Source organism: Gracilinema caldarium, assembly GCF_029265695.1.
In the GTDB taxonomy this organism is placed as follows: Bacteria; Spirochaetota; Spirochaetia; order Treponematales; family Breznakiellaceae; genus Gracilinema; species Gracilinema caldarium_A.
This window is the reverse complement of sequence record NZ_JAJUHW010000017.1, coordinates 1-54,679: the sequence shown is the minus strand read 5'-3', so window position 1 is coordinate 54,679 and position 54,679 is coordinate 1. Positions and strand designations below refer to the sequence as shown.

49 protein-coding genes and 1 tRNA gene are annotated in these 54,679 nt (G+C 47.4%); 13 read left to right on the top strand and 37 right to left on the bottom strand.

Going from position 1 to position 54,679, the window contains the following annotated elements:
* The coding region (locus tag Q7P68_RS07435) for a hypothetical protein (RefSeq protein ID WP_304224474.1) at positions 1–1,276 on the top strand (1,276 nt) is incomplete at its 5' end.
* Here the strand turns inward: Q7P68_RS07435 and Q7P68_RS07430 are convergent.
* From Q7P68_RS07430 to flgF, 3 genes are read right to left on the bottom strand one after another with little or no spacing between them, the layout of a single operon-like run.
* Positions 1,270–1,716, bottom strand: coding sequence for a rod-binding protein (locus Q7P68_RS07430; protein ID WP_304224472.1), 447 nt, complete (start codon positions 1,714–1,716; stop codon positions 1,270–1,272). The two genes, Q7P68_RS07435 and Q7P68_RS07430, sit on opposite strands and share 7 nt — an antisense overlap.
* Positions 1,717–1,772: 56 nt before the next feature.
* Positions 1,773–2,567, bottom strand: coding sequence for a flagellar basal-body rod protein FlgG (flgG, locus tag Q7P68_RS07425; RefSeq protein WP_304224471.1), 795 nt, complete (start codon positions 2,565–2,567; stop codon positions 1,773–1,775).
* Between the two features lie 10 nt (positions 2,568–2,577).
* Positions 2,578–3,426 (bottom strand): flagellar basal-body rod protein FlgF, encoded by an 849-nt coding sequence (gene flgF, locus Q7P68_RS07420; RefSeq protein WP_304224469.1) that lies wholly within the window; start codon positions 3,424–3,426, stop codon positions 2,578–2,580.
* A gap of 120 nt (positions 3,427–3,546) precedes the next feature.
* Here flgF and Q7P68_RS07415 point away from each other — a divergent pair, with 120 nt between their 5' ends.
* Positions 3,547–4,461, top strand: coding sequence for a DMT family transporter (locus tag Q7P68_RS07415; RefSeq protein WP_304224468.1), 915 nt, complete (start codon positions 3,547–3,549; stop codon positions 4,459–4,461).
* A 76-nt stretch (positions 4,462–4,537) separates the two neighbouring features.
* Complete coding sequence (gene metA, locus Q7P68_RS07410; RefSeq protein WP_304224467.1) at positions 4,538–5,452, top strand: homoserine O-acetyltransferase MetA; 915 nt, start codon at positions 4,538–4,540, stop codon at positions 5,450–5,452.
* Here the strand turns inward: metA and hrpB are convergent.
* Genes hrpB through Q7P68_RS07380 form a run of 6 tightly spaced genes read right to left on the bottom strand, consistent with a single transcriptional unit; the run spans position 5,428 to position 13,081 of the window.
* Positions 5,428–8,064 (bottom strand): ATP-dependent helicase HrpB, encoded by a 2,637-nt coding sequence (gene hrpB, locus Q7P68_RS07405; RefSeq protein ID WP_304224466.1) that lies wholly within the window; start codon positions 8,062–8,064, stop codon positions 5,428–5,430. The two genes, metA and hrpB, sit on opposite strands and share 25 nt — an antisense overlap.
* 3 nt (positions 8,065–8,067) lie before the next feature.
* Positions 8,068–8,961, bottom strand: coding sequence for a hypothetical protein (locus Q7P68_RS07400; RefSeq protein ID WP_304224465.1), 894 nt, complete (start codon positions 8,959–8,961; stop codon positions 8,068–8,070).
* Positions 8,962–8,970: 9 nt separating this feature from the next.
* Positions 8,971–9,657 (bottom strand): hypothetical protein, encoded by a 687-nt coding sequence (locus tag Q7P68_RS07395; RefSeq protein WP_304224464.1) that lies wholly within the window; start codon positions 9,655–9,657, stop codon positions 8,971–8,973.
* Positions 9,647–11,719: an NAD-dependent DNA ligase LigA gene (gene ligA, locus Q7P68_RS07390; RefSeq protein ID WP_304224463.1), complete on the bottom strand. Its 2,073-nt coding sequence runs from the start codon at positions 11,717–11,719 to the stop codon at positions 9,647–9,649. The genes Q7P68_RS07395 and ligA overlap by 11 nt, the downstream gene beginning before the upstream one ends.
* Entirely contained in the window at positions 11,719–12,402 is a 684-nt protein-coding gene (trmB, locus tag Q7P68_RS07385) for a tRNA (guanosine(46)-N7)-methyltransferase TrmB (protein WP_304224462.1), read from the bottom strand. Before trmB ends, ligA begins: the two co-directional genes overlap by 1 nt.
* 34 nt (positions 12,403–12,436) lie before the next feature.
* Positions 12,437–13,081, bottom strand: a complete 645-nt coding sequence (locus Q7P68_RS07380; RefSeq protein WP_304224461.1) for a hypothetical protein — start codon at positions 13,079–13,081, stop codon at positions 12,437–12,439.
* Positions 13,082–13,135: 54 nt separating this feature from the next.
* Between Q7P68_RS07380 and Q7P68_RS07375 the strand changes: the two genes are divergently transcribed.
* From Q7P68_RS07375 to Q7P68_RS07365, 3 genes are read left to right on the top strand one after another with little or no spacing between them, the layout of a single operon-like run.
* Positions 13,136–14,521 (top strand): deoxyribodipyrimidine photo-lyase, encoded by a 1,386-nt coding sequence (locus tag Q7P68_RS07375; RefSeq protein ID WP_304224459.1) that lies wholly within the window; start codon positions 13,136–13,138, stop codon positions 14,519–14,521.
* Between the two features lie 12 nt (positions 14,522–14,533).
* The gene (locus Q7P68_RS07370) at positions 14,534–14,833 is read left to right on the top strand and encodes a glutaredoxin family protein (RefSeq protein WP_304224457.1); all 300 of its coding nucleotides are present in this window, start codon (positions 14,534–14,536) and stop codon (positions 14,831–14,833) included.
* Positions 14,834–14,854: 21 nt separating this feature from the next.
* On the top strand, positions 14,855–15,190 hold the full coding sequence (locus tag Q7P68_RS07365) for a ferredoxin-thioredoxin reductase catalytic domain-containing protein (RefSeq protein WP_304224455.1): 336 nt from the start codon (positions 14,855–14,857) through the stop codon (positions 15,188–15,190).
* Here the strand turns inward: Q7P68_RS07365 and Q7P68_RS07360 are convergent.
* Positions 15,185–16,351, bottom strand: coding sequence for a DUF8084 family protein (locus tag Q7P68_RS07360; RefSeq protein WP_304224453.1), 1,167 nt, complete (start codon positions 16,349–16,351; stop codon positions 15,185–15,187). The genes Q7P68_RS07365 and Q7P68_RS07360 overlap by 6 nt on opposite strands.
* Before the next feature lie 103 nt (positions 16,352–16,454).
* Between Q7P68_RS07360 and Q7P68_RS07355 the strand changes: the two genes are divergently transcribed.
* Positions 16,455–18,377, top strand: coding sequence for a hypothetical protein (locus Q7P68_RS07355; RefSeq protein WP_304224452.1), 1,923 nt, complete (start codon positions 16,455–16,457; stop codon positions 18,375–18,377).
* A 9-nt stretch (positions 18,378–18,386) separates the two neighbouring features.
* Here the strand turns inward: Q7P68_RS07355 and Q7P68_RS07350 are convergent, their stop codons facing one another.
* The 3 genes from Q7P68_RS07350 to Q7P68_RS07340 are packed head-to-tail and all read right to left on the bottom strand — an operon-like array spanning position 18,387 to position 20,517.
* The gene (locus Q7P68_RS07350; RefSeq protein ID WP_304224451.1) at positions 18,387–19,541 is read right to left on the bottom strand and encodes a hypothetical protein; all 1,155 of its coding nucleotides are present in this window, start codon (positions 19,539–19,541) and stop codon (positions 18,387–18,389) included.
* Positions 19,542–19,554: 13 nt separating this feature from the next.
* Entirely contained in the window at positions 19,555–20,217 is a 663-nt protein-coding gene (locus Q7P68_RS07345; protein ID WP_304224450.1) for a hypothetical protein, read from the bottom strand.
* A 12-nt stretch (positions 20,218–20,229) separates the two neighbouring features.
* Positions 20,230–20,517: a DUF503 domain-containing protein gene (locus Q7P68_RS07340; RefSeq protein ID WP_304224448.1), complete on the bottom strand. Its 288-nt coding sequence runs from the start codon at positions 20,515–20,517 to the stop codon at positions 20,230–20,232.
* Between the two features lie 136 nt (positions 20,518–20,653).
* Between Q7P68_RS07340 and Q7P68_RS07335 the strand changes: the two genes are divergently transcribed.
* The 3 genes from Q7P68_RS07335 to Q7P68_RS07325 all read left to right on the top strand — a co-directional run bounded on the left by Q7P68_RS07335 (position 20,654) and on the right by Q7P68_RS07325 (position 29,439).
* Positions 20,654–25,777 carry a hypothetical protein gene (locus Q7P68_RS07335; protein ID WP_304224447.1) on the top strand — a complete coding sequence of 1,708 codons (5,124 nt, stop codon included), beginning with the start codon at positions 20,654–20,656 and terminating at the stop codon, positions 25,775–25,777.
* A 71-nt stretch (positions 25,778–25,848) separates the two neighbouring features.
* Positions 25,849–27,240, top strand: coding sequence for a hypothetical protein (locus tag Q7P68_RS07330; RefSeq protein ID WP_304224446.1), 1,392 nt, complete (start codon positions 25,849–25,851; stop codon positions 27,238–27,240).
* A gap of 15 nt (positions 27,241–27,255) precedes the next feature.
* The gene (locus tag Q7P68_RS07325; RefSeq protein ID WP_304224445.1) at positions 27,256–29,439 is read left to right on the top strand and encodes a FecR family protein; all 2,184 of its coding nucleotides are present in this window, start codon (positions 27,256–27,258) and stop codon (positions 29,437–29,439) included.
* Positions 29,440–29,488: 49 nt separating this feature from the next.
* Here the strand turns inward: Q7P68_RS07325 and Q7P68_RS07320 are convergent, their stop codons facing one another.
* From Q7P68_RS07320 to Q7P68_RS07255, 14 genes are all read right to left on the bottom strand, one after another.
* Positions 29,489–30,406 carry a tetratricopeptide repeat protein gene (locus Q7P68_RS07320; protein WP_304224444.1) on the bottom strand — a complete coding sequence of 306 codons (918 nt, stop codon included), beginning with the start codon at positions 30,404–30,406 and terminating at the stop codon, positions 29,489–29,491.
* Entirely contained in the window at positions 30,407–31,471 is a 1,065-nt protein-coding gene (locus Q7P68_RS07315; RefSeq protein WP_304224443.1) for a uracil phosphoribosyltransferase, read from the bottom strand.
* Between the two features lie 11 nt (positions 31,472–31,482).
* On the bottom strand, positions 31,483–31,995 hold the full coding sequence (locus Q7P68_RS07310; RefSeq protein WP_304224442.1) for a hypothetical protein: 513 nt from the start codon (positions 31,993–31,995) through the stop codon (positions 31,483–31,485).
* Between the two features lie 10 nt (positions 31,996–32,005).
* On the bottom strand, positions 32,006–33,139 hold the full coding sequence (locus Q7P68_RS07305; RefSeq protein ID WP_304224441.1) for a tetratricopeptide repeat protein: 1,134 nt from the start codon (positions 33,137–33,139) through the stop codon (positions 32,006–32,008).
* Entirely contained in the window at positions 33,136–34,254 is a 1,119-nt protein-coding gene (gene ispG, locus Q7P68_RS07300; RefSeq protein WP_304224440.1) for a flavodoxin-dependent (E)-4-hydroxy-3-methylbut-2-enyl-diphosphate synthase, read from the bottom strand. The genes Q7P68_RS07305 and ispG overlap by 4 nt, the downstream gene beginning before the upstream one ends.
* Positions 34,255–34,332: 78 nt before the next feature.
* Positions 34,333–34,758, bottom strand: a complete 426-nt coding sequence (locus Q7P68_RS07295; RefSeq protein WP_013968952.1) for an ATP synthase subunit K — start codon at positions 34,756–34,758, stop codon at positions 34,333–34,335.
* A 27-nt stretch (positions 34,759–34,785) separates the two neighbouring features.
* The gene (locus Q7P68_RS07290; protein ID WP_304224439.1) at positions 34,786–36,633 is read right to left on the bottom strand and encodes a V-type ATP synthase subunit I; all 1,848 of its coding nucleotides are present in this window, start codon (positions 36,631–36,633) and stop codon (positions 34,786–34,788) included.
* Positions 36,634–36,641: 8 nt separating this feature from the next.
* Positions 36,642–37,244, bottom strand: a complete 603-nt coding sequence (locus tag Q7P68_RS07285; RefSeq protein WP_304224438.1) for a V-type ATP synthase subunit D — start codon at positions 37,242–37,244, stop codon at positions 36,642–36,644.
* A 13-nt stretch (positions 37,245–37,257) separates the two neighbouring features.
* Entirely contained in the window at positions 37,258–38,556 is a 1,299-nt protein-coding gene (locus Q7P68_RS07280; RefSeq protein WP_304224436.1) for a V-type ATP synthase subunit B, read from the bottom strand.
* Positions 38,557–38,570: 14 nt separating this feature from the next.
* Positions 38,571–40,331, bottom strand: a complete 1,761-nt coding sequence (locus Q7P68_RS07275; RefSeq protein WP_304224434.1) for a V-type ATP synthase subunit A — start codon at positions 40,329–40,331, stop codon at positions 38,571–38,573.
* Positions 40,328–40,933 (bottom strand): DUF2764 family protein, encoded by a 606-nt coding sequence (locus Q7P68_RS07270; RefSeq protein ID WP_304224432.1) that lies wholly within the window; start codon positions 40,931–40,933, stop codon positions 40,328–40,330. The genes Q7P68_RS07275 and Q7P68_RS07270 overlap by 4 nt, the downstream gene beginning before the upstream one ends.
* A gap of 3 nt (positions 40,934–40,936) precedes the next feature.
* The gene (locus Q7P68_RS07265; RefSeq protein WP_304224430.1) at positions 40,937–41,551 is read right to left on the bottom strand and encodes a V-type ATP synthase subunit E; all 615 of its coding nucleotides are present in this window, start codon (positions 41,549–41,551) and stop codon (positions 40,937–40,939) included.
* Between the two features lie 14 nt (positions 41,552–41,565).
* Positions 41,566–41,931, bottom strand: a complete 366-nt coding sequence (locus tag Q7P68_RS07260) for a hypothetical protein (RefSeq protein ID WP_304224429.1) — start codon at positions 41,929–41,931, stop codon at positions 41,566–41,568.
* Between the two features lie 57 nt (positions 41,932–41,988).
* Complete coding sequence (locus Q7P68_RS07255; protein ID WP_304224428.1) at positions 41,989–43,020, bottom strand: aldose epimerase family protein; 1,032 nt, start codon at positions 43,018–43,020, stop codon at positions 41,989–41,991.
* A 127-nt stretch (positions 43,021–43,147) separates the two neighbouring features.
* Here Q7P68_RS07255 and Q7P68_RS07250 point away from each other — a divergent pair, with 127 nt between their 5' ends.
* Positions 43,148–43,630, top strand: coding sequence for a J domain-containing protein (locus tag Q7P68_RS07250; protein WP_304224426.1), 483 nt, complete (start codon positions 43,148–43,150; stop codon positions 43,628–43,630).
* 61 nt (positions 43,631–43,691) lie between these two features.
* Here Q7P68_RS07250 and Q7P68_RS07245 read toward each other — a convergent pair whose 3' ends face one another.
* From Q7P68_RS07245 to Q7P68_RS07210, 8 genes are all read right to left on the bottom strand, one after another.
* A complete protein-coding gene (locus tag Q7P68_RS07245; protein ID WP_304224425.1) occupies positions 43,692–45,059 on the bottom strand; it encodes a sigma-54-dependent transcriptional regulator in 1,368 nt (455 codons plus the stop codon).
* Positions 45,056–46,273: a two-component system sensor histidine kinase NtrB gene (locus tag Q7P68_RS07240; RefSeq protein ID WP_304224424.1), complete on the bottom strand. Its 1,218-nt coding sequence runs from the start codon at positions 46,271–46,273 to the stop codon at positions 45,056–45,058. The genes Q7P68_RS07245 and Q7P68_RS07240 overlap by 4 nt, the downstream gene beginning before the upstream one ends.
* Positions 46,274–47,569 (bottom strand): DNA polymerase III, encoded by a 1,296-nt coding sequence (locus tag Q7P68_RS07235; RefSeq protein WP_304224423.1) that lies wholly within the window; start codon positions 47,567–47,569, stop codon positions 46,274–46,276.
* A gap of 3 nt (positions 47,570–47,572) precedes the next feature.
* Positions 47,573–48,058, bottom strand: coding sequence for a CvpA family protein (locus Q7P68_RS07230; protein WP_304224422.1), 486 nt, complete (start codon positions 48,056–48,058; stop codon positions 47,573–47,575).
* Positions 48,055–49,149, bottom strand: coding sequence for an undecaprenyldiphospho-muramoylpentapeptide beta-N-acetylglucosaminyltransferase (gene murG, locus Q7P68_RS07225; protein ID WP_304224421.1), 1,095 nt, complete (start codon positions 49,147–49,149; stop codon positions 48,055–48,057). Before murG ends, Q7P68_RS07230 begins: the two co-directional genes overlap by 4 nt.
* 51 nt (positions 49,150–49,200) lie before the next feature.
* Entirely contained in the window at positions 49,201–50,091 is an 891-nt protein-coding gene (locus tag Q7P68_RS07220) for an ankyrin repeat domain-containing protein (protein ID WP_304224420.1), read from the bottom strand.
* Between the two features lie 11 nt (positions 50,092–50,102).
* Entirely contained in the window at positions 50,103–51,647 is a 1,545-nt protein-coding gene (locus tag Q7P68_RS07215; protein WP_304224419.1) for an adenylate/guanylate cyclase domain-containing protein, read from the bottom strand.
* Positions 51,648–51,814: 167 nt separating this feature from the next.
* A tRNA-Phe gene (locus Q7P68_RS07210) sits at positions 51,815–51,887 on the bottom strand.
* A 188-nt stretch (positions 51,888–52,075) separates the two neighbouring features.
* Here Q7P68_RS07210 and Q7P68_RS07205 point away from each other — a divergent pair.
* Both Q7P68_RS07205 and Q7P68_RS07200 read left to right on the top strand, forming a co-directional pair.
* Complete coding sequence (locus Q7P68_RS07205) at positions 52,076–53,098, top strand: hypothetical protein (protein ID WP_304224418.1); 1,023 nt, start codon at positions 52,076–52,078, stop codon at positions 53,096–53,098.
* A gap of 166 nt (positions 53,099–53,264) precedes the next feature.
* Positions 53,265–53,771 (top strand): chemotaxis protein CheW, encoded by a 507-nt coding sequence (locus tag Q7P68_RS07200; protein ID WP_304224417.1) that lies wholly within the window; start codon positions 53,265–53,267, stop codon positions 53,769–53,771.
* Here the strand turns inward: Q7P68_RS07200 and Q7P68_RS07195 are convergent.
* Together Q7P68_RS07195 and Q7P68_RS07190 are read right to left on the bottom strand one after the other, a co-directional pair.
* Positions 53,764–54,405, bottom strand: a complete 642-nt coding sequence (locus tag Q7P68_RS07195) for a hypothetical protein (RefSeq protein ID WP_304224416.1) — start codon at positions 54,403–54,405, stop codon at positions 53,764–53,766. The genes Q7P68_RS07200 and Q7P68_RS07195 overlap by 8 nt on opposite strands.
* Before the next feature lie 5 nt (positions 54,406–54,410).
* Positions 54,411–54,679 (bottom strand): hypothetical protein (locus Q7P68_RS07190; RefSeq protein ID WP_304224415.1); only part of this gene is annotated, 269 nt, incomplete at its 5' end.

Below are 54,679 nucleotides of genomic sequence, written 5' to 3'. Positions count from 1 at the left end.
GGTTTTAGAAGACGCTCAGTTGGAATATACCCTGGGGGAACCTGACACAGACGGCCGTATTCCGGTGTATCTTGCTGTTAGAACTACCGACACATGGAACATTATAGCCCTTCCCTATTTTAAGTATGATTCAAGCAAGGGTTTAGAAATCAGTGCTAAAGCCCGAGATTACAACTTTTTTGGAACCATGCAGCCCCTTAGAGTTGATGTGGGCTATGTTATTGAACGGGAACCATTAATTAATCAGGCTTTTGATCATGGAGCGTTTTTTCTTGAAATAGATTCAAATCTTCCTTTTAAGGCTTTGAATTTAGATTGGAATTTTGATTTTGACCATTATTTGAGTTACACCTCTCAATATGGTTTTGAATATCTAAACGAAACAGGATTAAGTTTATCATTCCCTATAAAAAATACTACCCTGATGTTTTCTGCTTATCAGGGGGTCTCTATTAATGAAGAAAATGAAGACAAATATAAACCAATATACGGAGAGCGCTATTCCGGTTATTGGTATCTTAGTAATTGGCTTCGGGCAGACTGGATTATACCGACACCACTGAGATTAGAAGAATTTGGCTCCCTTACCTATACACCATCAGTCCAAATTAAACAAAATTATCTTCCCTTTGGGAAAATTGGAGAAGAGCGTATTGGACCCATTGGAACTATCGCTCAGGAACTTACCTTTGGCAGAATCGATTGGATTGGTAATTTTCGCCGCGGCTTAAGTGCAGTAGTTTTAAATACTAACGATTATAATTTCACCAAATTAACTTGGAATAGATCTATCCAGGCTGAATTAATTGGACATTATCCTATCTTCACTTTTTTTGGTGCTTCATTACGACTTAAAGCAGATTACTATTTTGATGATCCTGATTTACTTGGCGGCAGTCCTTTACGGGGCATCTTGGATTCCGCATTGATTACTCAATATGGTCTTTATACAAATCTTGACTTACCTGTTAGGGTTATCCGATTTGTTCCTTCTGAATGGTTTGGAAAATCTTGGATGCGCATCTTTGATCTTGAACAGCAATGGATTCCATTCATAGATACGGCTATGGTGAGAGATCCGGTTAATAACAAGAATTTTTCAGCTCAAGATATTCTTTTTACTAGTGGCATAGAGATTATTACATTTCCCCTTTTTATCCGAAGCTTTTTTCTTCGTCTCAGCATCGGGTTTAACTTAAATGAAGCTTTAAGAATAAAAACATTGCCAAATGGTGATTACCGAGAAGTATATATAGGTATAGATCAGCATTATTGACTTGTAATAACTTTTCCCCGCTGGCCCGTAAGCTCAATGTACGCTAGGTCAGCAAGACCGAAACCGCTATTTTTGGTCATGCTTTCCGCATAGTGATCATAAAGCATATCTTCATACATTTTACCCGCAAAGCCTTCGTCAATGAGCTCCGACTTCATGACTGTTTTCCGCATGCCCTCGAGCAGGTTCTTTACGAGAAAACTTTCCAATGCTTCGCATTGTTCGTAGAGCTTACTTTTTTTGTCTATATGGACATTTGAAGTGTGGCGATCTGATGTTACCGCCGATGGTTTTTCATTAGTTTCGGTATTACTATCTGTTTTTTTTGCCTTTTCAAGCAGGGCCGCAAAGGAAGCATCATTTTCAGCTGGCACCGGTCCTGCTGACCCGCTTATTAAATTCTGCTGTACTAAATAACTTCCGTACTCTCCTATCTTCATAAAAGCGCCTACCCTTTCATCAACCTGTTAACTTACCTACCCTGTTTTAATTCCGACTACCGTTTTAATCCCGTTGCAATGCCGAGCATGTTGTCGCTGGTCTGAATGGTCTTTGAATTAAACTCATAGGCCCGCTGGGCTACGATGAGATTGACCATTTCCCGCACCACCGAAACGTTGGACATTTCAAGGAATTTGTGAACGACCTTGCCCATACCGTCGAATCCGGGCCGGCCAGCAATAGGATTACCTGATGCATTGGTAACCTTAAATAGGTTTTCGCCCACTGCGGTAAGTCCCACCGGGTTCGGGAATCGATACAGTTCCATTTGACCTACCTGAATTGGGTCATCCCTGCCGGGTACCTTTACGGAAATGCGGCCATCCTGGGATACGCTCAAAGTCTCGGGGATAAAGCCTTCGGGCAGCACCACATCGGGCAGCACATGGTAGCCGTTTGATGTTACCAGTCTGCCGTCGCTGTCAATTTTAAAGGCACCATCCCGGGTATACGCATAGGTTCCGTCGTACATCTGGATACGGAAAAAGCCATCTCCCTGTATGGCAAAATCTGATATATTTTCCGTATTCTGCAGCGGTCCCTGGGTAAACATCCGCTGGGTGGCAGAAACTTTAACACCATGGCCCATCTGAACACCAACGGGGGTAACCGTATCTTCCGTAGCAGGGGTTCCCGCGGTTTTTATGGTCTGATACAAAAGATCTTCGAAATCGGCCCGTACTTTTTTGAAACCTGACGTGTTTACGTTCGCTAGGTTATTTGAAATCGTATCAATATTCGCCTGCTGGCCAATCATGCCGGACGCGCCGGTCCATAAGCTTCGTACCATTTATATCCCCCTACACCCGCACTACTTCGTTAATCAATTTACCCAGCATTGCATCTTCTGCCTGCACTACCTTTTGGTTTGCCTCATAAGCCCGGTTTACTTCGATCATCTGCACCATTTCAGTGACCGGATTCACATTACTGGCTTCTACAAAACCCTGTTCGACCTTGGGTCTCCGTCCTAGTTCTATAACTCTAGCTGGTCCCGATACATCCGTATCCTTATACAGGCTCGAACCCTGTTTTTGGATATACCGGTCGTTATCAAAATCGACTATTTTAAGGGTATCCAGGAGCACCGTATTTTCCCAGGTGTTTGTTTCTTTTGATGCAAATACCTCTGGATCATCGGGATAGTCGGCGTTTACCCAGACCCTGCCGTCCTTATCGACCTTAAAGTTATTCGCCTTTATTCTGATAGGGCCATGTTCGCCCAATACAGGATAACCTTCTTTTGTTTCAAGGTACCCCTCTTTACCAAGCTGGAACGAACCGTTTCGGGTATAACGCTCTCCATAGGGAGTTGCCACAGCAAAAAAGCCTTTGCCATCCAGGGCAAGATCAAAGTCATTTTCCGTTTCCTTCATGGCCCCCTGTTCAAAACTCGTAAAGAGTTCGTTGAGTTCCACGCCGGTTCCTATTTTACCAATAATGGGGGCCGCGTCGGCTGAACCAAAGGGATGCTGATAAACGCCGTCATCGTTCAGGCGCCGCATGAGAAGCTCCGGGAATGCCTTGTGTACCGCAATATCTTTTTTATAGCCATCCACATCTACATTCGCCAGATTATTCGAAACCGCATCGAGCCGGTATTGCTGTGCGGTCATACCGCTTGCGCCGGTGTACCATCCTCGTATCACGTTCGTTGCCTCCCTATTTAATATCGGCAGCAGGGAACTGTACCTTAAGGGATCATGAACAGGGTGAGTCTTTTTCTGGACTTGCAATAGTTTTGCTAAGTGTTTATTATAGCGTCACTTATGAATAAATATAACATCGGCGGTATGTCCGGCAGGCCCGAACAGGCAAAGGGCCTGGCGGCTATTTTTGTGTGTGCCCTCCTGTGGAGCACCAGCGGGCTTTTAATCAAACTGATACCCTGGAATCCCCTCGTTATTTCAGGCAGCCGCAGCCTGATTGCCTTCTTCTTTATCCTTGCCGTAAGAATTATAGAAAAACCAAAATTTGTGGGGAAAAGCAGAAAACGATACAAAATCTTTGGAGCCCTCTCTTATGGGGCTACGATGATTCTTTTTGTCCTCGCAAACAAGCTGACCAGTTCTGCCAATGTAATTCTCCTGCAATACATAGCGCCGGTTTGGGCAGCCCTGTTGGGCTGGGTTTTAGTTAAAGAGAAACCCCGCTTTGAACACTGGGTTGCACTCGCTGCCGTGGCTATAGGACTCGTTATCTTTTTTAAGGATAGTCTTTTTGCGAGCTTTGGGCGGGGAGGCGGAGGAGAAAGCCCTAATGCTATCCTCGGTAATAGCATAGCAGTCCTTTCAGGCATTACCTTTGCCCTTTATTCGGTTTTTATGCGCCTTGAAAAGGATGGCAGGCCCGAAGACACGATTCTTATTGCCCACCTGGGAACAGCCCTCTTTTGTCTCCCCTTTTTTTTGCTGCACCCACCCCAGCTGACCCCCCTTGCGATTTCCTCCATCCTGGGGCTCGGCGTATTCCAGATAGGACTTGCATCATTGCTTTTTGCCTACGGCATACGGCGAGTAACGGCGGTCCAGTCTATGTTAACCGCCGTTGTAGAACCGGTAATGAATCCGGTCTGGGTTTTTCTTGTCACCGGAGAACGGCCGGGACCGGCTACCGTAGCTGGCGGAGCGGTAATACTTGGGGCGGTCATCTTTTCATCAATATGGAGCAATAAAAGAACTTAATTATAGAGCGGCAGCCCTTGCGCTTTGCCGCTTTTTTTGTCATCTTATATATGACTATTTTAATCAGGAGTTAAGGATGCCCATTAAAATTCCATCGGATTTACCGGCCTACGATGCACTGAAGCAGGAAAATGTCTTTGTTATGACCGAAACGAGGGCGGAGCACCAGGATATCCGGCCCCTTCAGATTGCCATCGTGAACCTGATGCCTACCACGATCGATACGGAAATTCAGCTTTTGCGGCTTTTAGGAAACACGCCTATCCAGGTTGATGTAACCCTGCTCCGTATGGGAAGCCACGAATCCCGCAATGCGCCGCCGGGGCACCTTGAAAAATTCTACGTTACCTTTTCTGATGTCATGCATAACCGATACGACGGGCTTATTATCACCGGTGCCCCTGTGGAGACCCTGCCTTTTGAGGCCGTAGACTATTGGGATGAGCTTGTGTCAGTCATTGACTACAGCCGGGACCATGTCTGGTCAACCCTGCATATTTGCTGGGGCGCCCAGGCGGGGCTGTACCGCCGCTACGGCATCGGAAAACGGCAGCTGCCGCAAAAATTATTTGGCATCTTTCCCCATGCGGTACACGAGAAGCGCAATATCCTGTTCCGCGGCTTTGATGACGAATTTCTTGCGCCCCAGTCCCGACACACTGAAAGCATACAGGATGAGATCCGCAAGCATCCTGAGCTTACGGTGGAATCGGAAAGCGAAGAGGCGGGTATTTTTATTGCCACCGCCCGGGAAGGTCGGGAAATTTATGTTACGGGCCACCTGGAATACGATGCCATGACCCTTGACCGGGAATACCGCCGGGATATGGCAAAGGGGCTCCCCATACAGGTGCCCCGCAACTATTACCCGGAGGACAATCCGGAAAAAGCTCCGGTGGTCCGCTGGCGGGCCCATGCGCACCTTTTCTTTTCTAACTGGATTAATTATGTTTACCAGGAAACACCCTACGATTTGGCTACCCTTGCATGAGGCTGGGCATTCAGGGGATCCTCGGGCCAGTCGTGTTTAGGATACCGGCCCCGCATTTCCTTTCGTACATCCTTATAGGAGCCGGTCCAGAATCGGCCCAGGTCACGGGTAATCTGGATTGGCCGGCCCGCGGGGGAGAGTAATTCAAAGGTAAGGGGTAAGCCCAAAATGAGGGGGGATGTGACGAGGCCGTAGACCTCCTGTATTCTGATTGAAACCACCGGTTCTCCTGACGTATAGTCGATTGGACGGCTTGTGCCTGCGGGGCTTACAAAAAAGGCGGGGACTTCCTTATCGAGCGCGGAAAGCTCTTCCCAGCCATAATGGTTTTTTAAGGCCATGAGGAGTGTTTCACCGCTTAAGATGGGCCCCTCTCCGCTGTCTTTTCCGTTCCAAACAAAGGGGCCAATCCACCTTTCAGCTTCGGCAATGAGGGCTTCGTCGGACCACAGCGAAGGTGCATCATGAGAAGTCTCTGATAGGCGCTTCTCCTGAAAGCGGATACGGTTTAAAAGCTGCCGGGCCGTTGACTTCTGCTGGGATCGATGGCTCCCCGTATTGGCTTCCGCATTTTCATCCCAGGGGAGTATTTCTAGACCCTTATTTTTAAGAAGTTCAGTCAGGGCTGATGAAACTTCAGTGCGATCGCTCCGCCTCTGTGTTTCCTGTAAAACAAGCCTGCCTGCCCGCTCGCTTACCACGGTCCGCGGCACGAGGCCATTCCATATAATGGAAGTGGTAGATTCGGTTTGCGGTTCCAGGATGTGCAGCGCCTGCAATTTAGAAATCGGAGATGCAAGATAGATATAACCGCTTCGTTCCCCCGCATCCGCATCGGGAGCAACAAGCCATTCTTCCTGTGCGAGGCTCCCCTTTACCATGGCTTCCCTGCCTGAGGTAAAACGGTAATTACCGCTTTCCTGGCGGCGGCAAATCCGGTCAGGGAATGCACGGGCTAGAAGTGTCCCAGCTAGTTCAATGGACTGGGGCGAAAGCCTGAGATCTTTGTTTTTGCTGCCCCCGCTAACCTGGTTCGCCGCATCGAGCCGGCTAAGGATATCGAGGGCCAGATCAACAGCGGCCCTATATCTGCTGGGGATGATGGGGCTTGTAAATGCTTCGAGCCTGAGCCTGATGTCCGCTTCGTTTTCAAAGCCCGATGGGTCCCGTTCAGAAAGGAGGGCTGCAAGCAGGGCACCCAGAACCGGGTCGCCTTTTTCACGCCCTGCCAGTGCAAGCATACCGAGCCGCGGGTGGAGGGCAAGATGTGCAAGCTGACGGCCGGTTTCAGTGGGGCGGCCCTCCTGGTCAAGGGAGCCCATAGCCGTAAGAAGGTTTTTGCCGGATTCCCAGGCCGGGCGGGGCGGCGCTTCGAGCCAGGGCAGGGCTTCCCGATCCAAAGCGCCCCACAGGGCAGATTCGAGTACCAGGGATGCCAGGTCGAGTCGCAGGATTTCCGGTTCCGTTGCGGCAGGACGAGTTTCCTGGGGCGCCCAGAGCCGGATGCAGCGCCCGGGACCAATCCGCCCCGCCCGGCCCCGCCGCTGGTCTGCGGACTGAATACTGGCGGCTTCCAGACTCAGCCGGTCCATACCGGTCCGCAGGTGGTAGCGCTGGAGCCGGACGAGGCCTGTATCAACCACTATCGAAACATCCGGGACGGTAAGGCTTGTTTCGGCGATATTGGTGGCAAGGATTACCCTGTTTGTGCCGGGTTCTGCGCCCCCTAGAACACGGCGCTGCTCGCTTAAGGGAAGACTTCCATGGAGGGGCAGAACTTCCGTATGGGGACCCAGGTCCGCAAGGAGTGCATAAACAGCCGCTATCTCCCTTCTGCCCGGTAAAAAGGCAAGAATGGCATAGCCAGATGCTCCGTATGACTCAGCCCCAGAAGAATATTGATGTGTAGATGAAAGGGTTCCTTGTGGCACAGCCCTGCGGGACTCTTCTAAGAGGGACCTGATAGTTCTGCCGCAGCAATCTATGATAGATTCTCCGGTCCGCGGCGGCCGGTACTCGGTTTCTACCGGATAAGTTTTACCCGGACAGTTCAGGACCTGTACCTTGTCTGCACCCTGCCGATTTTCGATTTTATTTAAGTGTTCAGCGATTGCATCGCAATCCATGGTAGCAGACATAAGGAGAATTTTTAGATCCGGCCTAATACGGCAGAGATCCAGCACCAGGGCAAAAGAAAGGTCCGTGAACAGGGACCGTTCGTGAAATTCATCAAAAATAATCGTAGAGACCTCGGGTAGTTCGGGATTTGTCTGTATACGGCGTGCTAAAAGCCCTTCAGTGAGGACTTCTATCCTGCTCTCCCGAGATATACATCGATCTCCGCGGACCGAATACCCCACGGTTTTTCCCAGGGGTTCTTCTAAAAGTTCAGCCATTCGCGAAGCAATACCGATGGCCGCAATTCGGCGGGGCTCCAGCATAACAATTGAACCAGGGAGATCCAAAAGGGCAAGCGGAACCAGGGTTGATTTACCGCTTCCGGGCTCGGCTTGGAGGATAAGCCGGCCCTGTTGTCGTAGTATATTGACAATCTCGGGCAGCCACGGAAGGAGGGGCAGCTCCGTTTTGGTGAGATTTCGGTTAAGATTCATTATTTAGAAAGGGAACCGTTCCCGGAGGGTTAGCCCTCCAGTCTGCTCAACTCTCAGTTCAAAGCGGTCGCCGGCAGAAAAGCGTCGGTGCAGCGCGCTGCCATACAGGGATCGCACAATCCCCGCAGACCGTGCGCTGGACTCATTGCTGCTTATTTTTATCAGTTCCGCAAGCCTTTCCCGGTATACCTCTGGCGCGATACCATAGATATCATCATCGGCACGGTGAAACATATAGGGAATCCCTTTGCTGTCCACGCCGCCGAGACTAATGCCGTTGATCTGAGGAACCACGTCGCTAAACACCCGGTAGGGTATGGCAATATTGACCCGGCGGCCAGAAGCAATTTCCGAATAATCAAAATTGAGGACTATGGCATCAATATAAATATCCCGTCCGTCAATGCTTATTGTTTTTGTCTCCGCAATACTTTGCTGATTCGCGGGGTCAAAAAACGTTATTTCAAAGGTGGTCCGGTCGTTTTGAGTCGAAAGGACTCGAATTTCTGCGACCTTGAGACTCCGCTCAAGATTTCTGAGTACGGTCTGCAATTCCTTTATGCGGCTCGCTGCTTCGAGGGATGATTCAACTTTTTTCACCGTTTCACCAATGGCTACTACAGAAACTGAAAGCACCGCCACGACGAGCAGCACCGGCAGGTTCGCCGCAAGAGCAGCGAAGAGACTGCCAAGTTCATCAAGGCAGACAAAAAACTTTTGAGCCCCGCTCAATTGGGTCCCCGCCGCCATGGCAAGCAGCCGTTCCCGGCGCAGTGAGCGAGCAAGCGTAAAGATAACAAACAGGATTAACAGGCTGCCGTCAATAATATAGCCAATTGGATTCGTCGTAAGAAATAAAATTGCGGAAGATACTTTCTTAACAATTTCGAGTGCCATAGCCCTACCTCATTCGCTCATAATTTCGATTCCACCGTCGGAATGTATGACAAGGGAATAGACTGTGCCGATTTCGAATTGCCGAAGCTGTTTAATATCATGAACTGCATTACCAAAATAATTTAAAAGACGGCTTCCGGGATTTCCAGTATTATTGGTGCCATAGAGGCCCTCTGAAGCTTTAAGCTTGGTAAAAAGTTCCTTGAGCATGAGCCGTTTTTGTCCATCCTGAGAAGCTGAATCATAAATCCCCGGCATGCCATCAAAATCATAGTAATTTAAGAGCATGGTACCGCCCCGGGGCGCAACCGCATCGGTAAAAACCCGCACTGGGAAAACTAAGGCTCCTGTTTTAAGTGGAACCACCAGTGAATCGATATAGAGTTCGCTGCCTTTCCAGGATCTTTCAAAGGATGCAATTTCCCGGCTGTCGGCATTATAAAACTTAAAGCGGGCGGAGATCTCCGTATCACTGCGGGATAGGACCACAAAACGCAGGGGTATGGTCGTCATTTTAAGAGCTTCGATAGAGGCTTCCAAGGAGCGAATTATTTTTTGCTGCTGCTGGAGGAAGCAACCTGCCCCAATGGCTATTACAATGAGGCCTATGATAAACAGGGCTATCAGGGTCCTTAAAAAACCTCTGAAACGCCCCCTGCCCCTTTTTTCTTCTTCAGCTTTACTTTTAGTTTTCAAATAAATCCCCCTGGCGCATCCCCGCAGTCTGTTCCGGAGGGCTCTTTTTCCATGAATGTTCCCGAGTGTCCCTTGGCAAAGGTTTGTCTCCCTCTTTGTTCTCCGATTGAAGTCCTAGAGGCCCATTGTCGTGGGGCTTTCCCAAGCACTGAGCTTTTTCTGGTTTTTCAAGGACCTCTAGAAATTGCTCTTCGCTGATAACCGGGATCCCGAGCTCCCTGGCCTTTTGGTTTTTGCTGGAGCCGGAAGCGGGGTCATTGGTGATAAGGTAAGAAAGGTCCTTCACCACAGAACTTTTAGCTTGTCCTCCCAGGGCTTTTACCCGTTCTTCCGCCTCTGACCGTTTCATGCTCCGCAGTTCTCCGGTAAAGCAGAAGGAATAACCCCGCAGTAGGAGGGCTTCTTCTTTTGGCGGTTCGGCGATGCTGATGATACCGGTGGCCAATACGGCATCCATATCAGTCTTGGTTTCAGCAAGGCCTTCCTCAATAGTACGGGCGGTAATTTCTCCCAGGCCGTAAATGTTGGCCAGTTCTTCTACCGTGGCCCTACGGAGCTTTTCTAAGGTGTTGTACCCCGCGTCGGTCACCCGTTCCATAATAAGTTCCCCTACTCCATCAAAATCAAAGCCCGCGACAAAAGTAGATAACGATAGTGTTTTTGGACTTCGCAAATGGCGGATCACCTTTTTTGCGGAAAGCTCTCCCATCCGGTCCAAAGCAGATAATTCTTCTTCGGTCAGCGTATAAAGGTCCGCAATGCGGTTGAGCCGCCCCGCTTCGTACAGCCGCTGAAGCAGCTTGTCGCCGAATTCCCGTATATCAAGAACAGAAATCCATTTTTCTATCCGGTGGTGAATCCTTTTCGGGCACTGGGCATTTGGACAATAAAGCCGAGTTCCTCCATCCACGAGGTTTGTTCCGCAGGTACTGCAAACCTGGGGAAGTTCGATTTCCTGCATCGCTGCCGGATCTACCTGGTCCAGCATGTTATGGGCAAGTCCTTCTATTTTGGGTATGATTTCTCCCCGTTTTACAACCCGCACGGGGCTGCCGATTTTAAGGCCCAGGGCGCGGATCATATCGGGGTTGTTCAGATTAGCCCGCTGGACCGTGGTTCCCGCAAGTCGAACGGGATCCACAATCCCAATAGGAGTATAGGTAGAACCGGACTCGCTCCATTCAACAGCCCTTAATATGGTAATAGCTTCTTCCAGGTCAAATTTAAAGGCTATCTGACGTTCAGGCCTGGTCCGTCTCAGGTCATCCATATTGGTTTTTATATCCTTGACCACAAGACCATCGATATCATAGGGCAGCGAGTCCCGCTGGGCAGCTACGGTTTCTCGGTACTGTATTATCTGCTCTGGATCAGTAAAGACCCGCGCAGGAGTTACCATAAACCCGCGGGCCTCAAGCCAGCGAATTTTTTCAAGCTCTTCTCTAAACATGCTGTCGTTATTTGGATCGGAAACGTCATAACAGACCAATTCCAGGTCCTCGCAGCCAGCCCCATCCTTTCGCCGCATAAGCCCGTTAGCTGCGTTGCGGCAATTTGCCTTGTCATTGTATTTAGTCTGCCATACAGCACGGGGCATGAGTACTTCTCCCCGTACCCCTCCAGTAAAATCGGTATCCAGTTTGATAAGCACACCTTTCATACGACGGGCATTAGGGGTGATATCGTCTCCTACAAGCCCGTCGCCCCTGCTTACGGCCCGGGCAAGCTCTCCCTTTTCATATTGGAGCTCCAGACTCGCACCATCAAGCTTATATTGCACTACATAGGCAGAGGCAGCGGTTTTCATAGCCCAAGCGCGGAATTCCTCTGGATTAGCGGCCTTTTCCTGACTCCCCATCGGTATAAGATGGGATGCCTTGGGAAAACCATCGTCGGCATCCTTTCCTACCTGGGCAAAGAGGGGATGATCAGGAGCAAGGCTTTTTAATTCATCCCAGAGGGCATCGAATTCGGCATCGGAGATCTCCGCTTCTCCGTTATAATAAGAAGCCTGGTAACGGCGGATAAGACGCTCTAAGGTAGCAATCCGGTCCTGGTTCATCAGGTTTTGCTCCGTATCATATAGATTTCGTATACCCGGTGTTCTTTTTCGAGCCCTTTCTTTTCGAATTTAGTTTCTGGCCGCCATGTTTGCCGAGGGGCAAAGCCATCATAGGGATTTTCCAGGCCCGGCGTGGCGGAAAGTTCTTCCATGGCCCAGGTGCCATAATCGGCCCAATCGGTAGCCATATAAAAGTAGGCGCCCTGCTTCATTCGGGACACAAGAAGGTCTGTAAAGGGCCGCTTGATAAGCCGCCGTTTATGGTGCCGCTTTTTGGGCCAGGGGTCGGGGAAAAACACATGGAAGGCATCAACCGATTCTAGCGGGAACATATCATTTAAAACTTCTACCGCATCATGTTCAATAATTCTTATGTTTTTAAGCCCCCGCTTTTCAATCTCCCACAGCAGTTTACCCACACCAGGCCGGTGAACTTCGATCCCAATATAGTTGATAGAAGGATTCTGTTCTGCAATCAGAGCTGTAGCGGAACCCATGCCAAAACCTATTTCCACAACAACGGGCTGTTTCTTTTCGAACAGAGTACTGGGGTCTATGGTTTGTTTTTGATAGGGGATACAATACTGTGGAGCAAGAGTTTCATAGCTCCGTCTTTGGGCATCGCTCATGCGGCTCGCCCGTAATACAAAGCTCCGGATAGTTCCTAGGGGTGTCTCTGGCATTTGTAAAGCTCCACTCGTGAATAATTATTCCATACTAGAAATTTGCTGGTATTGTTTTTGTCAGGGCTCCGGTATTTCCCTCAGGGTCTTCTGCCCAGAGGGCAAAGGCAAACACTGAGGAAGGAAGTCCAAGAGCCTTAAGGCTTCCTGAAGCAGCTGTTACAGGCACCGACTTAACCAGAGCGCCGTCCTTATCATAACATAAGATAGTGTTTTTAGGATAGGCAGAACGGATAGTATAGGAATCTCCCATAACCTGGAGCTGAGGAAAGGCATACCTGCTTTGGAGCGGCGCATCGAGGCCAATAATTTTTTCTGTCCGTTCTCCGCCCTTGTCAGTAAGAATAATACGGTACAGTCCCCGGGGCAGCGGACTTTCATCAACCATAGATATACTATGACTTCCAATCCACATTTGGTTATCCCTGTTTACCTTGAGCCAATCTTCGGAACTTAAGGTCCAGTAGAGTTGTTGGTCATCATGTATTATATAAATGCTGTCCAGGTCTTCGTTTCCATCTTCATCCTGGGCCAGCACAAAAAGGCTTAGCTGTTCTTTGATGCCCTTGGATGTCTCGGTATAAATAAGCTTGTAACTGAAGTTTTGAATTTGCGGAACAGAACGGGAACAGGAAAGCAGTATCAAATTGATGAGTAAAAGGGGCAACATTCGGCGCATGTTCCTATCATATCGCCCTTGAGTTATCCCCGCAAGAGCATATACTCTGAACATATGCAGGTACAGCGAATCCATGAATGCAATAGCCGCGATGAACAGCGGGGAAGTTTTGTCCTCTATTGGATGCAGGCCTCAGTTCGAGGGCAAGGCAACCTTGCCCTGGATTGGGCTGTAGAAGTGGCAAACCGCAAAAAACTCCCCCTTATCGCCGTATTCTGTCTGCAGGATAGGTACCTTTCTGCATCGGTCCTTCATTATAAACATCTCCTCACAGGCCTCGCGGAAGCCCAGCAGGTTCTTGCGGACAAGGGTATAAGACTTTATATTTTCCAGGGCAGCCCCCTGGATATAATCCCGCGTCTTGCCCAGCATGCGGCCCTTGCGGTGCTTGATACGGGCTACCTCAGGCATCAGCGCACCTGGAGAAAAACATTGGGAGAGCTGCTTCCCTGCAGAACCGTTTGGATTGAATCCAATGTGGTTATACCAGTAGAAACCGCAAGCGTTAAAGAAGAATGGTCCGCCTATACACTCAGGCGAAAAATCACTCCTCTTTTAGACGATTTTCTTGATGTATCCACAGAAGCGGTGCCAGTACTCACATCACTTAATTTTGATTTAGCGCTGGAAGTGGTACCGCTGCAAGCGGTAGAACTAGGATCCCTCTTTGTCAACATCCCGGGCACCCGGCCCAGGAGGCTTAAGGGACAGCAGATTGCCGAACCAGCGGGACACAGCGCTGCCATGGAACGCTTCATGGATTTCATCAGAACAAAACTGGACAGCTATGAAACGGGCCGGAATAATCCGCTTGCAGAGGGGACCTCCCGTATGAGCGCGGCCCTGCACTTTGGTTTTGTTTCTCCCCTCGAGCTTGTATTGGCGCTCCAGCAGGAGCTGGAGCTTCCGCGGATTTCTTCCTGTGACCACCCGGGGGCAGCCGCCTATCTTGAAGAACTTATAGTACGGCGAGAATTGGGCATCAATTTTTGTTATTACAATGACTATTATGATTCTCCCCTCGGACTTCCTGACTGGGCGGTAAAAACCCTCAGCGAAGGCAATTTGCATCCCCGGGAACATCTTTATTCCCTAGAAAACCTGGAGGATGCTAAAACTGAAGATCCCTACTGGAACGCTGCCCAGAATCAAATGGTAAAAACCGGTTATATGCATGGCTATATGCGGATGTACTGGGGTAAACGGCTTCTTTCGTGGGTGGGTGACTTTGAAACGGCCATGAAATTTGCCATTTTTTTAAATGATCAGTATTCTTTAGATGGCAGGGATCCAAACGGATATGCAGGCATTGCCTGGTGTTTTGGGAAACACGACAGGCCCTGGTCTGGCCGCCCAATCTATGGGACCGTGCGGTACATGAATGCCGCGGGCCTCAGGCGGAAGTTTGATGCGGATACATATGCTACTCTTTACAAATAAGGGGAGGATCTAATGTTCGATTATGTTGAATATACCACCGTTGAAGGGCCGAATAAAAAACACGATGTGGAAGTCTATGCCCTTTCTACCTGCGGCTTTTGCAAAAGAGCCCTGGCGTTTCTCCGCGATCAGGGGATAGCTCATCGTTATATCCATGTGGACCTTATCCCTATCGATGTGAAGAACAAAATTAAAGAAGCCCTATATGCACAATTTAAGGAGCATGTTTCCTTCCCCTTTGCGGTGATCGACGGAAAAACAACCCTCATTGGATTTCTTGAACAGGACTGGCGCAAAACACTGCTGGACTAATAGGCAAGCAAGGAGGAAACTATGAACCCAAAATCTTTGGAAGAAACAAAAACCTTTACCCAGATGGTAGCCCGAAAACAGGGCTGGGTGCTTACCGCTGATTCTGCATTATACGAAGACCTCGTACAGGGCCTTAATACCAACTGGAACCGATATGGATACTATCTATGTCCCTGCCGGGATACCGGAGGATCCCGGGAAGCAGATAAGGATATACTGTGCCCCTGCGAATATGCAGCCCAGGACATAGCCGAATACGGCCATTGCTATTGTTCTCTTTACTGGTCAGAAGATTTTGCAAAGTCAGGGAAACAACCCCAGGGAATTCCTGAGCGTCGCCCCTTTAAGGCTCTATAGATAAAAACTTAAGGTAATTATTGTAGTGTCGGAGCTTTTTATCTGACTCACCAGGGACTCAAATTTCACTCCTACCTTTTCACAGGCTTCGCTCAGGTATGATAGATAGTAGAGTCCCAGCTCCGTATCGGCTCCACCTTCAGGGATTTCCTTGTAAAAATCAAAGAGGCTCTTCTTTTTAAGATCCGCCGATTTTTTGGAATCGATGCTATCTTTAATTTCCTGATATTCGCTTTCTTTGTTGTACAAGGTAATCTGGAGTTTTCCCTGGGTCCCTATGCTGGTACTGGTTCCGCCAATTTTCCAGGAAACGTAGACCAGGTCATTTTTTCTGGTTAGTTCCTCAATAACCCTCATACGGATATTTTGGTCAAAAAGGACCGCATTGGCATCCACTGCTCCCCGGTAGAGCGTCGCGGCTTCCCGTCTTAAGTTGGTATTTTCCGCGTTCACCGCCAGTTCTATCACCATGAGGGCCACATATTCGGCAATACGGGACTTTTCAATATATTCCGCGACGCTATATCGGATATCTTTTATAAGATTATCAAAATTCTCTACTCCGCGGAACTTGATAAGTATAAACCAGATAATCGATCGGAGATTATTAAGGAGCTTTTCACTTAAAAAAAGCTGTATATTTTTTTCTTCCGGAAGCAGATTGGAATTTCTCGTGACCGCGGTACGAATAGGAGATAAAATTTCCTCTTTTAATTCAAAAACCTGTTTTTCCTGTTCTTTTAAATAGTTTTGCAAAAAGGTTTCATTAAATTTTGTCTTTTCATCAATTATGGATGACGGGTTGGTACGGTTCCATTTCTTGATAACCTCTGATGCCAGCAGTTTTGAAAACAATGCATTGTTGAACTGCCGGTACAGCAAGCTGTAGACAATGAGCTTGCAAAGGTCCATTACTTCCTGGCGGCGGGATACAAATTCGGGCCGCGAAATTTCTATTTTTGAGATATAATCGATGAGCAAAAGCCGCTGTATGGCGGCGGGCACAAATTTATCGAGCAATAAGCCGTACTCTTCCTTATTGTCTGCCAGTTTAAATTTAGCAAGTTTCTTGTTTTGTTTAATAAAAACAGTGGTTCCCTCTTCGGACAACACAATCTTAAGAGGCAAGTCCAACACGGTTTTTCTTTCTTGATTTGACATACAAAGTTATTATAACTGAGACTAGTGCTTCTGTCATCCCAATCTTGACGGTTTGTCCGTCCCTTACTATCTTGTATCGGTGTATTTTAGACGCAACCCTTTATTGAATATTCAGATTCTTGGAATTATCTTCCTCATGCTGCCCCTATGGTTTACCCATGGCCAAGGTGCAGACAAACAACGTATAGTCCTGCGGGCCGCCCAAGGCAATGAAGAAGATCAAAGGGTTTTAGAAATTATTAATTACGCGGAAAAGCTAAGACTTCCCTATAACCTCAGGCCCCTTCTTACTCGTTATGGCGGTTTTGGTACTTCAATTCAGTTTGATTGGGGCGGTAAAGGTAATGATACAGACATAGCCTTCCTAGTCGCGGTCCCTTTGTACGCCAAGACGGCTGTAAACGTGGCCCTCGGCATGCTTTCCCATATTGCCCAAGAAATCCCTTCCTGGAGAATCAGAATAGCCTTTCTTGCGGATGAAAAAGATGGCCAGCGGGGTCTCATAGATCAGTTAGATCAGATTGATGATCCAGAATCGGTATCGGTGTTATATTTTGATGATAGTGCTGCGGCAGGTCAGCCACTCTCTATATACCAGGGATCAGAAGGGCATATTAGTCCCCGGCAGCTCATTGCACAAGCGCTTTCAAACGGTAAGCGGCTAGCCATCCCCGTCGAAATACCCCAGCCCTATAGCGAGCTATTCCGCCTTGGGTGGATTCCTTCTCCAAGGGCATTGCAAACAATTCAAGACCGCAGTTTTCCTGCCCTGTATATAACGCTACCCGCCGAAGGCAGCGGTATTGACTCTGATGTACTGTCCCAATTTCTTATATTGATGTATACCCAGCTTCCCGAAGACACTTCTCTTTTTGATTATCACTATTCTCTGGTTGCATTTAATAAAAATTATTTTATTATCGATGAAAAAACGACGGTTTTATTTATTATTGGGAGTTTTTTTGGAATTATTCTGTTTTTTTCCCTTTACTCTATTCTTTATCGGCGTAAAATCTTAAGCCATTGGCTCGTTTTTCTCCGCCGTTCCTGGGTATTCCTTCTTTATTTTGGCCTCCTTGTTTTAAGTCTCTATGCCGCTCGGCTGGCTGTAAAATTCTGGCTCATCGTACATTATACAGAAGAAAGCAATTTCCCCGCCATGGACTTTATGTTTTTGCTCCTATGGGTTTCCTTCTTTAGCATTGTTTCTCCGGTCACTGAGAAAATTACCATACCCAAACGTTCAAGTTTTTACGGACATGGGGCCCTTATTTTGGTCTTAGTAGGTTTGTTTACCGCTATAGCCATAGATATTACCCTGATGCCCATCTTTTTATGGGCCCTCATGTGGATTTTTATCGGCTCCTTTGTGCATTCATTTTCCATCAGCCTTATGAGTACGGTTATGGCTCCCGGTCTTATTCTCATCCTATTCACAAGTGCTGTTACGAAAGGGCAGACTATACATACAGCTTTAATTTATCCATCATCTTTGGTCTACAGTCTTTTATTTGCCCTTATCATGCTTCCCTTTGTTTTGTTATGGAAACGAACCGTGTTCTTGAAAATACAAAAAGCAAGAAAAGCGGGAAGTAAAAATCGCATCTTTGTTGGAAGGTATATCTTTGGAGCCGCGATTCTGTTAGCCTTCTTTACCATGAAGATGCCAGAGACCGAACTGCAGGCTAAGTCTGTCATTGACAGCAAAAAGCCCCAATTTACGGTAAGCCATTCCAGTACCATCTTTCTGAACCAACGTTCTATTTCTATACAAATTACAGCAAACAGTCCCGTAGACCGCTACGACATACGACTTGAACAAAATGGTGATGGTCAAATTCAGTTGATCGAGAGTACGATCCCCTTTGATAATCCGGGCTCAAAAACCATGACAGCCTCTTTGGGGATCCATCCAGATAATCCGCTCCGATTCGAACTACTTTTGCCTCAGGACGAAAAGATCAAAGTGCGTGTACGAGGTTTCCTTGGAACAGCAGAAGCAGAAAAGGTCCAGGAAATTCCATAAGTATAGCTTTTAGTCCAGCGATTTTACAAGCTCATCTGCACTTGTTGCGAGATCCTGTTCTACCGCCTTGCGCGCTTCCGCGAGGGCTGATTGTATCGCTGCCTCAGTGTTGCCGCCCTGACCTTTTACGGAGATCACCGGTCTGCTTATAGCAATAGTGCCGTTGCGTCTCACAATTCGAATCTGAGCCCGGGCAGTAGCGGTGTAAATATTGTATGCCTTGCCGTTCAGAAACATTTGGCGAGGCTCATCGTAACGAACTTCGGCAAGCACAAGATAGGAAACACTGGTCCCCCCTAGAGTACATGCCTTTTGAATCGCATCAAGATCACCCTGCATAGCTGCCGTAAAGGTTTTAGGATCCAATGCAGCATCGGCCGGAACCAGATCGAGCCCTGCGGTCTTCAGGGACCTGCCAATACTGTCCGCAAGGGCTGCTGCACCATTTGCTTGGAAGCCTGTATCAGCACTAGGGATAGCGGGTCCTTCTGATGCAAAGATCCGAGCAGTCCGAGCTGGCAGAACATAGGCAAAATCCCTATGAACTTCGGGGAAAACCCTCGTTTTACCCCGGTTGGAAATTACCAGGGTGGCCCTAATCAACACCGGTTTGTCAGTCCGCTGTACACTGCGAACCACCGCGGAAGCAACTCCATTCGCATCCGTAGTTGCAGAAAAGGTGATGTCTCCAAGACCGTCTACAAAGGCGAAGCGGATCGGTGCATCGGCCACCACAGCTTTGCCAAAATCGTAATTTACAACCAATCGTACTGAGGGCATAAGGCCGTTTCCCTTAGCGAGATCCCTGACATTTCCGGCTCGCTGGGTGCCATCATTATTCATCCATCCGTCTCCAGCTTCCAAGGTAAGCCGGGCTCCGATTTCTGTGAGTTTTTGATCCGCCTGTCTCACCAATTCGGCCCTGCGGCTTTTCGATGCCGCGGAGGATTCTGCTTGGCCTTCTTCGTTGAGGGCTAGCACTGCCACTAAATGTCTTAAAGCTTCTACCGGGTGGTTGGTATCAAAGGCGTCCTGGGAAGCCTTCATAAGGCTTTCCATGGATGAAAGCACATTCTGGCTCTGGGCGGATACGCTGAGGCCATTAGCTAGCAAAAAAAGGAATAGCATGACCGCAAAAAATAAATTGATACGGCGATTATTCATCCTTTTCACCCCATTATTCTTTCCAAGAAAGCTTTAGCTGGACAGCATCAGAACTCAAAACCAGATCAGTTACCGATGAACTATACCTGGCAGATTTTCCTGTTACAGTACCTTGGCCTATTTTACTTGTAGTAGACATGGTCGGTACCGAGGGAAGAGTAAAACGCATATCTATATTATAGCCAGAAAATATGGTGCGAACCAGGTTTTCCAATTCCTTGTCAACATTCTTTATTCCACGCACAAGCAAAAGTTCCAGGGTCCTGTTTCCGCCTTCTGTTGCAAGCCGCACCGATTGGCCTGTGGCATCCAGAAAACCTTTAAGGGCTTCTAGGTTCGTAAAAGCGAGTTCGGCCTTTACAATAATATCTTTATCATCCTGGCTGCTTGAATAAGATGAAAGAGACAAACCAGGAACGCGAGTGAGGGTTCGTTCAAAATCGGTGCGGCTTACCGGCAGTGGCAGCTGTTTTTCATTGCCGTCCAGCTTTCCCAAAGCTTCAAACATGCGGGAGAGCCGGTATTCCATTTGAATGGTACCGGAACCATTCTGACGGATGGTCACATTAGAATTGAGACCGATACAGGAGCTGAAAGAGAAAATGATGAACAGCATTGCCACGATACAGCCACAGGTGTTCCGCCTATCTATACACTCTTTTAGAAACTTTTTCATAACACACTCCTGTTAAAATTCTTCCGAATATATTTGTACATCCTGAATTCTTACCGGTACTTCCTGTTCTATCATGGAAAACGCCTTGTTTAGCACCGATTCGCCAAAGGTTCGGGAATTAGAAACCAAAGCTCCGCCGATATGGGCAAAAGAAAGTGAATCCTGCAGGTCTATCTCTGCTGCGCTCATATGAAACTGGCGCTGGAGCTTATCCTTTACGGACCTTACTATTTTCCGTTTGTCCTTAATGCTTTCCACATCGGGGATTTCAAAGATCATCTGTATCATCGAAACAACCATAGTCTGCCCCCCTGGCATTACACCAGGCAATCTTGTAGTATACTATACACTATTCATGGGTTCTTTGCGAAGCATCTGTCACACAGTAAAACAAAAAGACTCACCCATTTTTCTTTTCCTGATATTGATTTTATTCATGAGTTTATTCGCGAGCCCAGTTCAAGCGCAAATCGACAGTCCCTCACCTGCTTTTGTACAGGGAAGCAGCCTTTCCACTACCGCTACTGGCGGAGGGGGGCTTTCATCAATACCATCAAGACAGGCCGAGGAAGCTTCTCCTTCTCTTTTTAATCTTTCAAGAAACGACAGTTCGGTGAATCTCCTCCTCCAGGGGGCCTGGGAAGCGGGTCTCACTGCCCAGGGCGGCCTTGCCTTAACCGATTTGGGCTTACAAGCCGCAGCAACAAACAATCCCCTGCTTTTTACCCAGAAGGCGGATCTTACCTTGAGTCTCTGGATCCAGGACCGCTGGTTTTTAGAAGCAAGCTTTTTAGATAACTATGATCTCAATACCTACCGGGCAGGCTATCAGGGAACTCTTAATGAGAAACTGCAATACGCTGGGGTGGGCAACACGGGCCTCGATTTTCCCCGTTTTCCATATCTGGACCTGGGGGGCTCAAGCCCCTCTTCCTTCGGCTTTTATACTCGCTGGCTCTTTGCTGACATTCTCAGGGGTGAAAAAACAAGCCAGCCCAGTGAGGCGTCTGCCCAGGATAGCCAAAGTAAGAGTCCTAAGCCGCAGAACAGCGATAAACAACCGCAGCTTACCGTACACGGCATGGTCCGCTACGACGGGGCAAAACTGGAAGAAAAAAACTACATCGGAAGCCGGGAAATAAGCACAAGCAGCATCGAACTTTCCAGCATGGTCCGGGGCTACTCCTTTGTGCTCCCCGATGAAAACCTCGAAACGGTCCCGGTGCTCTATATTGAAGATCCCAAGGGTGACCAGATTGATGAATATGGGGCTCGCTGGAGATTAGCTTTAGCTTCCGAATACGCCGCAAGCGCCCGCTTTGGAATCATTGAAATACGCAGCCCTTCGGCCCTTGCGGCGGGGAAGCGCCTCTCCGTGGCTTACCGGAAGGGAGGAGTTGAAAACCCCTGGTCAAGCAGCCTCGGCACCTACGGAGATACTTCTGGTGCGGGAGCCAACGGTTTCCTCGGCGCGGCACAGGGGGCTTTTAATTCCAGTGCGGTTAAGTTTGCCCTCCGGAACTACCCGCAGCCGGGGCAGAAAGATACAAATTACATCGGGACTGACAACAACAAACCTGCAACGGTGACTATTGGCGGCACAAGCTGCCTGGTTATCTGGGAGCGGGGTACCTTCTCTCCCTTTGAGCGTCTCAGCCGGTACCAGATCCAAGCGGGGTCCTCTGCTAAAGTACAATTTGTTAACCGCTCCGCAGGGGAGCCTGAAAAGGGCTTTTCCCTGGAGCCCCTCTCTTCATATAGCGTCATTACATCCACAGCATCAGCCACAGCGGCTGGTTCTAGCAGTACCAGCGATACAGCTTCCAGCGCTGCTACCAGCGCTGATGTTAGTACCGAAAGCGGTACTGCAAGCAGTACCACCTACGGTAGCAGCTCCGGTGCAACTATCTATGAATTGGTGGATACGACGAAGGACTACGACATCCGCAGTACCGAAAGCCGCTGGCCCCTGGTCAATCAGCACCCTGAGCTGTACCTTCCCGCCTCCAATTCTACGAGCCTTTATAAAGCGATTCTTGTTACCACCTATGGTAGTCCGGGAGCCCTCTTTATAGGAAAGGATGTACTTCCCGGCTCGGTACAGGTATACCGGAACGGACTTCCGGATCCCTTTGCAAGCTATGACAGCGAAACCGGAGAGGTTCGTCTGGCGAGTCCTCCGTCAGACCAGGAACGGATACGGATCCAATATCTCAAACGGAGTGAGGAACGGCGTTTCGGGAGCCTCTCTGCAGGTATCGGGGCGAGCTACCAGAGCGGGGGGCCCTTTTCCGCAGAACTAGCCATGGGACTGCGCTGGAACGTGAGCCCCGATGCATTTTCGGAAGGCTCCAGCACCAGTCCCGGCACAGTGGGCCTTTCGGGAAGCCTCAGATGGGATTGGGAGCATCTGGCTCTTTACAGCAGGGCGGGTCTCTTCTACCGGCAGGAAGACACAACGGGTATATACCGCATTTTAGGGATGGAAGGGGCCCGTTACGCCGAACCCTTCCCTGTTTCAGGCTTTTATCAGAGTCCTGAACCCCGAAGCCTTAATGATTATCGCTCACCTTTGCCTGCGCTAACAGCAGATAACCAGGCGGGCCTGGTCTACCGTTCCTATAGTTCTACGGACATCCTCGGCATCAGCACACTCCACGGAATTGACTGGGACGGAGCCCAGCTTATTCCGGACAAAACCGGCCCCTACCTGGTGAGCGACAGCACCCTGGACACAAGAGTTTTAGTCGGCGAAGCCACTTATACTGAGAGCCGTTTCTGGGCGGGCTTCCAAGTACCGATGGAAGATGCCGCAGGCGCCTTGGCGGGGGCCCGCCAAATTGCTATACCCTTTCGGTTTTATGATGTGCCCTCTTCATTATCGGGTGTAACGGTCCAGGTTTACCTCCAGATCGGCGCCCTGGACGGCGCGGCTGGTTCCGCTTCTGGCAGCACCGGCTCAAGCGGCACGGGCTGGGAAAACAGCGCTATCGTCCTTACCGCGAAAATATTTGACAGCGCAACCGCTAATCCTGCCGGTGTTCTGCCGACCCAATGGCAGACCGCCACCCTTACCTTAAGCGAAGCCGACCGGCGGGCCCTGGCTGGGGCCCGGGCCCTGCGGTTTGTGGTGGTTACAAGCGGCACGAGCTACACGCTGAACACCCGGCTCCTCTCAGGCCCGCCGGTCGTGAGCGGCGCCAGTACCCGGCCCATCGTAGTTTCTGGAGGGCTGCCGCGGCCAGCGGCTGCGGAGAGCAATGCGCAGGTCGATGCGTTAGAACGTAACGATTCGAGCCTCCGCAGCCGCTACGGCGAACTTATCGACAAGCTCCATCCCGCAGGCGCTTCCCAGCGGATCCTTGAAGTCTCCTTTAGCGGTCTTGGCACCAGCACGGGCGGCACAGGGGCCGGAGCGGACAGTCGGGTACTGGCGCCGCCGCCAGAAAATTACAAAAACCTGACTCTTTTTGTCCGGGGCCCGAAGGCAAACACGGATCAGACAAGCCTAAATAGCGGCACATTGGTTATCCTCGTGTCTTCCAGCCTGGACCTTTTCACAAGCCCCCATATCCAGGCCCATATTCCCATTTCTACCTTTACCCCAGACCAATGGTCTAAGCTTGATATTCAATATAATACGAGCCAGAAACAGGTTTTTATAGATGGAAAGTCCATACAAAATGCAACGGTAACTTTTATGCCCGCGGGGACCGAGGGCCTCGGCGGAACTACTGCGGAGGGGCTTTATCAATATGTAGCCTTTTATCTTTTACCTCAGGATAGTTCATCAACCTTACCCGATGGGAATTTTGCTGTTGATGAGATCCTATTCACCGAGGCTGTTGCAAGCTTCCAGGGACGGGGCGGCATCTCGGTGCAGTGGAATCAAAAAGGGCCGCTCCTATCCCTGAACAAGGTTCCCATCCTCACTGACCTTAAGCTTCTAAGTTCCTCTGAAGGCCTGTACCAGCTTCCCGCGGAGGCCCCCTACCCTTCAGCCTTTGCCAACATTCAGAACCAATCTTCTGCGGCCTTTGTCCTCCTGGGCTGCCCGATAGAGCTGCGGGGCGGAATCACCGCGGAGCAGAATAGTCTTATCTGGAACGGCGCCCACCGCATTACCCTCCCCTTAGGCCCTCTGGAAGTCGAGAACAGTTTTTCCCTAGACCAAACAAGTTATATGCAGCAGGGGTCTGGAAAAGTAAGTATCCCGCGGATACTCATGTCCGACTTGTCCTTTACAGCCAGCCTTTCTGCCCAGGCAAGTCAGGAAATTGTTACTGTTCAGCGCCAATGGAAATACAGCGCTGAAAGCCGGAATAAAGTCTTCTTTATAGCTTCTACAGGGGATCTATCGTATATCAACAGCGCAGCGGAGGCGTTTTCCGGGACCAGCGTGGGATACTCCCTTGTATGGACCGAAAGCATAAAAAGTCTTTTGCCGGACGAAGGGCTCGATGCACGAAGCCGAGTTTGGACTCTTGGTGCAAAAAGCGGACTAGAACTTAAACCTTTAGGTTTTTCTGCTGATGCTGTCATGAGTTCCCGGTCTCAGAAGAATTTGAATGCTGCGGATCAGGCTATTCATTACGGGTTTTCATTTCCATTTATCTTTTCGCCCATTAAGGGAAATGTGGGATTTCGCCGGGAGATTAAACAGAATAGTTCTGACGCAGGCTCAAGCTTATGGACTGATGCAGACCAATACGGGTCGTTTATCAGCGCTCATCAAAATATAGTGCTGTTTCCTCCGGTTTATGGGCTTTTTGCGCCAGAGCTCAAAGATTATTTCATTTTAAATCAGGATGGGCAAAGCAGCGGACTGGGTTCATTATCTTTTATTGATAGCTACACGTTTTCTATTCAGGCCCCAGCCCCTGCAAATCCGTGGGCCCTCATATTCCCTGCAAGGGTAGAGTCTAAAATAGCAAGAAGGGCTGAACAGAATTTATCGAACTATACGGATAAACTTTCCTGGGAAACCAGCGTCGCCTCATCGGCGGTCAATCTGTTTGGAGCCTATGGCCAAAGCCCTCTCTTTAAGGTTTATCGGGATGATGAATTTTCACAGCAGCTAAGTCTTAATTTCACTTACAGCGACTATATACTGCAAGAATGGAAAGCGGTCCTCCAGCAGCGCTCTTCCTTCTATGGTTTTTCTGGGTCTAGCCTAGAAATCAACAATGCATTGAATCTTATGCAAACCCGCTGGTCTGATGCTCTGAGCCTCTCTTGGACCCGCCCCAATTCTCAGAGCCTATTGGGGGCGCTTTTCAGAACCCTTTCATCAAATACAAGGATGCAAAACAGCATACCCGGCCTTGCTGAAATAGCAGCAGCACCGGCAGAATTGCTGCAAAAAGAGACATTGGAAACAAAGATAGATATGGGCAGTTCTGATACATGGCAATTAAGCTTAAGCCATGAGTCTATTGTAAGGATACGCAACCGCCTTACCATAAGCGCCTTCGGCAAGGCTCAGTATGACCACAATTTAGAAAAAAACAGCTTTACCTTGCTTGGCAGTACGGGAATCCAAATTAAAGTCCAATTCTGACAAAATAGGTATTTTTGCTGGTTTTTAAGCAGTTTTGTAGTATACTATGAATGACATGGAGGACCAGTTGTATGAGAAACAGGCTTTTAATCGTCACCCTATTAGTTTTTATCAGCCTTTCTTTTGTTGTGGCTGAAGGAAGCGATGCAGCGTCACCATTTGGGTTTAAGTTTGAACTAGGTCTGGGAACAGAAACCTTACCAATAGATCCTACTGCACCTGCAGACAGTACCAATCAGGCAACCTATCAAAAGCTTGCCTTAAAACCTGATATTTCATTTGGGAAGATTGGTGTAGGCCTGGATGTTACCCTGCATTTCAATATCAAACCAGGGCAAAACGGAATGGCCATAGAAATATACGAACCGGACTGGATTCCTGAAAAAGCAGGAAAAAGCTTTTTTGAGTTATATTTACCCAAAATTGCCTATGTCCGCTATGGCCAAAAGGGTGAAAACCTTTTTGTAAAGCTCGGATCCTTCGATGACGGCACCCTGGGAAACGGCTTTATTATGGGAAACTACTCCAATACTCGCTTCCTTCCTGAAACACGAATTTTTGGTGCCGCCCTGGATGTGGATGGCCAGCTCTTAGACTTTCCCTATGTAGGAATCGAAACCTTTGCGGGAAACCTCGCAAAATTTGATGTTTTTGGAAGCCGCCTTTATGTAAGGCCCCTTGCCGGCACCGAGATGCCGCTGCTTAAAAATCTGCAAATCGGAGCCACCGTCGCAGCAGATACGGATCCGCTGCGCTATGCCAGCGATGCCTTTAGGACTGCGATTGGTTCTGCCGACACAGTTACCATCGCAGGGGTGGACACAAAATTGCCGGTCCTGAGTACGCCCCTTGTCAACATGGCCGCCTTTGCAGACCTTGCCTTTGAACCCAAAGGCCGCTGGGGCAGTATGGTTGGTGTGGGAGGAAAACTGGCGGGCTTCATGCTGTACGGAGCCCAGATCCGACTCCTTGGACCTGATTTTATTCCAACCTATTTTGATGGTTCTTATGATCTTTTCCGGCATCTTAAATATCAGGCTCTCCTGCAGGAAGCCTCTGGTTCCGTATATGCTGGCTGGCTCGCGAACCTCGGTTTTTCATTGCTTTCCGACGCAATCGTATTCCAGGCCACGCTGGACGGGCCATTTAAGGCTGCCCCTGATACCAATCCTCGCATTACCGACTACCCCCATCTCCGCGGCGTATTTACTTTGGCAGAGGGATTCCTCGCAGGCTTTTCTTTTGACGCCCTCTATGAAAAATACTATTTAGGCGCTCCAAGTCCCATTGGTACAGGCAACTTCTGGAAAGATCTTGTGAGCCCTGAAAACGCAGTAATCGGTGCTAAAATTAATTATAGAACGGGTCCTGCGGTCTTAAGCCTGTTATACAACCTACGTTACGATCCCGCTACTGGAAATTATATAGTGACATCGAGCCTCATGAGCTCGATTCAGTTCTGAAAAAGGAGGATATTCATGTTGCAAAAACATAATAGATTTTTTGCATTATTTTTCATTGCTTTGTTTGTGGTCGCAAACGGTCTGTTTGCCCAGACAGGACCGAAAGCGCTCCTGGTATATGCGGACGATGAAACAGCAATCCAAATACTGACCAGCGGAGGGACCATCCGCAGCGCCTATGTCGGAGACGAGATACTGCCGGGAGAAACAATTAAAACTCTGGCCACCAACGCGGAATTAAAACTGGATCCAAACGGCAGTATTATCAAAATAGCCCGGAATACCAGCTTTAAGGTAGAAGGCCTCGCGGGTTCCGCAGGCAAAGATACCAACGAGTTTGCCCTTCTTGGCGGTAAAATTAGAACCGTAGCGGCAAAGACAGTCGGCAGCAATAAATACCAGATAAAAACACCGACCGCGGTCTGCGGCGTCCGTGGAACCGATTTTAGCATGCTTGTTGTAGAAGGTGCCCGGGATGCAGTCTATGTACAGCGGGGCCTTGTAGAGTTTGCGAAAACCCTGGCTGATGGTACTTTGCAGCCGATTTTAGTTGGCGCTGGTCAATTTGCCGATGTTTTCGGACCGAGTTTTATTCCTTCGCCCTTTACTCCGGAACAATTCTCCAATGATTTCGGTGATATTGATGAATTCAAAGCGGTAGATCCAGCTGCAGTTCCCCAAGAAGAAACCACACAGGGAGAGGAAAAGGCTAAATCTGAGGAAAAGACAACTTCTCCCGTAGCAGAGACCAGCACTCCTAGCTCCGAAACTGCTGAAAAACCAGCATCTAAGCCTGCCCAGGAATCAAAACTCATGGCTTGGCTGGGAGACATCCTGGGCTTTGAAATTGGTTCTGTGGTGATCGATGGAAATACTTATTCTAAAGCAGTAATTCAACCCGTATTCTCCATTGGGAAACTGAAAATGGGATTGTATCTCCCTGTCATTTATACCAATGATCTCTTTAATCCCAACAGCTGGTACCATCCCAATGGGAACGATGAATGGTCCTTCGGAAGCGAATACTGGAATACGGATCCAACGCAGGGAGCCCTGGATGCGCTGCAGGACCTGGCTCTTAAAATCCGCTTTATTGAGTATGGACAACCTCTGGTTGACCCCCTGTATTTCAAAGTCGGAAATCTTTCGAACATGACTATCGGCCATGGAGTCCTGATGCGGAATTTCGCCAACGACGCGGATTTCCCCTCGGTACGACGGGTTGGCATTAACGCTGGCTACGATGCCGGTCCATGGGGAGTGGAAGGGGTTGTAAATGATCTCGGAAAACCTGAGATTTTCGGCGGTCGCATTAAATTGCTCTCATTCTTTGGTGTAAGCGCTATAGCTGACATTAATCCCGCAGGGAGCCTTGCGACCCAGGCTGAACGGGACAGCATCGGCGATCCTATGATTATAGGGTCTGCCCTGGACCTTGATTTCCCCATTCTGAAATTGAGCTTCTTGAGCCTCCGGGCCTTTGCCGATGTAGCTGCGGTAGCCCCCTATAATAGAACCGCCGCTGGCAGTCTCAAAGAGGGTTTGCAGTATCAGGCAATTTACAATCCTGAGTATGGCAGCGGTTTCGAGGCATTCAGAAACTACGGCTTTGTATCCGGTTTTATGGGCAAGGCATTGATGGTAGACTGGCGGCTTGAATACCGGTATTACCGCGGTGCCTATCGGCCAACCTTCTTTGACAATACCTATGAACGGAACAGGGTAAAATACGCTCTGGATTTCTACAGTCTGCTCACTGCAACAAACGCTTCAAACGATGTAACGGTAAATGGCATATACGGCGAAGCAGGTTTCTCCCTGATTAAAGACAAAATTGTATTTACCGCAGGTTACATGATGCCATGGAGTCCCGATTCAAATGCAAGCTGGGATGTAATTGCTCAACAGGATTATATCCTTGCAAAACTGGTTATCAACAAAGGACTTCTGCCCTTCTATGACATTTCCGGTGCCATCACATACGAACGGACCGGTTTCGCCTATGCGATCAGCAAGGGACAACCTCTGGTGGATGCAAACACTATTTTCTCAGGTGAAATCGTTGTTCCCATAGCCAGTACGGTTGACTTTGCAGTTGTACTTGCGAACAATGCAGTGCTGACTACAAGCCCAACGTTGGCAGAGCCACAATACAAAACAAGTCCAACCATTACATTTGAGACAAGGATTCATTTCTAAAACGACATTATAGATAATAAAAAGGCCATCCAGATTTTTTGGATGGCCTTTATTTTTTTTCTGCTTTTGACATCAAAACCTTGATTGATTGCTTTTGATTGTCTGAAAGTTTTGGATCGGAAAGAAGAAGGTTAAATTGGGTTTCATCTTCGTAGCCTGCAGCAAGAGCCGATTCAATATACTTTAATCCTTGAGTATCAGAAGGATCTGAAATCATAATATATTTTCCTAAAAGAAAATCGATCTCTCCCTTCTGTAGTCCTGCCGCTGATTCCCGGCTACCTTGTTTTATTTTTTTAAGAGCCTCAATAGCACGGGCAAACATCGATTGCCCTCCAGCTACTTCTGCAAATTCTTTTAATACCACTGGATCATCGCCCTTCTCAAGCCATTTTGAATAATGGTCCAGCGCTTCCGGATATCCAAGTTTTTTTTCTGTTCTTGCAAGCAGCAGCAGTGCATCCCTATCTTCACCCGAATGGGCGTTCAAATTTTTAAGTATGGATATGGCATCATCATACTTTTTTAATCCATATAAAACGAGCGCATAAGCGTAACAGCTGTCTTTACTTTCTGGGCTGAGTGCTACAACTTCTTTATATAGGGTTTCCGCTTTTTCAAATTTTTGTGAAGCCAAATATGAAAAGGCTGCAGCCTTTAAAAGTATAAGATTTTCAGTATCTTTTTTTAATAAGTTTTCGAAAATCTGTGCAGCCTCATCATATTTTTGCTGTATAAAAAGTATCCTTCCAATATAATAAAGAGATGCAGCCTCGGTTTTTTTATATCTGCTTGCTTTTTGGAACCATACTTCTGCTTCATTATATTTACCAAGATCAAAATATGCTTTTCCTATAGAATAAAGCTCTTCTTCTGAAACAGAAGCAGGTCCTGTAACGCAGGATGAGAGAGAAAAAAGAAACAAACCTGTTAAAAGAATGTTAACCAATACTATAGTTTTCTTCATCTATTGGCCAAGCACAGTGTCTTCTATTTCCCTCAACTGGGACCGGTATAGATTAGCTATGTTAGAACCATAGTCTGCTATAAGCTGCATAATATTCCTTGGATGCTCTTCTCCATCTTTTCCATTGATGCGGTCCCCCGCATCACCTAAACCGGGGAGAATATAGGCAGCTTCATTGAGCACTGGATCCATCCAGAGCGTATATACCTTGCAGTTATCCAGGGCTCGCACCACCCGTAATGCGCCTTTTAAGGCAGAAATAACATTGAAAAATTGTACCGAACGGGGCTTTACTCCCTGATCGAGCAGATACTTAACAACTGTAACCAAACTTCCGCCAGTAGCATTCATGGGATCTGCGAAAATGAGGTCCTTGTCATTCAATTTCTCTAAATCAAAATAAGATTTTTCTAAATCGAGAATATACTCCATGTCGTTTTCGTGCTTCGTATCATCACGCTTAATCTTAAACAAAGCAAAAGGAGTAACATAGCTATGGGATGAATATTCTTGTATTTCTTTTGACATAATCATCGATGGCAGCAGAGCGCCGCGCAGCATGACACACATAACGGTATTTTCTATTTTGTCATCAATATTAGGTATTTTATGGACCGCATAATTCTGTACCGGTACGGTAACCGGTGTTTTTACGATAAGATAATTTTTACTTGATACCTGCGTTCCTGCGTATGCAAGCTTGAACAGCATTTCATAGGCCCGTTGTATATAATAGACAAATTCCTGTCCACCAGTACGGACGTCCCTGAGCTTTGCAATAAGTCTTGATGCTTCAGGATGGCTTTCTTGAGGAGTTAAAAAGGAATAGACATGAATACCCTGTTCTTCTTTGCAGATTTCCTGCATTTTTCTGCCCATTTCGTTGTACAGTTCTATAAGATTCTGCTCTTCCCTGGCTCGTTCAGAAGCTGATTGGGTAGTCGTTAAAATGCTAAACGAAAGCATTACCTGCCGGTATAAAGCATCCATTTTTGTGATGTTTTCTTTGTCATTTTCCGTTAAGAATCCATCCAGGTCTTGAGCTTTTAATACAATCTTATTCACGATAAGGCTCCTTATTTTTTCATCCAATAACGCAAACCAAGCTCAGCGGCAAAAAAGAAATCGGGGAACTTAAGATTTGGGGATATAGACAAACCAAGCGATTGATCGAGGGCTAGAAATAATTCGTATTCCTTGTTTATATGCCATGATAAGCCGATCGGAAGACGCAATCCAGCGGCTGATAAGAACTCCCCTTGAATAGATCCCATATTAAGATATCCGCCAATACCAAAATACCAGTCAAGATTAAAATCTTTTTCGGAAACCAGATCCTGATCGTATATGTACTTATCGCCGGTAACACCGAAAGCCACATTGTTATTTTGGATGCCAAGATAAGCAGCCCAATAAATAGGTATTTTGGGCAGCTTAAGACTTAAACCTAAATTGGCACCGGTTCCAGCGAGCCCATAACTGGTTCCAATAACGCCACCGATACCAGTACCTTTTCCATGATCAGCAAACAGTTCGGTTTTAATGAATAATGTCACAAGAATAAAAATTACTATAGCCCTTAATTTCATATTGCTCCTCCTATGGCTGTTGATTTATTGGTTCAATAAAAGGTTTTTTTAATTGTGTCTGGGACCTTTTTTGCCATTCTTCAGCTTGCTCATACTTTGACAATATGGTCCACAATGAAAATGCGGTAGATCTTTGGCCAACGGCAAAGAGTGCTGCTGCAAGATAGTAGTTTGTCTTGTAATAGTCAATATCAATTATAAAAGGTTCTAGATCGACATAACGTTCGAGATTGCGCAGTAATTGAGTGTAATCAGAAAATATAAAGCCGTATTCACGGCGCTGAATTTCCTTAATGAGCAAGGTATTTTGTATAAGAAACGCGTAGGTAAGATGTTCCACAGCCTTATCATATCTACCTGTTGCATAGTAATAAAAACCAAGTTTACGGTGGGCTTGTTCAACATCGGTGAGATCATATCTGTATAAAACAAGAAAACGATTTATTCCGTCTTCAGTTAAGGTTTTAAACATCGCGGTCCTTATAAATGATTGAGAACGGGTGTCAGCGGACCATAGCGTGTCACTAGATAATATATTGATAAGGACCTTTTCGTAGTTTAGATAATCTTTTAATAAATAATGCATTTCTGCAATTTTATACCTAATTACAGTTGTAAATCCGTTATTTTCTATGGCAAGCTGCTGTGAAAGGGAGCGTTCATACTGTTTTAAGGCTATTTTTAGTTCTCCTTCAATTCTATACACTTCGCCAATCCAATATTCAGCTTCAGGGTATATCCGTAACTGGTCAATAAGGCCAATAATTTTTTGAGAAGAATCTTGGATAACCGTATCTTTATATTGGTATTTTATTTCGGATATTATATCTGAGATCCTCTTATTTGGCTTATCCTTAAGAAACAGTTCTAGTTTACCCAGAGAGTCACCTAAAGCACGAACTTCATTTAATGAAAGGAAATCAATCCAGTCTTTCTGCATTTTGCTATATACAGCATCTCGTTTTCTTTTTGCATCTTCAAATGCATTCAGCGCCTTTCCGTATTCACTGTTTCGGAAATACTGTTTTCCCTTTTCTAAGACAAGCCAATAAGGATCTTCCGATACTTGCGCCAATAATGGCAATGGATTGGTAAATTGTAAAAGAGCAAGAAAACAAAGTATTTCAGAAAATCTTCGTTTCATAATTTATCCAATTCTTCGCTGAATGCATGGTCAGCATCTTTTGCTTCAACAGTTCGTACGATCTTACCTTCTCTAAAAATAAGAACCTTGTCTCCAGCCCCGGTAATGCCAATATCAGCGTGCCGTGCTTCGCCAGGGCCATTAACCACACAGCCCATCACTGCCACGGTTATATCCTTTTTTAGCATATAAAGCCGATCCCGCCAACGCTCAGTAAATTCATGGGTGTCAAAGCTGTTCCTTCCACAGCGAGGACAGGAAACGATGATTACCCCCTGACCTTTGCTACCTTTACCGCTTGAATCTGCCAGGGCACTCACAATTTCTCTGCCGGCAATAACCTCATTTTCTACTGTATCAGATAAGGATACTCGGATTGTAGAACCTATACCTTCTGACAACAGCGCATGCAGTGCAACAGCGCTCCGTACAATACCGGGGATCAACGGTCCCGCTTCAGTCACTCCCAAATGAAGTGGCACATCTGTTTTTTTTGCGATAATTCGATTGGCTTCCAATGTATCATATACGGAGGAAGCTTTCATAGATAAGAGAACATTGGTAAAACCTAGAGAGTCGAAAATCTCAAGTTCCCGCTCTGCGGTCGCAACCAGAGCTTCAGCTCTGCTCATTGTTTTATTATCAACTGCATTTCTTAGTTCAACCGGAAGACTCCCTGCATTAATACCAATCCTAATGGGAACACCCTTTTCGGCAGCCTTTGATACAACTTTTTTTACTTTGTCTAAAGAGCCAATATTTCCAGGATTAATTCGTATCTTAGCAATGGGAAAGTCCATGCAGCGGAGGGCAATTTTGTAATCAAAATGGATATCTGCCACAAGAGGCATGGTTACTCGTCGGGTCAACTCACCTAGGACTTCTGCAGATTCTATATCAGGTACAGCAAATCTAAGTAAACTGCACCCCATTTTTTGCAATGTTTCAATACGCTGCTCTATTTTTTTTCCAGCTTCACCTTTGAGCAATGTCTTATCTAAATGATCTTTCCACATGGTCTGAACAGCCACAGGATAAGAACCACCTATAAGAACCGAGGATAGGTGTTCAAAACCACCGATTTTTACAACACGAGCCATCTTTATTTGTTTCATGGATTACCACATGAAAAGACGGAGAAACCCGTTCGTACTAGACTGAGTTTCTCCGCGTATCCGTGGCAAAGGATTGGGTTAACCTGCGATACCCAGGGAGAAAACCATCACAAAGAGTGCAACAGTTTCGATAAGGCCTACCACAAGAATATAGTTACCGAAGCCCTGTCCAGTCTCTGCCAATGCATCGGATGCATAGGCTGCGGCTTTTCCCTGATAAAGAGCTGAAGCTCCCATGGCAAGTCCGGCAAAAAGGCCCACTGCCAACTTACCGACTCCGTCAAGGCCGCCACTTCTAATAGCATTCATCAATATAAAACCATAAATGGTCTGGGTAAGAGGAGCACCGGCGAAGGCGACCAAGAGGAACGGCACCGGCTTGTTTTGCAAGAAACATTTTTTCCAAGAACCGATGGCGGTCATACCGGCAATACCGGCTCCGAGGGCAGAACCAAAAGCTGAAAGGCCCAATGCAGCAGCAACACCAATCATTCCGATATCCATAATCTTCTCCTTATCATGTAATATGCCCTATTGCTGGGAAGTTTCTTTTACAGCAAAGGGCGAATATTTGACACCAGACCATTCCATTCCGAGATGGCCGGAGTATTCCAACATATTAAGCCGAACCCCATGAACGACAACCGAAAGGGCGCTCATTGCCAGGTTAAGCCCATGTCCAAAGAACAGTATGAGGGCCCCCGCGAGTATCCTGACTAAGCCTCCTGGAAGCCCCGCCGCCATACCGTTAAAACTCTCTGCGATAGCATAACCCGCAAGTCCAACTGCAAACAGACGAATGTAGCTGATAATATCAGAGAAACTTGATACCGCAGAAAGAAAGGTCGGCAGAAAGTTGGCAAAACTCTTTAAAATATTAGCAAAAAAGTTTCCTCCTTTCTGTTCGGCAAATACAAAATAGGTGACAAGCCCGCCCCCTATCATCCAGAGGGCAAATGGCGGAACCGGAAAGGCGGTCTTGTCAAGCACCAGGTTCAGTACGAGAAAATAAAGTCCTAAAACCATTGAAAGCCAACCGAGCTGTGCAAAGGCAGTTAATGAAGGCAGTGCTTTTTTAATATTTTTTGTATGAGCCCATACAAGCTGTACTGTCCCTATAATGAAACACAGGTGCTTTACGTTCTGCTGTACCAAACGAGCTGCTTCTTTAGAAGACAACGCAGGATTTGGCCTAAAAGGAGGAATAACCAAGCTTTTCAAGAAAGACGGCAAACTTTCGTAAGGGAGCGCAAACCAGGTGCCATTTATTGCACCCCAAATAATTGTTGCAGAAGAAAGCAGCAACAAAAGAAGTACCCCATCCGCAATTTTCCCTGTTTTCTGTTTACCTTTTAATCCAGCCCACAGACTCAGCAGCAAAATCAAAACGCCGTATCCTGCGTCTCCGATAATCATGGCAAAAAAGAGGGAGAAAAAGACCAGGAAGGACATGCTGATATCATATTCATGATAACCCGGCACAGTACCAAGAAGGTCAAAAATGGGCTGCACAATTCTGATGTAAGGTGGATTGCGAACAAGGGTCGGGGGAGCATCGCCTTCCGAAGGGTCGTCGATGAGAAGGGCCCAGCCGTTTTCTGCAGCAGCCCGTTTTAGCTTGCCCGCGACGTCAGCCGGGATATAGCCATGTATCCAAGAAATAGCAAGTCCAGGAGGCGTATCTTCGGTAACTTCCATGCTTGCCTTTGCAGCTTCGAATTCTGCCTTTTCGTTTAATTTCTTTATATAGCCTTCAATTAATCCCTGGTTTACAGAAAGGGCTGAAAGCCTCCGTTCTATGTCCGCAATAGTTTGTTTTCGCTTCTCAATCCGCTGCGAAAGCGCGGCAGTTGAAAGCTCTGGCAAGGCAAAGGGGGTCTCTCCGGGAATAGGAGTACCTACCGCAAGGCAGCGAACCATATTTTTATCCTTTGACAGGGTAAGGATCTCTATTGAAGGATCAATATGTTCATATACCTTTTTCGGAAGTTCATAAGGGATAAGAGTAATACCCTTTTGCTTAAGCTCCTCTAAGCCTGCAGGATCAAAATCACCCCAGGACTGAATTCTTGAGAGCTCCTTAAAGTCAGAAGCCAACAATTCTTGTTCTTGTTTACGCTGATCGAAAAGGGTTAAAACAAGCGTAACGAGCTCCTCAGCCTGTACTTCTGCTTCACTGGTATTGGGTTGCGTTTTTTTTGCCGCAAAATTTCTCAGAATGCCAAGAGCATGTTCTGCCTGGGTTTTCTTTTCCATGACAGCGGAGAGGGACTCCGAAACAATGCCCTTTTGCTCGAGGTGAAGCACCCCAAGTTTTCGCAAAGCATCAAGAGATGCTTCCCTTTCGCGATCAAAAATGACTAGAGAGACCTTTTTCATGGGTACAATCATTGTGCAGCCCTCTCCATTCCACGCTTCGCGATTTTACCCCGTACGACAGCGGCGGTTTGCTGATCTCCGAGATATACCCTGATTTTTTTTATATTGCTTTTAGTTTCGGGAATTTTAACCTTTTCAAACAGGTTGACCCGTTGTGTGGTGGTACGCAACTCCCGTTCAAGCCGACGCTGCTGTTCTTCCAATGTTTTTGCTTCCAAATCAAGCAGCAGCACCTGCCGCATCCGTTCTACCGCAGTATCGATCCATAAGGGTGTCCGTAATACATCATAGGGTTGAACCTGGAATTCAGCTCCCTTAAACACGGGGATTTCAACACCCGCAATATTTCCAGAGTCAACGTGAATGGATGTGACCGAGAGGAGCTCTGGAGTAAAATACCCTTCTTCGCCGAACACAGCAATCCAGCTTTTAAATTGTTCATTCACCCTATTTTTTTCTTCCATAAGGACCCGAATACGGTTTTCTGTATTCCGGATTTCCATTTGGAGTTGCTGTTTTTTAAGCATGAGCGTCGGCAGATAGCGCTGATACATCTTAAGCGCATCCTTCTGCTTTTTAAGCTCATTTTTTGTAAGCTTAATCTTGGCCATAGATCCTCCGGCCTTACGCTTTCTTTGGCCAATAGGTATTGATCAGTTCGGTTCTCAATCCCGTTTCTTCGGGAGAGAAACAGGAAGCGAGTATTTCCCATCCCAGGTCAAGGGCCCGTTCAAGGGGAATATTAACCGAAAGATCCATCATTTCCTTTTCGAACAATTCGCCGTACTTAAGAAGTTTCCGGTCCCAGTCGGACATCATAAAGCCCATGGCCTTCTTTTCCAGCGTATCCTTATACGCCGCGTAGAGTTTTATCATACCGTCCATCAAGGCGCGATGATCTGGCCTGGTCTTGCCATTTACCTGCTGTTTAAGACGGGACAGGGATCCAAAGGGTTCGATACGGCCGTTTTTAAGATAGTACTGCCCCTCGGTAATATATCCGGTATTATCCGGAACCGGGTGTGTTACGTCGTCACCGGGCATGGTAGTAACGCCCAGTATAGTGATAGAGCCTGCGGTGTCGAAATCGACAGCCTTTTCGTAACGGGCGGCAAGCTGACTGTAAAGGTCTCCAGGATAACCGCGGTTTGATGGAACCTGTTCCTGGGTAATGGCAATTTCCTTCATGGCATCGGCGAAGTTAGTCATATCCGTGAGGAGTACTAACACGTCTTTACCCTGTAAAGCAAATTGTTCAGCCACCGCAAGGGAAATGTCGGGTACCATAAGACATTCTACTACCGGGTCTGCGGCGGTATGAACAAACATAACCGTCCGTGAAAGGGCACCCCCTTCCTCCAGGGTATCCTTAAAATAGAGATAGTCATCGTATTTAAGACCCATACCGCCGAGGATTATGACATCGACTTCGGCCTGCATGGCAATCCGAGCCAAGAGTTCGTTGTAAGGTTCACCTGAAACGGAGAATATCGGAAGCTTTTGGGATACGACCAGGGTATTAAAAAGGTCGATCATGGGGATACCAGTACGGATCATCCGGCGGGGAATAATTCGCTTGGAAGGATTAACCGATGGTCCTCCGATGGGAATGAGGTTTTCTTTCATTTCCGGTCCCTTGTCCCGGGGAGAACCTGAACCGGTAAAGACCCGGCCCATAAGGTTTTCAGAGAACGAAACTCTCATGGGATGGCCTAAAAACCGGACCGTATCGCCGGTTGAAATTCCGCGGCCGCCGGCAAAAACCTGCAAGGATACCAGGTCATCCTGCAAACGAATGACTTCCGCCAGGGAAGTTCCAAAGGCAGTATCAATTTCAGCCAGATCGCCGTAGCGTACATCCGTTGCGCGAACGGTAATGACGTTACCGGTAATGGATTCTATTTTGCTGTATACCTTTTTCATTTCGCCACTCCGTCCTATGCAAGAATCTTTTCCGCGTTTTTATCAAGACCCGCGGAGCGTTCGGAAACTGCTTCGAGTATTTCTTTTTCCAGCGTTGCAAAGCGCTCGCTCTTCCATTCCGATCCATTGTAGTCCAAGAATTTTTGCCTGAGCCGGTTGAACCAGCTGCGGGCATCTTCCTTGTCCTTAAATTTGAACTGGGAAGCAAGAATTGTAAGCAGTATGGAGAATACGTGTTTCTGCCGTTCAGGGCTGACCGCAGCATCGACAGCATCAAAGGAGTTTTGCTGGAAGTAAACTGAGTCAAGGAAATTACCCTTAAGGTAGATAATAAAGTCATCCAGACTGGTTCCTTCCTCGCCGACAACTTTCATCATCTGTTCTACTTCACTGCCCCGGGACATGAACTTATGTGCATAGGCTACCTTCTGTCCATCGATAATACCTTTGTATTTTGACCACGAATCAAGCGGATGAATAGCAGGGTACTTGCGAGCGTCTGACCGTTCGCGGGAAAGACCATGGAAGGCGCCGACGACCTTTAAGGTTGCCTGGGTAACTGGCTCTTCGAAGTTACCGCCCGCGGGAGATACGGTACCGCCGATGGTTACCGAACCGGTGCGGCCATCCTTGAGCCGCACAATGCCTGCCCGTTCATAGAAGGCGGCAATTACCGATTCTAGATATGCGGGGAAGGCCTCTTCTCCGGGGATTTCCTCCAACCGGCCCGACATTTCGCGCATGGCCTGTGCCCAGCGGCTTGTTGAATCTGCCAGAAGCAATACATGGAGCCCCATCTGCCGGTAATATTCTGCCAGGGTAACCGCGGTGTATACGGAAGCTTCACGGGCCGCTACGGGCATGGAAGAGGTATTACAAATAATGATTGTCCGTTCCATGAGGGATCTGCCAGTTTTGGGATCCAACAGTTCGGGGAACTCTTTAAGAGTTTCTACAACTTCGCCGGCCCGTTCACCGCAGGCGGCGATGATTACCACGTCCACATCTGCATGACGGCTCGTTATCTGCTGGAGCACCGTCTTTCCTGCACCGAAAGGACCTGGTATACAGTAGGTGCCTCCACGGGCCACAGGAAAGAAGGTATCGATGAGGCGAACCCGGGTAACCATGGGCTCTACCGGTTTAAGCCGTTCCGCATAGCAGTCCACCGCACGCTTAACAGGCCAGCGGAACGACATGGCCACGGGAATTCGGTTTCCCTTGCCGTCATCCAGTTCAGCGATAGAATCCCGGACGTGGTAGGTTCCTTTTGGTTTTATAGATGCCACCGTATAGCGGCCGTACATATTAAAGGGGACCATGATTTGATGAGTAAAAGCACCCTCGGGTACGGTACCCAAGGTATCTCCCCGCTCAACCATGGCGCCAACCTGGACCGCAGGGGTAAATTCCCATTGCGCATCCAGAGGCAGGGCATCAAGATAAATACCCCGTTCAAGGAAATAACCCGCTTCCTCCGCCAGTTTTGGAAGAGGATTCTGGAGACCGTCGAAAACTTGCCCCAAAAGGCCCGGGCCCACTTCTACCGAAAGCATATCGCCGGTAAATTCAACAGTGTCACCTACCGCGATGCCTTTGGTCATTTCAAAAACCTGAAGATAGCAAAGATCACCTCTAATACGGATGACTTCACTTTTTAGTCGTTTATCCTGAACCTTTACATAGCCGACTTCGTTCATCGACACAACGCCTTCAAAACGGACGCCGACCATATTGCCATTAACGGCTACTACTGTACCCTTAGTTCCGATCATTTCGGTTCTCCCGCATATATTCTAGATTGGGCCGCATCCATAATGGAAGCATAGAGCCCCTGATAAGCTTCAAATCCTTCATCAACCTTAAATTTCTGCTTCCGTTCTATCAGTTGCAGCTTAAGGTAGTACGCATAGATCGTATCCCGGCCGAAATAGTCAAAACCCTGCAAATTCTCAATCGTTACCCATCGGGCCCGATCCAGAAACAGTTCGGCTTCAAGAGGAGATTCCATAGCTGCTGCATTTTTAGCAACCGTGGCTGCATCCATTGGTTCTGCAGGTCCATCGGCAATATGAGCACCTTCGCGTTTTAAATGCTGCAGTCTGAACCGTGCGAGGTGCAGTCTCAAAGCTCGCTCCCATGTTCTCCAATTATCAAGCAGATAGGACCCAAGCGGTTCTGGCATCTCTTGATACCCCTGTCCTAGGCTGCCCGGTTGAAGTCCCTCTGGATCTAATCGGCAGGATTGTAGGAGGAAAAAATCTTGTGGAGTAAGAAAGGTTTTACACAGGTCCACAAAATCCTTAGTTTCTATAGCAGCCGAAACACCATAATTTAATGAAGGCAGCTGTGAAACCAGATAGTAATAGGAACCCACGATTTACAGCCCCTTTGCTACAGACTTAATGAGCTCAGCCAGCCGAGGATTAAGATAAGCAGACATCAGCTCTGCTACGGCTTCTGCGGAGAAATCATAATAAGCAGAACCATCTTTTGAAGCAATTCGGAAGCCCGCAGCAAGATTCCGATCGGATTTTAATTCCACACCCTTTGCAAGTTCTGCAGACAGTTTTTTTGCAAAATAACCTTCGAGTCGTGCCAAGGTATCAGCCTGCAGCAATACCGCAAGCTCATCCTTATCTTTCCGAGCCCATTCAGTAATAATCTGAGGAATCGCTGTCTTGAGGGCTTCATCATCAAAGGCAGCGGTTACTTCCCGCCGAACCACCGCATCCAAAAGTTTCTGAATCTCTGACTGGAAACTAAGAAGCAAATTGCGGGAGGCCTGTTCTATTGCGGCAATACCAGCCTTTTCGGACCGTTCAGCATCCCGTTTTGCAGCAGCTACAATCGTATCGGCTTCTTTTTTTGCAGCATCTACGATTTTGCGTGCCTCAGATTGTGCATCCTGAATAATTTTTTCGGCCTGAACCGATGCGGATTCCACTCCGTCTTTCTTTATTTTATCAATCAGTTCCTGCAATTGAATATCCATAGGCTCCTCTCTTGTTATTGGTTTGTGCGTTCGTTCACATATCTTAAGACCTTGAGAAGTTTACGTTTAGCTATTTGGTAAACCGCTTCGGGGTCTTCGTATTCAAGCACTTTCTTTTGTATCACAGCATCCACTGCAGCCGCAAGTGTATCTACATTTTCATATGTATTAATATCAATATCATCCAAAGATTCCATGGCCTTCCGAATTCCATTAAGCTCACGCTTCAGAAGGGCCTCGTTCTCATTGTAAACGTAATTGGTAACATCGTTTTTAAGCAGGCGCCGCTCGTATAAGTTTTTTAAATCCTCTACATCTTCCAGACAATCTTCCAGTTCGGCCTTAAGTATTTTCATGAACAGCAACTTCCGTTCTGGCATACAGAACCTCCCTGTATATTCTAGTGTAACGGTATGAATAGGCTTTTGCAAGCATTCCTACCATTCAAAAGTAAATAATGCTTCTTCATGATATTTTCTGTCGGGACCGAAAATACAGGAAGGAAATTCGGGCCTATTGGGACTGTCTGGATAGTGCTGGGTTTCGAGACAAAAACCTGCATGTTTTATATAACGGGAACCAGATTTCCCTGGCTCTCCGTTTAAGAAGTTTCCAGAATAAAACTGGACACCAGGCTGAGTAGTATACACTTTCATGATTCGGCCCGTATGCCCTTCATATACTTCTGCGCAGGGCCGCATTTTACCTAATTTCCCATCGACCACATAACAGTGATCATAACCGCCGGGAACATGGGAAAGATCCTTGCCGATCGGCTTGCGCTCAAGAAAATTAAAGGGGGTATCTTTTACCGGAACAAGATTTCCCGTGGGAATAAGCTGTGCATCAGATTCTACAATGTGGTTGGAGTAAAGCGTTAATTCATGGGATAGAATGTCTCCGCAGCCCTCTCCTTTGAGATTAAGATAGGCATGATTGGTAAGGTTTATGGGTGTTGGAGCGTCTGCCTTTGCCTTGTACTCACAATGTATTTCGTTGTTATTGTTTAATGTATAGGTCACCACCGCTTTTACGCTGCCGGGGAAGCCCTCCTCACCGTCGGGACTTTCAAGCTCAAACCTGACAGCCACAGAGCCCTTATCTTCGTAAGCTTCGGCCTTCCAGACCCGTTTGTCAAAACCGCGGCGGCCTCCGTGAAGGGTATTTTCACCGTCATTTTTATACAGGCCATAGGCTGAACCGTTTAAAGTAAAACGCCCTTTGGATATACGATTTGCAAAGCGGCCGACGGTTACCCCAAAAAAGCTGGGATTATGGGTGTATTCGGTTAATGTAGAATATCCAAGCAAAATATCATCTTTAATACCTTTTTTTGAAGGCAGATATAAGGAAACCCAGGTTGCCCCATAGGTTGATAAACTAAACTGCAAATCACCGGCTTTGAGTGTATAAAGGTCAACCGATTCTCCGCTTGAAATGACACCGAAGGTATTTTTCGTAATTTTCATGACCGCCTGCCTTCATTTCTATAATTTTTGAACGATTTGATTATATCAAATCTCATTTATCATATTCAAGTGAAAATATGATGTTCCTGATTGATAGTATCTACTAATTTGGAGTAAAATACCAGACATGGACAAATTTTTTGACCGGCTTGGGGATGTTCTCAAGAGTTTTCTGAACGATGACTCGGATGATGATATATTGGGGGCCCGGCAGAGCAGGCGATACTCAGGGGATCCGGATCTTGATGCAGCCTATGATGAACTGGAAGAATTTTTAAATACCGGGAAGAATCAGCAGAAACATTCCTATTCCTGGTCAGAAACGGAGCAAAGGGCCGGACGACAAGCCTATACAGACACTTCAAGGCAACCAAAGGCGGCTCATACTGTTCCAGAGGTTCTCCGAAAGGATTTTGAGGAATTGGGAGTCCCCTTCGGCGCAAGCGAAGATGAGTGTAAGGCAGCCTATAAACGGCTCCTTAAGATTCACCATCCGGACCGTCATGCGGGACATCCTGGCAACATGAAAAAGGCTACCGAAAAATCCGCACGGATTAACGTATCATATCAACGAATACAAGCCTGGCGTGAAACCGGCAAGGTCGAATAATGGGACCAATTAAATTGGCTTAGCATATGATTTGCGAGTTCTGTAACAAAGCGCAGATTATTTAGTCTTCGTCTTCTTCTCCGCTTACATCTCCCCATTCAGCCAGTTTTCTGTGCAGGGTTTTCCTGCCGATGCCTAAGACCTCTGCGGTCTTGCTTTTATTGCCCTTTTGGGCTCCCAGGGTTTCCCGAATAATAATTTTTTCAGCTTCCTCTAGCGAAATTCCAAGGGGAATCTGTATAGAAGTAGATTCGGAGGACTTTCTCACCGTGGGTGGTAAATCATCCAGAGTGATAACTGAACCTTTGGCAAGCACGACAGCACTTTCCATGCAGTTCCGCAATTCACGCACATTCCCCGGCCAGTCATAACTGTACAGGGCTGTTCGCGCCCGAGGGTCAATTCCATCAATCTGTTTGCCGTTTTCTTTTGAAAACTCTTTAAGAAATGCGGTTGCTAAAAGGGGGATGTCTTCTTTCCGTTCCCGGAGGGACGGCACATGAATGTTGACCACATTGAGCCGGTAATAGAGGTCTTCCCGGAAGCTCCCCTTCTCTATTTCTGCCTTGAGATCCCGGTTAGTCGCAGCCACTATACGGACATCTACCTCCAAGGTCTCTTCGCCGCCGACCCGCTCGAATTTCTTTTCCTGCAGCACCCGGAGTATTTTTATCTGCACATTCTGGTCAATTTCCCCGATTTCATCGAGGAATAAGGTGCCTTCGTGAGCAAGCTCAAAGCGGCCCCGTTTTCTGCCAACCGCGCCGGTAAAAGCGCCCTTTTCGTGGCCAAAGAGCTCGCTTTCTAATAGCGTTGCAGCTAAGGCCGCACAGTGAACTTTGATAAGGGGTTTATTTTTTCGGGGCGATAGTTCGTGAATAGCATTGGCCACTAGCTCCTTTCCCACGCCGGATTCGCCGGTAATGAGCACCGATGCTTTGGTGGGAGCCACCTGCCGTATGGTGTCAAAGATTTTCCGCATGGCAGGACTGTTGCCAATAAACATCTCAAAGGTTTTATTGTGTTCCAGTTCTTCTTCGAGACGGCGGTGCTGGAGGATGAGCTCCCTGTTTTGCAAGGCCCGTTTTACGAGCAAAGAAAGCCGGTCCAAATTGAGGGGTTTGGTCAAAAAGTCATAGGCTCCGTTCCGCATGGCATCCACGGCGGTTTCCACCGTGCCATGTCCGGTGAGCACAATAACCGGGACCCCGGGGCTTTCGGTGTTAATTTTCCGCAGAAGCTCTTCGCCACTTAAGCCGGGCATGCGGAGGTCCGTAATGACTAGATCAATATCGCCCTTTTGGAATCGTTTATACGCTTCGTCGCCGTCAGCGGCAACTACTACATCGTGACCTTCGAGCCGCAATGCCGCGGCTAGCCCCTCTCTGATATTTTTTTCGTCATCCACCACAAGCAATTTAAATTTCATGGCTCAAAGCCCCCATAGGTAATCAATTTTGTTTCTTTCTGAGGCACAGGCAGGGTAATCATAAAGGTGCTGCCCTCCCCTTCTTTAGATTTTACAGAAATTTCACCCCGGTGTTCTTTTATTATTTTAAATACCAGGGTAAGCCCCAAACCGGACCCGGTCTCTTTCGTGGTAAAATAGGGTTCAAATATTTTTGAAAGGTTTTCTTCGCTGATACCGATACCGGTATCAATTATATAAATATGGACCTCCGATCCTGTGCTTTCGGTTTTAATAGTCAGCCGTCCGCCGTCTGGCATGGCTGCAATCGCGTTTTTTATTAAATTGAGCAGCGCCTGTTTGATATACCGTTCATCGTAACAAAGGGGCGGAAGTTTCTCGTCCAGTTCAAGCAGGGTGGTAATGTGATTTTCTTCCAATTCGTAATGTACAAAATCCACTAGTTCCTGAATAAGGCTGTTAAGGCTGCCTTCCCGCAATTCCATGTTCATGGGACGGACCGCAAAGAGAAAATCCACTACAATACGGTTGAGCCGGTCTATTTCTTCATTAACAACAGCAAGGTATTTTTCAAGGAGATCAAAGGGAGCAGCATCCAGGCTTATTTGTTGAGCATTCTCTGGATCATCAGAACAGGCTGCACGACTAGCCTGCAGGGCCTTTTGAATAAGTTGTATGTGGATAGAAATAGAACCCAGGGGATTTTTAATTTCATGGGCAACACCGGCGGCTAGGGTCGTAAGGCTTGCAAGATTTTCTGCCCGCCTGAGCCGGGCTTCCTTTGCCCGCTTTTCGGTAATGTCCTCCACATGAACCAATGACCCGGTTACCCGCCGGTCTTTTACCAAAGGGAGTACACTGATCGCCAATAAACGCTGTATGCCCTTTACTTCGATATCAAATTCTCGGTCTACAACACGGTCCCCATCGGTAAGCGTTTTGTGCAGAAATTCTGCAATCCTATCATCGGCGATACTCGACCAGAGGGGCCGCTCTAATTGGTCATGAAACACCAAGGGAAGCAGCCGCTCTGCGGATTTGTTAACCAAAATAAGGTTGTATTCAGCGTCGCAAACCAATAAGCCCTCGGCGAGAGAATCCAGAACTGATTCAAGCCGTTCGTTTTCAGCGGCAGTTCTGATCAGCAGATCCGTTATCTGTTCTGCTGTCATTTTAGGCAGTTTTTTAAGAGCCCGTTCTATAAAGGTTCTCATTTATATTGCTTCCAGCATTAAAACAAACAGCCGTTCAAGGCTGCTAAAGGGGTTCAGATTATAGGTGGAGACCGCATTGTCCGCTTCTTTTATCTGATCCTTCCAGATATTAACTAAATTGACCATATCCGGTTCTGACTGACTAGAACGGAGAAGATGCCCGCATATAGACAAAAGTTCTTTTAAAAAATCGGTAAAGATAAAAGAAGCCGAAAAGTTGTCCATATCTTTGGTCAAAGCAAGAAGGCTATGACGGACTGTTATATTTTGAGGGATTTCAACATCCTGCCATTTTTGCATCAGAGCCTGCAGGTCATCGAGAATCTGGGGATTCCGAACAAGCTTTTTCTGCTGCGCCTTAAGTACAATGGTCGCAAAATAGAGCGCTGCGGCTCTTGAGATTTGCGAAGGCTGAATCGGTAAAAACGATTCTAAATAGCCTTCCAGGCTGACCGGTTCAGAACCGGAAAGGGCGCTGCCATCTCTGAAAACCCGTCTTATGACATCCTGTTCAGCTTGTTCGTTTCGTTTTTCGAACATATAGGGCCTGAGCCTCGACCGGATAGTAGGAAGCAGGGCCGCCTTTTTCGTAGTACACAGTACTATCTGCGCTGTTTCAGGAGGTTCTTCGAGAATTTTAAGCAAGGCGTTTCGGGCTCCATCCTGCATACGGTCCGCATTTTCGATGACCAAAAGCTTCTTTTTCCCCAAAGGAGCAAGCCGCGCCCAATAGGCGGCTCGACGGATTTGAAAAATGGGGATGGTATCGGAAATACCTTCCCGTTCTAGTTGGAAAGCATTCTTGATGAGCTGGGAGGTAAGTTTTTCCCGGTCTGATTGACTTAGCTCCAGGGCTCCCAATTCTTCTAAAGTTTCGTTGCAAACCGAAATAAGGGGAGTAAATTTTCCCAGTCGAGCTTCTTCTCCCTCCCATAACACAGGGTTAAAGCGTGCCAAGAGTTTTCTGAGGGATCTAAAAAAAAGCAGCTTCGCTGCCGATTCTGGCTCCCGCAGGTATGCTGCGGCAGCAGCGGCAATCTCTGCGGAAAACGAACGGCTTCCCAGCAGCAAGAGATCAGGATGGGTAAGCTGCCTGTGCTTGGCACATTCAGAACAAGTACAGTTCCAGGGAGCCCCGGGGCTTAGACAAGACAGAGCCCTGCCTAACTCAAGGGCTGCCGTCCCCTTACCGGAAGCAGGAGGACCTTCGAACAAGATGGACGGCGGCAAAGTACCGCTCGATACATCCAAGACAAGCTGGGTAACCGCATTTTGTCCCAGAACATTTTCAAACATGCCTTAGGCTCCCAGCTTAAGAGGTGTATTCCGTTGCAGTTCACCAATTAGGGGTAACAGCAGTTTTGCAAACCAGCTTTTTTCTAAAAGAAAGGCAGGATTAAAGAGGGGCTGATATGCCAATAGGAACAATATAAGCGAGACCACGAGCAGACCTTCTACCAAACCCAGCAGGAGGCCAAAGAGGTGATCCAGAGAATCCAAATGTATCCGTTCAATAATATCGTGCAAAATAGCTTCGAGAATTTTTACAACCACGAAGGTGATGACAAAAAGAATAACGAAGGCCGCTAGTTCAGGGAAAATGGTAAAGCCAAATCGAGTTCGCAATAAATCTGCCCCATTTTTAAACAAAAGAAAACCTACGATGAGGCCAAGCACTATCGCCGCAACGGACATAAATTCTTCTACAAAACCGCGCAGGGTACAGCGGAGTGCAAAAATGATAAGCAGTGCTCCTAAAATAATATCAATGGTGGCAATATTCATCTGAGATCTCCTTTGATAAAATTGATAATATCTTCGGCGATTTGCTGCGCAGTATGTACAGAGCCAATTTTTTTCGAAGCCGCTGCCATTTGCCCCCTGAGTTCAGAATCGCGGCTCAGCTTTTTGATGAGGCCTAAAAGATTTTCAGGGGTAGCCGCATCGCCTATAAGCAGCTCCGCGGCGCCGGCCCTTTGGAAATACTCGGCATTTACCACCTGGTCTCCCCGGGTACCAGAACCTGCAAGGGGAATTAAAATCATAGGCTTACCCGCAGTTGCCGCTTCCCAAATGGTGCCGGCGCCGCTGCGCCCCACAACCAGGTCTGCGGCTGCAAGCACATGGGGAAGTTCATCTTTAATATAGGGATATGCCTTATAGCGGTCAGTGGCGGCTATGCGAGATTCCTGGCTAGGCCCAGTCTGATGTACCACCACATAGTCTTTAATTATTTCAGGAAGGCAGGCTTCTATGAGTTCATTAACCTGCCGAGCCCCCTGACTCCCGCCTAATACAAGCAGAATCCGCTCCTGCTCCGTGATACCAAGAAACTGTCTGCCTAATGCAGCATCGCCATTGTAAAAGGCGGCTCGGACCGGATTACCGATAGCGCTTGCCTTTTCTTGGTGTTTTTTCGGGAGAAATGAAATAGTATCCGGATAGGCGGTATAGAGTTTTCTTGAAAAAGGAAGATTAAGCTTCGTAGCCAGTCCCGGACTATAATCCGATTCATGGGAAAAAACAGGGATACCCAATGATGCCGCCGCTGCACAGGGGGGTACGCTTACAAAGCCCCCCTTGGAAAATAATAAATCCGGTTTTATATGAGAAAGTATGGAGCGGGCCTTAAAAAAGCCTGCAGCTATATTAAAAAGGTCAGTAAGATTCTTAAAAGATACATAGCGGCGAAATTTACCCGTGGGTATTCCATAAAATTCGATTCCCGCATCTTCTACAATTCTCTTGTCCATACCTTCCTTATTGCCGATCCAGACAAGACGAAAAGAACCTTTCTGTGCAAGTTCCCGGGCTATCGCAAGTCCGGGATAAATATGTCCGCCGGTGCCTCCACCGGTAAAAGCTATGGTTGTCATAGAACAAAGCTACACAATTCTTGATATTTTCGCAACTAAAAAGATATCCTCTTAGGATTGCATAAGATTGATGATGGCTTCGTTATGAAATAATTTTGCATATTTTCTGGCACTGAGACCAAGCTTATCTTCTATATCTGGGTCTGCGCCTGCATCAAGGAGCAGCTTGCACAGGGCCACATCACCTTTGCCTACGGCAATAACAAGGGCCGTTTGACCATCCTTGCTCTGTATATTAACGTCCGTACCTGCTTCGATGAGATCCTCGGCAATTTTGATATAGCCCCCTGCAACCGCATCCATAAGGGCCGTGTTGCCCCGATCTTCGGACCGCATATTAACGTCCGCCCCTGCATCAATTAAAAGATCCACCATTGCCCTATTTTGTTCCCGTGCGGCGATGCAGAGAACGGGGACTCCCTTTTTATCCCTCGTATTCGCAGGAAAACCGGCCCGCAAAAAGAGGTCTACCCCGTGGGTATTGCCTTCCCGAACCGTTTCTGCAAAGGCATCGCCCCGTATGGATATGCCCAATTCAAGCAGTTCCCGGCGGGCCGAACGCCGTTCCGCCACATCGGACCATTCTTTCTTTTCGGCCTCTAAAAAACTCCCGAGGTCATCGAGGGATAAAACCAGGAAAAAAGGGGCTAAAAAGGGCGCTTGAATCGGTTCGCGGGAAGGTCGATAGAGTATCATCGGTTTTTCGGAGCCCAGGGAAAAGCCTGCAACGAAGGACAGCCAGGCACTGGCTGCGGATAACATTGAATACACCACCACCAAATGGGTGGCAGGGCTAATTATTTCATCAAGCCGGTGCTTATCGGCCCGCCAGTTCTTGCCGATCTGAAAGGCTTCTGCGTTTATTTCTATGGTTTTTAGCATTTTAAGAATGGCCCTTGCCTGCTCAGCATCAGCCTTTTCGCATAACACAAGCACTTTCATCGTTTATCCTCTTAAGCCCGGACCTTTATCATACAATTATCAAGATAAAAAATAGCCGCCCCGTCTTCGGGCATAATATCCAAGACCTTTCTGAACTGATACATGGCATCGGTAAAGTCCTTGCGGTAATAGCTCATCATTCCCTGTTCGAAAAAGCTGTTGGCCTTCATTTTCCGTTCCAAAAGCTGCGGATCAAGGCCGTCAAATATCTCAAAGACCGAGACCGGGGCCTCTTTGCCTTTGACCCTCACCTTTCCGATAAAGCGGTACATGTAAGCTCCCGGATCCTTGAGGCTCTTGAATGTTTCATCGCTAATGGCAATAGAAATATTAAAGACCTTTGTAATACTCTCCAGCCTGCTCGCCAGGTTGACCGCATCAGAAATAACCGTATTCTGCATGCGATCCTTTACACCCACAACGCCGAGCATCAAGGTTCCCGTATGCAATCCTATTCCCATAGAAAGGGGCCGGTAATTACACTTAGCCCGGTGACCGTTGTATTCAAGAATAATGCGCTGCATATCTATGGCTGACCTGACCGCTGCGTCGGGACCTTCTTCGTTGGGGAAAAGGGCCATAATGGCATCTCCCATATATTTATCGACAAAGCCCCCATGCTGAGTAATCGCCGGTACAATCCGGGAAAGATATGAGTTGATGAATTTAAAGCTCTCTTCGGGGGTTAAGTCTTCCGAGAGGTTGGTAAATTGCCGAATATCGGAAAAGAAAATAGTCATTTCCCGTTTAACATGATCGCCTAGTTTTAAATCAACCACACTCGGCTTTTCAAGAATTTGCAGGAACTCCTTGGGAATAAAGCGGGTCAGGGCTATGGAAACTTTATCAACATAATCAGATAAAAGGGGTTCCTCGCTGACCGCGGGGTTTTTTGAAAAAATAACAAAGACAAAGAAGAATGAGAGAAGCAAAATATGGGTGAGAAGCAATAAAAGCTGGAGATCTGGACTAGTTTCAAGCAGACCTAAGTATTGCAGGCCATAAGGAACAGCAGAGACAATAATAAAAAGACCATAGTTTAAAAGGACAAGGCCTCCCTTGCGCTTATTTTTAAGAACCACAAGCCCATATATGAAAAAATAAAGGCCGAGAAACAGCGTTCCTGCTTCAAATGGTATGAGAAAGAAGGGCCCTAAAAAAATGGTTGCCCCAAGAGCGATTAGTTCAATCCCGCCAACCACAAAGGCAGAACGCAGGGCAGGCAGGCTTGAACGGCTCGCAAGTATTAGAATTCCGAGGCCTGCTTCCTGTGCTAAAAGCAGGGCTAAAAGGCCCTGCATCCAATCTTGAAATTTCAGGGGCTGCTGCTTTGCAAGCAAATACACAAGGGGGCTTAACACTAAGAGGGCAAAGAGCAAAAAGAGGATCGACAGGGTAAAAATGATGGATCTGGAAAACCTGCTCCGTTCTCGGGAATAAAAAAAAGTCCCCAGATAAAAGGCAGAAAAGGCGAGTTCCACCGTTCCAATAAAACTTACAAAGGCTGCAGAAAAGAGGGTGAGCCACACTTCTTGTGATATAAACCAATTTGTCATACTACTACTTTAAACTAAAATTACGCGCTTGGGTAGGGTTTATGTGTTTTACTTTTCTTGCCTCGGATAAGATCTGCAGTGCAGAAGAGGAGACTCATCGCAGATTTTAAGTACAACTTACTTGGAAAATAAAAAAGGCCAGTTACGGGAACCGCAACCAGCCTTTGTGCCGCCAAAGGGAATCGAACCCTTGACACAAGGATTTTCAGTCCTTTGCTCTACCAACTGAGCTACAGCGGCGTCACGGTTAGCTTTATACCCAAGATACAAAAAAATGTCAATACAAAGCTTGGATTATTTTTTATTTTTTATGATTACACTAATTTATTGGTAAACTTCGTAATTAGAGATATATTTATAGTAGCGTAATTACTTTCTGACCACATGGTTGGAGGGTGATATATGCGTATCTACCACAGGAGGTATGTATGACTATTTCTGTAAAGAAATCCTTAGGGATTGCGATACTTGCTGCAGCCCTTGCCATGCCCTCGTTCAGCCAATCTATTGAAGACTTGCAAAATGGCGCTGAAAGCATGTCTAAGGCACTCTCGGCGGCCCTGCCCTTTAACTCCACCTTGGGACTCAACTGGTCCGATGCCTATATCGGCCAGCTTTTAGCCGTACCGCCCCATTTTGGCGTCGGTGTTTCCGCCGGAGCCACCACCGTTAAGGCCGAGGAGATGAAAACCCTGCTTGGTTCTCTCGGCGTAGATACGGGAATCTTCCCCGCGGTTATCCCGATTCCCGCTGCGGTAGCCGAAGCCCGGATCGGAGGCTTTCTCCTTCCCTTTGATATCGGCGTAAAGGGCGGCTATATTCCGCCCGAGCTGGGCACAACCATTAAGGAGGCTACCGGGGGTCTTAACCTGGACTACTTGGCCGCCGGCGCAGATATCCGTTTTGCCCTCCTTAAGGGAAACATCCTGCTCCCGAGGCTTACCGTTGGTGCCGGGGTCAACTATATGAAGGGAGGACTCGGAACAACCATTTCAGGAGCTCAAAGTTTTACCTTTAATGATGGGAATAATTATCACACGATTGCTTCCACAGATCCTGAACTTGGTCTTTCCTGGGAAACCACCACCATAGATCTTAAAGCCCAAGTATCCAAGGGAATTCTCATTTTTACCCCCTATGCAGGATTTGGAGCTAGTTATGGCATGTCTAAGGCAGGGTATTATGTTAAGAGCTATATCACCTATGATGGAAATACAATTACCAATGATCAACTTCAACTGATAAAGGACACTCTATCAGCAAACGGTATCACCCCGCCGGACATTTCTGCCACGGGGATTTCTTCCTACTTTGCCAACAACGGTTGGGCATTCCGGGCCTTCGGCGGTCTTTCGCTCAACATTCTTGTGCTGCGCCTGGATCTCACCGGGCTCTATAACTTCAGCGACGGCAGCTACGGCGGTTCCTTAGGAGTACGGTTCCAGCTCTAGCAGTTAAAGCTGCAATAACTAATTATATGCCGGCAGGGCTTTCACAAGCTTTGCCGGCTTTTTAAATTTGACGGGACTAGCCGGATGCAGTAAAATTCTTTGTGGGCATTGAATTCGCCTGCCACTACAATAAGGCAAGTGTGAAGGCCGCTCATGGAGGCTTAACATGGGAAAAATCAACCAATACCTTACCTTTCGGCTCGATCAGGAACAATATGCGGTAAGCGTCTATTCGGTCCGTGAAGTATTGGAGTATGTACCGATTACCAGGCTTCCCCAGACTGCGGCCTACATGAAGGGAGTTATAAACCTACGGGGTATGGGTATACCCGTCATTGACCTCAGGATTAAATTCGGTATGCCCGAAGTACCGGTGACAAAAGACACATCTATCATCGTGCTGGATATAAAAAGCAGAGAGGGGCTCCTTATTATCGGAGCTTTAGCAGATTCTGTTCAGGAAGTGATAGAGTTAGAAGACCAGGAGATTGAGGCGGCCCCCCGATTCGGTCACAACCTGGCGGTAGAATATATCCAGGGTATTGGTAAAAAGGATGGTAAATTTATCATCATTTTGGATATGGATAAAATCCTCAGTACCGACGAGGTGGTAAACCTTTCTCAGATAGAAACCAGGCTTGAACAGGAAGCGGTTCCAACGGAGACTAGGTAGGGCTGTTGCCCCTGCTTTTTCCCGATACGTTAATTGCCAAATCGACCTCTGCCACGGTTACCTTAAGCTTACTGGCAATCAGTTCGGGAGAAAAACCCGCAAGATACAATTCTAAAACCTGTTCCGAAAATGATGGAGGTTTCGGCTTAATTTCTTTCTCAGCCTTCACAAAGCGCGGGGTTTGTATTGGTTGAGGTGTTTCACCTGCCGATTCTTCATCTTGCACAGTTTTCTCGGCGGTTTGCGATGCCGCCTTGTTTTCATCAAACAGACTATCCTGTCTTTCCTGTGTAATAGGATTCCGTTGGACTGGCCGGGCGGCCGATTGCCGCCTCCCGAGCTCCGCATAGGCCTGTTCCTGCATAGCCCTCCGTTGCAGCTCTTTAGTATAAGAGATTATACGTTTGTCTGTTTCATCCAGCAAGGCTTTGAGGGTCTTAAGTCGGTCTTCTATAAGACCAATATCCCGGTCTGTGGCGGCATCTATGTCGGCAATAAGGCGATCCACTTCATCGCGAAATTCCGCAAGAATGCGGTCCTTGCTTGTGCGTTTTATAATAAGGGATCGGACATATAGAAAAGAAAAGGCCCACAAAATGAGGCTCGCCACCGAAAATATAAATGAAATTTCCATTATCCCTAACCGCTTACATCAATATGTTTTCCAAGATCGGGATCCTTGATGACACCGGATACAGGTTCTTCACCCTGTTCCTTTTTTTCATCCTTTTTTTCGGTCCATCCTTCCTGGTTCTCTTTTTTAGATGCTCTATCTTTTATTCGTTCGGCTCCATCTTCCGGCTCCTTAGTTTCTGTAACTGAACGGACCTTTTCTTCTGTCTTTTTAAGTTCCGCTGCACCCTGCAGGGACTGCTGAAGCATAAGGCCTTCTTTCTCAGCCGTCTTTT

Bases quoted from the DNA above. Each gene is read 5' to 3' on its own strand.
- Q7P68_RS07415 (WP_304224468.1), top strand. From the start codon at position 3,547: ATGAATAAATATAACATCGGCGGTATGTCCGGCAGGCCCGAACAGGCA.
- Q7P68_RS07320 (WP_304224444.1), bottom strand. From the start codon at position 30,406: ATGAAGAAAACTATAGTATTGGTTAACATTCTTTTAACAGGTTTGTTT.
- Q7P68_RS07400 (WP_304224465.1), bottom strand. From the start codon at position 8,961: ATGGCACTCGAAATTGTTAAGAAAGTATCTTCCGCAATTTTATTTCTT.
- Q7P68_RS07365 (WP_304224455.1), top strand. From the start codon at position 14,855: ATGAACCCAAAATCTTTGGAAGAAACAAAAACCTTTACCCAGATGGTA.
- Q7P68_RS07380 (WP_304224461.1), bottom strand. From the start codon at position 13,081: ATGCGCCGAATGTTGCCCCTTTTACTCATCAATTTGATACTGCTTTCC.
- Q7P68_RS07340 (WP_304224448.1), bottom strand. From the start codon at position 20,517: ATGGTTGTTTCGATGATACAGATGATCTTTGAAATCCCCGATGTGGAA.
- flgG (WP_304224471.1), bottom strand. From the start codon at position 2,567: ATGGTACGAAGCTTATGGACCGGCGCGTCCGGCATGATTGGCCAGCAG.
- Q7P68_RS07275 (WP_304224434.1), bottom strand. From the start codon at position 40,331: ATGATCGGAACTAAGGGTACAGTAGTAGCCGTTAATGGCAATATGGTC.
- Q7P68_RS07430 (WP_304224472.1), bottom strand. From the start codon at position 1,716: ATGAAGATAGGAGAGTACGGAAGTTATTTAGTACAGCAGAATTTAATA.
- Q7P68_RS07345 (WP_304224450.1), bottom strand. From the start codon at position 20,217: ATGAAAAAGTTTCTAAAAGAGTGTATAGATAGGCGGAACACCTGTGGC.
- Q7P68_RS07290 (WP_304224439.1), bottom strand. From the start codon at position 36,633: ATGAAAAAGGTCTCTCTAGTCATTTTTGATCGCGAAAGGGAAGCATCT.
- Q7P68_RS07360 (WP_304224453.1), bottom strand. From the start codon at position 16,351: ATGTCAAATCAAGAAAGAAAAACCGTGTTGGACTTGCCTCTTAAGATT.
- Q7P68_RS07375 (WP_304224459.1), top strand. From the start codon at position 13,136: ATGCAGGTACAGCGAATCCATGAATGCAATAGCCGCGATGAACAGCGG.
- Q7P68_RS07330 (WP_304224446.1), top strand. From the start codon at position 25,849: ATGAGAAACAGGCTTTTAATCGTCACCCTATTAGTTTTTATCAGCCTT.
- Q7P68_RS07295 (WP_013968952.1), bottom strand. From the start codon at position 34,758: ATGGATATCGGAATGATTGGTGTTGCTGCTGCATTGGGCCTTTCAGCT.
- Q7P68_RS07250 (WP_304224426.1), top strand. From the start codon at position 43,148: ATGGACAAATTTTTTGACCGGCTTGGGGATGTTCTCAAGAGTTTTCTG.
- ligA (WP_304224463.1), bottom strand. From the start codon at position 11,719: ATGAACCAGGACCGGATTGCTACCTTAGAGCGTCTTATCCGCCGTTAC.
- Q7P68_RS07245 (WP_304224425.1), bottom strand. From the start codon at position 45,059: ATGAAATTTAAATTGCTTGTGGTGGATGACGAAAAAAATATCAGAGAG.
- Q7P68_RS07220 (WP_304224420.1), bottom strand. From the start codon at position 50,091: ATGAAAGTGCTTGTGTTATGCGAAAAGGCTGATGCTGAGCAGGCAAGG.
- Q7P68_RS07325 (WP_304224445.1), top strand. From the start codon at position 27,256: ATGTTGCAAAAACATAATAGATTTTTTGCATTATTTTTCATTGCTTTG.
- Q7P68_RS07205 (WP_304224418.1), top strand. From the start codon at position 52,076: ATGACTATTTCTGTAAAGAAATCCTTAGGGATTGCGATACTTGCTGCA.
- metA (WP_304224467.1), top strand. From the start codon at position 4,538: ATGCCCATTAAAATTCCATCGGATTTACCGGCCTACGATGCACTGAAG.
- hrpB (WP_304224466.1), bottom strand. From the start codon at position 8,064: ATGAATCTTAACCGAAATCTCACCAAAACGGAGCTGCCCCTCCTTCCG.
- trmB (WP_304224462.1), bottom strand. From the start codon at position 12,402: ATGCCAGAGACACCCCTAGGAACTATCCGGAGCTTTGTATTACGGGCG.
- Q7P68_RS07280 (WP_304224436.1), bottom strand. From the start codon at position 38,556: ATGAAAAAGGTATACAGCAAAATAGAATCCATTACCGGTAACGTCATT.
- Q7P68_RS07370 (WP_304224457.1), top strand. From the start codon at position 14,534: ATGTTCGATTATGTTGAATATACCACCGTTGAAGGGCCGAATAAAAAA.
- Q7P68_RS07235 (WP_304224423.1), bottom strand. From the start codon at position 47,569: ATGTTTGAAAATGTTCTGGGACAAAATGCGGTTACCCAGCTTGTCTTG.
- Q7P68_RS07215 (WP_304224419.1), bottom strand. From the start codon at position 51,647: ATGACAAATTGGTTTATATCACAAGAAGTGTGGCTCACCCTCTTTTCT.
- Q7P68_RS07255 (WP_304224428.1), bottom strand. From the start codon at position 43,020: ATGAAAATTACGAAAAATACCTTCGGTGTCATTTCAAGCGGAGAATCG.
- Q7P68_RS07305 (WP_304224441.1), bottom strand. From the start codon at position 33,139: ATGAAACGAAGATTTTCTGAAATACTTTGTTTTCTTGCTCTTTTACAA.
- ispG (WP_304224440.1), bottom strand. From the start codon at position 34,254: ATGAAACAAATAAAGATGGCTCGTGTTGTAAAAATCGGTGGTTTTGAA.
- Q7P68_RS07260 (WP_304224429.1), bottom strand. From the start codon at position 41,931: ATGCCAGAACGGAAGTTGCTGTTCATGAAAATACTTAAGGCCGAACTG.
- murG (WP_304224421.1), bottom strand. From the start codon at position 49,149: ATGACAACCATAGCTTTTACCGGTGGAGGCACCGGCGGACATATTTAT.
- Q7P68_RS07335 (WP_304224447.1), top strand. From the start codon at position 20,654: ATGAGTTTATTCGCGAGCCCAGTTCAAGCGCAAATCGACAGTCCCTCA.
- Q7P68_RS07200 (WP_304224417.1), top strand. From the start codon at position 53,265: ATGGGAAAAATCAACCAATACCTTACCTTTCGGCTCGATCAGGAACAA.
- Q7P68_RS07195 (WP_304224416.1), bottom strand. From the start codon at position 54,405: ATGGAAATTTCATTTATATTTTCGGTGGCGAGCCTCATTTTGTGGGCC.
- Q7P68_RS07310 (WP_304224442.1), bottom strand. From the start codon at position 31,995: ATGAAATTAAGGGCTATAGTAATTTTTATTCTTGTGACATTATTCATT.
- Q7P68_RS07265 (WP_304224430.1), bottom strand. From the start codon at position 41,551: ATGGATATTCAATTGCAGGAACTGATTGATAAAATAAAGAAAGACGGA.
- Q7P68_RS07240 (WP_304224424.1), bottom strand. From the start codon at position 46,273: ATGAGAACCTTTATAGAACGGGCTCTTAAAAAACTGCCTAAAATGACA.
- Q7P68_RS07230 (WP_304224422.1), bottom strand. From the start codon at position 48,058: ATGAATATTGCCACCATTGATATTATTTTAGGAGCACTGCTTATCATT.
- Q7P68_RS07285 (WP_304224438.1), bottom strand. From the start codon at position 37,244: ATGGCCAAGATTAAGCTTACAAAAAATGAGCTTAAAAAGCAGAAGGAT.
- Q7P68_RS07350 (WP_304224451.1), bottom strand. From the start codon at position 19,541: ATGAATAATCGCCGTATCAATTTATTTTTTGCGGTCATGCTATTCCTT.